Genomic DNA, 57,671 nt, shown 5'->3' on the forward strand with positions numbered 1-57,671 from the left:
TGTGTCCTGGCGGATGCGCCAGAGATGAGTTCTGATGAACTGCTCTGTACGCGCACCAACTGGAATCGTGTGATTCTGGAAGGGCGCAAGCCGGGCCTGACGCTGGGTATCGGCTGTGAAACGGCGCAGTTCCCACTGGCGAAAGTCGGCAAAGATCTGTTCCGCGATCTCAAACGCGTGGCGCAGACGATGGACAGCGTTTACGGCGGCGAGGAGTATCAAAAGGTGTGCGATCAGCTGGTCGAATCGTTTGATAACCCGGAACTGACGTTCTCAGCGCGCATTCTGCGTTCTATGATTGATCAAGGTATCGGTGGAACCGGCCGTTCGCTTGCCGCACAGTATCGCGACATGCTGCAGCAGGAGCCGCTGGAAGTCTTAAGCGAAGAGGATTTCGTGGCAGAGCGCGAGGCATCGGTGGTGCGTCAGCGTGAAATCGAAGCTGCGGATACCGAGTCGTTTGAAGAGTTTCTGGCGAAGAACGCCTGACAGAAAAGAAAAAGGCCACATCGCTGTGGCCAAAATATACATCTCTGAAATCAGGGATGATGATAACAAATGCGCGTCTTTCATATACTCAGACGCGCAGTGGAAGAAAGAGTTCATTTTATTTTAAAAATAATCACTATCGGAGGTGACGTATGCCGTTATTAGATAGCTTCACTGTCGACCATACCCGTATGGAAGCACCTGCAGTACGTGTTGCGAAAACCATGCATACCCCGCACGGCGACACAATCACCGTATTCGACCTGCGTTTCTGTGTGCCGAACAAAGAAGTGATGCCAGAAAAAGGCATTCACACTCTGGAGCACCTGTTCGCCGGTTTCATGCGCGATCACCTGAACGGCAACGGCGTGGAAATCATCGACATCTCTCCAATGGGCTGTCGTACCGGTTTCTACATGAGCCTGATTGGTCAGCCAGATGAAACGCGCGTGGCAGATGCCTGGAAAGCGGCGATGGCCGACGTGCTGAAAGTGAAAGAGCAGAACCAGATCCCTGAGCTGAACATCTACCAGTGCGGCACTTATCAGATGCACTCTCTGGAAGAAGCGCAGGAAATCGCGCGTCACATCATCGATCGTGACGTTCGCGTGAACAGCAATGAAGAGCTGGCGCTGCCGAAAGAAACCCTGCAGGAACTGCACATCTAGCATGATGCCCGCAGATGCCCGGTGGCGCTGCGTCTACCGGGCCTACCGAAATATCGACAGGTAGGCCGGATACGGCGCAGCCGCCATCCGGCAAAACCCTATGACGACAACCTCAACCTTCTCCTTTACCCATCGCCCGTTGGTTCCTTTCGCCCATGACTATCAGCACGGCGACAGCGAGCCGTGGCATCAGCACGACTGTGCCCAGCTGTTGCACAGCCTGAGTGGGGTAGTGCGGGTCGATACAAAAGCAGGCTGCTGGGTGGTCCCGCCGGGGCGTGGCGTCTGGCTGCCCGCCGGAACACAGCACGCCATCCGTATCACCGGCAAGGTGGCGGCGCGCACGTTGTTTATCGATCCCCTGGCCCGCGCCGATCTTCCCGCCTCGTGCCAGATCGTACAGATCTCCCCGTTGCTGCGTGAACTGATCGTCAGCGCATTCGATCTGCCTGAATCGTATTCTCCCGGCAGCCGCGACGAGCGCGTTTATGAGCTGATCCTCGATGAAATCCGCCTGATGCCGGTGCTGCCATTCTGTTTGCCTGAACCGGAGACGGACACGCTGCGCCAGCTCTGTCAGCAAATCCGCCGCGCGCCAGAGAATAACTGGAGCAGCGCGCAGGCGGCCAGCCTCACCAGCATGAGCGAACGTACTCTGAACCGCCATTTTCAGCAGCAGACCGGGTTGAGCTACGGGGAATGGACGCGACGGGCGCGCCTGCTGGAAGCGCTGGTGCGTCTGGCGCAGGGCCAGCCGGTGCTGCGCGTGGCGCTCGATCTGGGCTACGGCAGCCACAGCGCCTTCACGGCGATGTTCCGCCGGGTGATGGGGATCTCACCCAGCGACTATTTCAAAGACGCTTAACCGACCGCGTTTAACAGCGCCTGAAGCGAGGCGCGCGCCACGTCGTTATCGATGCCCACACCCCAGCGGCTAGTGCCATCCTGAAACAGACAGCGAATATAGGCCACCGAGCGGCTGTCGCTGCGCTCGCCCAGCGAGTGTTCGTGATAATCCTTAATCACAAACGGCGTACTCAGCCAGAGACGCATCCCGCTGGCCGCCGCCGATAACAGACCGTTTCCTTGCCCCTCAAGCTGGCGCGTACCGCCATCGACGGCGACAGTGGCGGTTAAGCGCAGCTGCCCGTCCTGCTGACTCTCACTGCGGTAGCTTTGCAGGGCAAAATGCGGCGTTGCCACCAGGCCGTAACGCGCCCGAAAAAGCTGCCACAGCGCGTTTTGTGTCATCTCTTTGCCGTGGCTGTCTGTTTCTTGTTGTACGTGCTGGCTGAAATCTTGCTGCAGGGCGCGGGGCAATTTGAGTCCGTGATTTTGCTCAATCAGCCATGCGCTGCCGCTTTTCCCCGACTGGCTGTTAACGCGGATAACCGCCTCGTAGGAACAGCCGATATCCTGCGGATCGACCGGCAGATAGGGCATCTCCCAGCGTTCATCCGGTTGACGGGCATCGAAGCCTTTTTTGATCGCATCCTGATGGGAGCCGGAAAAGGCGGTATAGGCCAGACGCCCGGCCCACGGATGGCGCGGATGAACGGGCAGCTGATTGCAGCTCTCCACCACCTCGACGACCTGGGTCATGTTGCTGAAATCGAGCTGAGGGCTAACACCCTGGCTGTATAAATTCATCGCCAGCGTGACCAGACAGACATTCCCCGTGCGTTCGCCGTTGCCAAACAGACAGCCCTCCACGCGATCGGCCCCTGCCATTACCGCCAGTTCTGCGCTTGCCACGCCCGTGCCGCGATCGTTATGCGGGTGAACGCTAATGCACACATCGTGGCGGCGGCTAAAGTGGCGGCAAAAATACTCAATCTGATCGGCGTAGACGTTCGGCGTGCTGACTTCCACGGTTGCTGGCAGGTTGATGATCATCGGCCTTTGCGCGCACGGCTGCCAGATCTCCGCAACGGCTTCACAAATCTCCAGCGCAAATTCCGGTTCGGTAAAGCAGAAGGTCTCCGGGGAGTATTCGTATTGCCAGTGTGTCTGCGGGTTTTCCTCGCACAAGGTGCGGATCTGGCGCGTTGAGCGCACGGCCAGCGCAATAATCTGAGCTTTATCCATGCCAAACACCAGGCGGCGGAACAGCGGCGCGGTGGCGTTATACAGATGAATCGTTGCCTGTTTTGCCCCGCGTAAGGATTCGAAAGTGCGCGTAATCAAATCCTCCCGCGCCTGGGTGAGCACCTGAATAGTGACATCATCGGGAATGCGGTTCTCTTCAATCAGCTGGCGGACAAAATTGAAATCGGTCTGCGAGGCGGAGGGGAAGGCGACTTCAATCTCTTTAAAACCACAGTCGAGGAGCAAATCCCAGAATTGCAGTTTACGCGCGCTGTCCATCGGTTCAGCCAGCGCCTGATTGCCATCGCGTAAATCGGTGGAGAGCCAGCGCGGTGCCTGGGTGATGCGTTGCTCCGGCCAGCGACGGTCGGGCAGGGAGACAGGCGTATAGGGTTGGTATTTTTGTGCGGGGTTTTTCAGCATGATGCGCTCCTGTTGTCTTTTCACTATCGTGAAGCGATTTCAGGAGCGCTGCTTTATCAGGACTGACAGAAGCTGTAGAGAAATGGACAACTTTCCCGGCGAAGCGGCGCGTTAGTGCGCGCCACCGCCGCCACCGCCCGCGCCGAACGGCGGTTTGGCAAACCAGATTAACCCCAGCAACAGAATGAAAATACCCGCAGAAATCCAGAAGATTTCGTTGGCGGAGATAATCAATCCCTGGTTGGTGATCTGCTGGGCAATCCAGCCAGACGCCTGCTGCTCCGTCATCCCCATACTTTGCAGCTCAGAGTACATCTGCTGGGCGTTCGGGTTAAACGGATTCACCGATTCCGTCAGCTGCGCATGGTGCAGCGACTCGCGGTTAGTCCACAGGGTCGTGGTGATAGACGTCCCGATGGAGCCTGCCAGCGTACGGGTGAAGTTCGACAGGCTCGATGCCGCCGCCATCCGTTCCGGCGGTAAGCCAGAGAGCGTGATGGTGGTGAGTGGCATAAAGAAGCACGCCACGGCGAAGCCCTGAATAAACTGCGGCCACGCGGACGCGCCAAAGTCCATTCCCGGTTCGAAGGTGTACGCACGCCAGTAGAAGCACACCGCATACATAATAAAGCTGAAGGTCACCAGTCGACGCATGTCGAGCTTATGAGCAAAGCGGCCAATAATCGGCGACAGCAGGACCGGAATCAAACCGACCGGTGCCGAAGCTAGACCCGCCCAGGTTGCCGTGTAGCCGTATACCTCCTGCAACAGCTGCGGCAGCAGAACAATCGCGCCGAAATAGAGCATATAGGCAAGACTGATACACAGGCAGCCGATGGTGAAGTTTCGCGACTTAAAGAGCGACAGATCGACTATCGGGTTATCGTCCGTCAGCTCCCAGACAATCAGGAAGCTGATTGCCACCACGGCGACCACGGTGAGGACAATGATCTCCTGCGACGCAAACCAGTCCAGCTCTTTACCCCGGTCCAGCATGATCTGCAGGCTGCCGATCCCTAACACCAACAGTGCCAGGCCCACGCCGTCGATGCGCCGCTGCTCGGTTTTGGTTTCCCGACCGCGCAGGGATTGCAGCGTCATCAGCACCACTAACGCACCGATGGGCACGTTGATGAAGAAGATCCAGCCCCAGTGGTAGTTGTCGCTGATATACCCACCGAGGATCGGGCCACAGATCGGCGCGACGATAACGGTCATCGACCACAGCGCCAGAGCGATTGAGCGCTTGGCGGGCGGGTAGTTATTCAGCAGCAAGCTCTGGGAGAGCGGGATTAACGGCCCGGCGACAATCCCCTGAATCACACGGAAGAAGATCAGCATGGTCAGGCTGTTGGACATGCCGCACGCCCAGGAGGCGATGACGAACAACACCGTTGACCACAGGAACAGTCGAACTTCCCCGACGCGTTTCGCAAGCCACCCGGTAATCGGAATGGAGATCGCATTCGCGACCCCAAACGAGGTGATCACCCAGGTCCCCTGGCTCAGAGACGAGCCAAGGTTACCGGCGATGGTCGGGATCGCCACGTTTGCGATGGTGGAGTCCAGCACCTGCATGAATGTCGCCAGCGACAGCGCAATGGTCATAATGACCAGCTGCGCCCCCTCCAGCGGTTTTTGCTGTTGCATACCGCTCACCTTCGGATTAACCGGCGTTCGCTTTCACGATGTCGTCAATCAGCTTGTTGACCGGATCAAGGCTGATTTCACGGGCGTTGCTTTCATAGGCCGGATGGTTTCGGACCTGATTCGCCAGCATCTGACCTTCGCGGTCAGCGGTATCTACCGTTACCAGGGTCGACAGACCGATACGCAGCGGGTGATCCGTCAGCTGTTTCGCGTCCAGTTCAATACGAACCGGCAGACGCTGAACCACTTTGATCCAGTTACCGGTGGCGTTCTGCGCAGGCAGCAGGGAGAACGCGCTGCCGGTACCCATATCCAGACCGACCACTTTACCGGTGTACTTCACGTCGTCGCCGTAAATATCACTGACGATAGTCGCGGTCTGGCCGATGCGCATGTGGGCCAGCTGCGTCTCTTTGAAGTTGGCATCTACCCACAGATTGTTCGCCGGCACCACCGCCATCAGCGGCGTTGTGGTGCTAATCTGTGCGCCAGGCTGAACGGAACGACGGGAGACGTAACCGGTCATCGGACTGACAATTTTAGTACGTTGCAGGGCAAGCCAGGCGTTACGCACTTCGGTTGCCGCCTGTTTAACGGCAGGCTGCTCTTCAAGATGAGTACCCAGAATCATCGCCTGGTTGGCGTTATACTGCTGGATTGCCACGTCAAGCTGCGCCTGCGCGCTGGCCACGGCGTCACGCGCGTGTTGCAGCTCTTCACGGCCAATCAGATTGGCGGTGCCGAGCGGTACGCGACGATTCAGGTCGCTCTGCGCCTGCGCGAGGGCGGTTTTCTGCACGTCGATGCTCGCCTGCAACTGCTTGCTGTTGATCATCGACTGACGGGTTTGACGCACGCTTGAGGCCAGCTGCGTCTGCGCTTTTTCAAACGCCTGCTGCGCATCGGTCGGATCGAGCGTGACCAGCACATCTCCTTTTTGCACAAAGTCGGTATTGTCAGCCCAGACTTTCGTCACGCTGCCCGACACCTGCGCCATAATCTGAACCTGGTTCCCTGCCACGTATGCGTCATCGGTCTCTTCAATATGACGCAGTACTAAAAACCAATAGATCCCATATGCCACGGCAATAATAATAAAGAGCAAAGTCAGCAGCAGAAGGGCGCTTTTGCGTTTGCCTTTCTTAGTGTTGACCGGTTGCTGCGGGGGAGTGTTCTCCGCATTTGCGCTCATTGTAGTTCTCCACGATCTTCTTATTTTCACATCGGCTGGGCCGACCTGTTGTCAGAAAGGCCAGCAGTGTAACGTGCTGGCCTATCAGTATTTCTTATGTAATCTGGATGGTTGAGCGTGTCGTCGCGTTAGCTTAGCGCCTCGAGAATGGCGCCCTCTTCGTCCATCTGATCCAGACGGGTGAGGAGCTTGCGAGTGATGTGCTCTAGCTGGTCGCGCTCGGTCGTGCTCAGGGCAGACCAGAGTTGATGCAGACAGTTGTGCTGAGGTGGAAGCACCCCACGCAGGAATTCATGACCTTTATCGGTCAGTTGCAGATGCAGGCAACGGCGATCGTTGTCGCTTTCACGGCGTTCAATCCAGCCGCGTTTTTCCAGCTCATCCGCGATGCGGGTCGCGTTAGTGCGAGAGGAACCCAGGGCGCAGCTCAATTCAGAGGGCTGAATGCTGTGATCTTCCTGAGATTCCAGGGTAATTAACGCCATAAACAACGTCTCGTTAATCCCTTGAGCTTTCAGCATTTTATTGCGGTTATCCAGCAGCTTACCCTGCATGTGCATGCAAAGACGGGTTAACAGGATCTCCTGGTATGGGAAGTCCTCGTAGCGACTGGCGCGAAATTTAAGCATTTGTTCAATTGGGGTAAACGAACTATCCATTTGGGCATGACCTCATTAATTACAGTCGATATAGTAACGACAGTGACAAATAATGTAAATGAATTATTTGTGCGGTTATATCCGCCAAACTGATATCACTGTCAGAAAGTGCCGGGCGAATCCGTGACCCGGTAAGCACAGAAATGAAAGGGCTAACGCCCACGAAAGACGGGGTCGGGTGATGAGAAACAGCATGAGGTTTCAAACAGAACGGAAATGTCGGCAATCTGATGGGGCCGGGAGCAGCCAGTAGGTCTGAACTATTCATGCGGTATTCTAATATGTCACCCACAGTAAAATTTCTGGGATAAATAATTACGCTCACCTTAACAGAGTGCGGGGCTGCTTAACACCCTAAGAAGCCCCAAACCGATGTAAAGCTTAGATAATGGCTTCCTGAAGGTGATAGCCACGCCACCAGATGAGCAGGTTAACGGCTGCAACAAGGGTACCGACCACGCACACGCCGGTCCAGCCGTAATGCTGCCACGCGGACGCTGAGATCAGCGAGCCTGCTGCACCGCCGATAAAGTAGCTGGTCATGTAACCGGCAGTCAGGCGGTTACGTGCGTCGGGCTTCACGCGATAGATCACCGTCTGGTTAGTGATATGCACGCCCTGTACGGTCAGGTCGAGGACCAGAATCCCGACAATCAGCGACAGCACCGAGATATGCCCGTACCAGATTGCCGCCCAGGAGAGGAGCAGCATCACCAGCCCGGCGGAAGTTGTCAGGTGTGATTTACCTTTATCCGCCAGACCACCGGCAGGGCGAGCGCCCAGCGCACCGGCCGCACCCGCCAGACCAAACAGGCCAATTACCCCTTCGGAATAGTTGAATGGCGGCGAGGCCAGCAGGAAGGCCATTGAGGTCCACAAAATGCTGAAGTTGGCAAAGGTGAAACACCCCAACAGCGCGCGCGTTCTCAGAAGTTTATCCTGGGTGAACAGGCTGAACACCGAGCCGAGAAGCTGAGGGTAGTTAAGATGGTTCTCCTGCTTCACTTTTGGCAGGCCGCGCCACAGGGCAAAGGCCATCACGACCATCAGGACGCTGGCGACCCAGTAGACCGTGCGCCAGCCGCCAAGACTTGCCAGCAGCCCGGCAACGGTTCGCGCCAGCAAAATCCCCAGCAGCAGGCCGCTCATGATCGTTCCTACCACTTTGCCGCGCTTTTCTGGCGCCGCGAGCGTGGCGGCCAGCGGCACGAGGATCTGGGCCACGACCGAGAACAATCCGGTCAGCGCCGTACCGAGGATCATCATCCCCAGCGACTGGCTGGAGGCGGTAATTAACATCCCGCCCGCTGCCAGCAGCGTCATGGAGACGATCAGTCTGCGGCGTTCAAACATATCGCCGAGCGGCACGAGGAACAGCAGGCCCGCGGCGTAGCCGAGCTGGGCGGCCGTCACAATAAAACCGGCGGAACTGGCGGAGAGCGAAAAGGCGCGGGCGATGGTGTCGAGCAAAGGTTGCGCATAGTAGTTACTGGCCACCGCAAGGCCGGTAGCCACAGACATGAGCAGAATAAGTGCCGGGCTAAGCCCTTGAGAAGTTTTCGTCATGAGAGTCAGGAATCGTGAGTTAAGTGATTATTTTTTCAGAAACCATCATAACGGATGAATGTGAATGTTGGGGATTTGTTGCGTGGTGGTTTGTGCGGTTTAGGCCTGGGGGGAGTTTGATGCCCTAACCCTAACCCCCTCCCGACGGGAGAGGGCGAGGCAAGGGAAAAGCGTTACTTCTGCGCTGCCAGCGCCTCGTTCACCCAGCCGTCAAACTGCTGCTGGTGGGCTTTGATCCAGCCGTCAACGTGACCCTGGACATCGGCTTCAGACGATTTGCCTTCATGCATCATCGCATTCTGCGCGTTGATATCAGCCAGCGGCAGTTTCATCACCGAGAACAGCTTCGCCGCCGCCGGATTTTTCTCAGCCCAGGCTTTGTTCGCGACGATATGCATGGTGTTCACCGGGAAACCGTAGTTCATGCCGTTTGGCAGCTTGGTGTCGATATCTTTCTGCTCACCTGGCAGAGAAGAGAACGGTACCTGCAGCCACACCACGTCTTTACCTGGCTTCAGCACGTCGCTCACCCAGTACGGCGTCCAGGTGTAGTAGATCACCGGTTTACCCTCTTTAAAGCGGGCGATGGTATCTGCCATCATTGCGGAGTAGTTACCGTGGCTCACGTCGACGGTCTTTTCCAGATCGAAGGCTTTGTTCTGGTGGTTAATCACCGCCTCACAGCCCCAGCCCGGCGAACAGCCCATCATGTCGGCTTTGCCGTCACCGTTGGTGTCGAACAGTTTGGCGATCTTCGGATCTTTAAGCTGCTCAACATTGGTGATGTGGTATTTGTCGGCGGTTTTCTTGTCGACCAAATAGCCCTGCGCAGCGCCGGTCACGAAGGTGCCTTCGCGGTAAAACTTCTTACTCCCGCCGGCAGCGGCATACATATCATCATGCAGCGGCTGCCAGTTCACGGCGGTAAAGGTCGCATCGCCAGAGGCAATCGAGGTATAGCCTACGTTGTAATCCACTTCGCTCGGTTTATTGACCGTATAACCCAGTTTTTCCAGGGCGCGGCTGACGATCATGGTCTGGAAGGACTCTTCCGAAATTGTGCTCTGTACCGGTTGAACGGTAATGCCTTTACCCGGCAGGTCAGCGGCGAATGCGCTGGTAGAGACAAGGGTGGCAAACGCTGTGGCAAAAAGGATGTTATGTCGCATCGTTGTTCCTTATTTAATGAATGGACGGGTAATCAACCCGACCGGGCCGGTGCTGTACCAGCGACGGTTGCCGCGACTGCGTGAATCGCGACCGACTGCCTGAGTCAGGCGGTCAAGAATAATGGCGAGGATCACGATCCCGACGCCGCCCACGGTGGCCAGTCCCATATCGAGACGACCGATACCGCGCAGGACCATCTGGCCAAGGCCACCCACGGCAATCATTGAGGCGATCACCACCATCGAGAGGGCGAGCATCAGCGTCTGGTTCACGCCTGCCATAATGGTGGGCATCGCCAGCGGGAGCTGCACTTTAAACAGCATCTGACGCGGGCTGGCACCGAACGAGCGTGACGCTTCGATCAGATCGGCTGGCACCTGGTTAATCCCCAGAATGGTCAGACGGATAATCGGCGGCAAGGCGAAGATAATGGTCACTACCACGCCCGGTACGTTACCGATCCCGAACAGCATTACGATAGGCACCAGATAGACAAACGCCGGCGTGGTTTGCATCGCATCCAACAGCGGACGAATAATTTTCGCCGCCCTCGGGCTGCGTGCCAGCCATATGCCCATCGGCAAACCGATTACCACGCAGAACAGCAGGGCGGTGAGCACCAGCGCCAGAGTAATCATCGCCTGAGACCAGGCACCGATAGCACCAATCAAAATCAGTGAAATAAGTGTGGCGATCCCCATACCTGCACTGCCGAACTGCCACGCAATGAGCGCGAACAGCGCAATGGCAACAGGCGCGGGCATTCCGAGCATCATCTGCTGGAAGCCGTTGAGGATGTAATCCACCGGAACGCGAATGCCCTGGAACACCGGACGGAAGTGGGTCACCACCCAGTCGATGCCTTCGGTCACCCAGCTGTCCAGCGGGATCAGGGTTTTATGGAACGGGTCCATAATATTGAAATGTTCTGGTGCGGGCGCCGGAGCGCTGTTGAGCCAGTCGGCGGTGCTACCGCCGTCAGCGGGCGCAGGCGCAGAAGTTCCCCATGCGTCTGCCGATTGTGCGGCGCTATCTGCCGCTTCTGTGGTTCCCCACGGATTAGATTGATCAGCCATTGTTTGCCCCCTCGCGATCTAAAGCCTGCAGCAACATGCGTTTTGAGATGATGCCGACGTACTGTTGTTCTTCTCCAATGACCGGAACCGCGCAGGGTGCCTGGCCGACGTGAGAGAGCAACTCGCTGAGCGGCGTTTCGGCGTCCACGGCAAGCGGAGCGTCGAGTAACGCCGCATCGATTCCCTGGTTTTCGCTAAGCGCTTTTTTCAGAGAGTCGATGGAGACAATGCCTACAAATTTATTACCGCGCTCAATGACATAGCCATATTCGCGGTCTTCGTCCTGCAGCAGTTTCAGCGCCGAGCGCGGGCCAAACCCTGGCGTGCGGCGAATAATGCCATCCAGCGCGCGGCGGGAAATATCTTTCGCGCTAAACACCTGGCTAATATCCACGCCCCGGAAGAAGGTGCGCACATAATCATTGGCCGGATTATTCAGAATTTCGTCCGGCGTACCGACCTGCACCACTTCGCCATTTTGCATAATGGCAATACGATCGCCAATACGCATCGCTTCATCGAGATCGTGGGAAATAAAGACCACGGTTCGCTGATGTTTTGCCTGCAGTTTTACCAGCTCATCCTGCATCTCGGTACGAATTAATGGATCGAGGGCCGAGAAGGCTTCATCCATTAATAAAATATCGGGATTGATGGCTAATGCGCGGGCTAAACCGACGCGCTGACGCATACCGCCAGAAAGTTCATCCGGATAGCCGTGGGCATAATTTTCCAGTCCCACCTGGCGTAATGCATCCAGCGCTTTTTCCTGGCGAATCGCCGCAGGGATTCCCGCTAATTCCATACCGAAAGCGGTATTATCCAGTACCGTCATATGTGGCATTAGCGCGAATGACTGGAAGACCATCGCAATCTTTTTCCTGCGCACCTCACGAAGCTCGGCGTCAGATATTCTGGCGATATCAACGCCATCAATCAGCACCTGTCCGCGGGTGGGTTCAATCAGGCGATTGAGAAGGCGAACCATAGTGGATTTACCCGAACCGGATAACCCCATGATGACGAAAATCTCGCCTTCTTCAATTGCCAGACTGGCGTCTTTAACGCCAAGGGATAATCCTGTCTTCTCCAGGATTTGTTCTTTTGAAAGTCCTTTTTCAATATATTTGAACGCGCGCTGTGGATGCTCGCCAAATACTTTATAGAGATTTTTAACTTCTAATTTAATTGCCATGCAATAGAGTAATTCCCGTTATTTATTAGCGTCGATATCAATACCATTAAAAATAATGAACTGGCCATACCCTAACATACTGAGAATCTGAGACAACCCTTGTGCCGCGTGTGGCACGAATTTTGCCGGTGGTGAAATGGCTGAATTTCCCATGAGGTAAGGGCTGAGCGGGTGTCGAATTTTTCTGAGATTTTTGCCGCGCGGTCGGGGAATTTCTTCTGGATCGGAATGATTCAGGAGAATATGACGCTGGAATTACAGTATAGATTACAGGGAATATTTGTGGGGAAAAATGGGATTTATATTAAATTAACGAGCGTTAGGTCTGGCGATTTGACGATCCCCTCTCCCGAAAGGGAGAGGGTTAAAATGAAGGGAAAAATACCGTGCTAAAAATCCCAGTCCTCGTCCTCCGTTTCCACCGCTTTACCCATCACGTAGGATGAGCCGGACCCGGAGAAGAAGTCGTGGTTTTCGTCGGCATTCGGCGAGAGCGCCGCCAGAATCGCCGGATTCACCTCCGCCATCTCCGGCGGGAACAGCGCCTCATAGCCGAGATTCATCAGCGCTTTGTTGGCGTTGTAGCAGAGGAACGCTTTGACATCCTCCTCCCAGCCGGTTCCCGCATACAGCTCTTCCGTGTAGCTCAGCTCGTTGTCATAAAGATCCATCAGCAAATCCAGCGCAAAACCTTTCAGCTCCTCGCGTTTTGCTTCGCTAATTTTCTCCAGCCCTTTCTGATATTTATAGCCGATGTAATACCCGTGAACCGCTTCGTCGCGGATGATCAGGCGAATCAAATCGGCGGTGTTGGTCAGCTTGCCGCGACTCGACCAGTACATCGGCAGCCAGAAGCCGGAATAGAAGAGGAAAGATTCCAGGAACACGCTGGCGATTTTCTTCTTCAGCGGCTCATCGGCCTGGTAATACTCCAGCACCAGCTGGGCTTTGCGCTGGAGCGGGGCACTCTCTTCGCTCCAGGTATAGGCCGCATCCACATCTTTGGTCTGGCACAGCGTCGAGAAAATCGAGCTGTAGGAACGGGCGTGGACCGCCTCCATAAAGCTGATATTCGACATCACCGCCTCTTCGTGAGGCGTCAGTGAATCCGCCATCAGCGCCGGGGCGCCGACGGTGTTCTGAATAGTGTCCAGCAGCGTCAGCCCGGTAAACACACGGATGGTCAGCTGCTGTTCGGCGTGGCTGAGGGTGGCCCACGCCGGAATATCGTTGGAGAGCGGCACTTTTTCCGGCAGCCAGAAGTTGCTGGTCAGGCGGTTCCACACCTCCAGATCTTTATCGTCCTGAATTTTGTTCCAGTTAACGGCGCATACGCGTGACAGTTTCATCCTTTCTCCTTACAGCGCGCAGGACACGCAGCCTTCAATTTCGGTGCCTTCCAGCGCAAGCTGACGCAGGCGAATGTAGTACAGGGTTTTGATGCCTTTCTTCCAGGCGTAAATCTGCGCCTTGTTGATATCGCGCGTGGTGGCGGTATCGGGGAAGAACAACGTCAGCGACAGCCCCTGATCCACATGGCGGGTCGCCTCGGCGTAGGTATCAATAATCTTCTCCGGGCCGATTTCATAGGCATCCTGATAGAGCGCCAGGTTCTCGTTGGTCATAAACGGCGCGGGATAGTAGACGCGTCCGGTTTTGCCTTCCTTGCGGATCTCAATTTTCGAGACGATAGGGTGAATGCTCGACGTCGCGTGGTTGATATAGGAAATCGATCCGGTAGGCGGCACCGCCTGCAGGTTCTGGTTGTAGATGCCGTACTGCATGACGTCGGCGCGCAGCTGCTGCCACATCTCGCGCGTCGGAATCGGGACCCCGGCACGGGCGAACAACGCCCGCACTTTCTCGGTTTTCGGCTGCCAGTCACTTTCCAGATACTGATTAAAATACTCTCCGCTGGCGTAGCGCGACTGTTCAAACCCGGCGAAGCGCTGGTTACGCTCGCGGGCCAGCATCATTGAAGTATGCAAGGCATGCCAGGTGATGGTGTAGAAATAGAAATTGGTGAAATCCAGCCCTTCGGCACTGCCGTAAGGAATGCCTTCGCGCGCCAGATAGCCGTGCAAATTCATCTGTCCCAGTCCGATGGCGTGAGACGCGGCATTCCCGGCTTCGATCGACGGCACGCTGCGGATGTGGCTCATGTCCGACACCGCCGTCAGGCCACGAATCGCGGTTTCCACAGTGCGGCCAAAATTCGGGGAATCCATGGTGTGGGCAATATTCAGTGAGCCAAGGTTGCAGGAGATATCTTTGCCTGTTTCGGCGTAATCCAGATTCTCGTCGTAAGTCGACGCGCTGTTGACCTGCAAAATCTCCGAGCACAGGTTGCTCATGTTGATGCGCCCGGCAATCGGGTTAGCGCGGTTCACCGTATCTTCATACATGATGTACGGGTAGCCGGACTCGAACTGGATCTCGGCCAGCGTCTGGAAGAAGTCGCGGGCATTAATGGTTTTTTTGCGAATGCGATCGTCAGCGACCAGTTCGTCGTACAGCTCGCTTATGGCCACATCGCCAAACGGCTTGCCGTAGATGCGCTCAATGTCATATGGCGAGAAGAGGGCCATCTCGGCATTCTCTTTCGCCAGCTGGAAGGTGATATCCGGGATCACCACCCCGAGGGACAGCGTTTTGATGCGGATTTTTTCATCGGCGTTTTCGCGTTTGGTATCGAGAAACCGCAGGATGTCCGGGTGATGGGCGTGGAGATACACCGCGCCCGCGCCCTGACGCGCACCCAGCTGGTTAGCGTAGGAAAACGCATCTTCCAGCATTTTCATCACCGGGATCACGCCAGAGGACTGGTTTTCGATGCGCTTGATCGGCGCGCCGGACTCCCGCAGATTCGACAGCAGAAACGCGACGCCGCCCCCGCGTTTGGAGAGCTGCAGGGCCGAGTTCACCGCCCGGCCAATCGACTCCATATTGTCTTCGATGCGCAGCAGGAAGCAGGAGACCAGCTCACCGCGCTGGGCTTTCCCGCAGTTGAGGAATGTTGGCGTGGCGGGCTGGAAGCGGCCCGAGAGGATCTCGTCCGTCAGCTGTTGTGCCAGCGCTTCATCGCCCTGCGCGAGCGTTAAGGCCACCATACAGACGCGATCTTCAAAACTTTCCAGATAGCGTTTGCCGTCGAAGGTTTTGAGCGTGTAGCTGGTGTAATACTTCCAGGCGCCGAGGAACGTCTGGAAACGGAAACCGCTGGCGTGAGCGCGTTCAAACAGTTTCACCACAAAGTCGCGATCGTAGCGCGTCAGCACCCGCGCTTCGTAATAACCTTCGTTGACCAGATAGTCGAGGCGCGCCTGCTGGCTGGCAAAAGAGAGCGTGTTCGGGCGGACGTGGGCGGCAAAAAAGGCCTCCACCGCCTCGTGGTCTTTGCCAAACTGAATATTCCCCTCGCGATCGTAGAGGTTCAGCATAGCGTTCAGGGCATGGTAATCCGTTGAGCCTTGCACTACGCGTTCTGCGGTTGTCGTTGCCAAAATTCGTTCACTCCTTTACGCACGTTCTCTACGTCCTGCTGTGTCCCCATCAGTTCAAAACGATAGAGATACGGCACGCCGCACTTTTGAGAGATAACATCCCCGGCACGGCAGAACGCGTCGCCAAAATTGCGATTGCCTGCGGCGATCACACCGCGAATCAGCGCCCGGTTGTGGGGATCATTAAGAAAGCGGATTGCCTGACGGGGCACCGCGCCCGCCGTTCCACCGCCGCCATAGCTGGGGACCACCAGAATATAAGGCTCGTCTACCTGAATGCGCTCGCGCTCGTTAAGCGGAATACGCACGGCGGGCAGCCCGAGACGCTCGATAAAGCGCAGCGTATTTTCCGAGCTGCTGGAGAAGTAGACGAGCAGACTCATGCGCTGACGGCCTGCGTTTGCAGGCGATTAATCATGTCCGGGCGAAAGCCTGACCAGCTGGTTTCCCCGGCGATCACCACCGGAAGCTGACGAAATCCTTGCGCGCGCAGGGCGTCTGCCGCATCGGGCTGCAAGTCCACATTCACCATCTCAAACGCGACGCCACGGTTTTCCATTGCACGTTTCGTGGCGTGGCACTGAACACAGTCGTTACGAGTGTAAATAGTAATGCTCATGATTCGTATTTCCATTTAGAATGAAGGAGCGGCGCGAATGAGCGCGTCGGGTTGTGTGTGTCTTGTTAGAGGGAATACTAGATGTAGTTGATGTAAGTTTCAACCATACAAGATATGGGATTTATCAATTGATTTTGCCTTGATGATGAGCGATGCGAGGAGGGGCAGGCTGCACACGGCTTCTGGCGTTTTTTTGACCGTAAAAATAAAAACCCCCGATCGCAGAGGCGAACGAGGGTCAGCAAATGACGCGTTTTAAGGTTATTTACGCAGCGTCAGCAAGGCACCGATAAAAATCCCTACTGCGGCAACGGTCCCCACAGCGTACAACGGTTTTTCACGGATAAAGGTATTGGCACAGCCAATCGCATCGCAGGCGGCCTGCGTGGTGCGTGAGCGGCCATGCATCCGGGCGCGGGTTTCACGCAGCAGAGACTGAGCCTTACGTCTGGCGACATCCGCCTCATCCTTTGCATCAGAGCCCCAAGATTTCAATACATCCTCCAGTGTGTCGGCTAATTGGCTGACATCGTTACGAATATCCTGAGCGTCGTCATTAATATCGTTTCGGTTCGGTCTGTTAAACATACGATCCTCCATAATTTTGCGTTCACACACAGTTTAGTCCAGGTTTTTAATATCTGAAGCGAGTCACGACTTATCGTGGCCTTTATGGATTTATCTGAAAGCGTTGCCAACGATGATTATTGTAAGGTTGGCCCGCAGGAAAAGATAACGAGGATAAAATATGTATTTACGACCCGATGAGGTGGCGCGCGTTCTTGAAAAAGCGGGTTTCATCATGGATGCAGTGACTCAAAAAACATACGGATATCGCCGTGGCGATAATTATGTCTATGTTAACCGCGAAGCCCGAATGGGACGCACTGCGCTGATTATTCACCCCACCCTTAAAGACCGTAGTTTGTCGTTTGCTGAACCTGCCACGGATATCAAAACCTGCGATCATTATCAGGAATTTCCGCTGTATTTAGCCGGAGAACGGCACCAGCATTACGGTATTCCGCATGGTTTTAGCTCCCGCATGGCGCTGGAGCGATTTCTGACAGGTCTGTTTGGCGAACCGCAATAAACGTGCGACTGGCAGCGGCCAGTCGCAGCACTTTACGCCTGAGACTGATGATACTGGCTGACTTTAAACAGGCGGCGACAGTAGTCCAGGAAGTAGCCATAGGCCGCACCCATCAACATCGACACCACAATATTCGAGCTGACGGCAGCCGCAATCTGATGCCAGTCTGCGCCGACGGTCAGCAAAATCGCCACATACACCGGTGACTGGAAGGTGACGTAAGCCAGCACGTCTGCCAGGTTTTTGAGCCAGCCCGACGGGCTAAAACGGCGCGCCAGGCGCATAACGGCGTCACGGTAAAAACCATACGGCCATGCAATAAGAATGTTGACCGGAATGGCCACCAGTCTTGAAGAAAGGGACTGCTCAAAAGACATTCCGGAGAGGAATATCTCGATCAGCATGTTCACTACGGAACAGTAGACGACCATCGCGAAAGTGTCTGCAACTGCATGGCGCAGGCGAGACTGCGGTGAGAACATGTCCGAACTCCTTGAGAAGAACACAAAACAGAGATTTTACCTGCAGCAAATGGTGCTTTAGGTTGGTTTGTTGAGCGTGTATAGAGTATCTCTCTGCTTTGAAAGTCACAATGAGTGAAAAATATTTATTTAATGACCTTTTGTCCACGAAATGCTCTAAAACATCCCACTTTTTCTCTACGGTGGTGCTTTCTGTTTTTATCTTGCAAATATGCTTGTAAATCAATTAAATGAGTGAGTATGAGCAATAAGATGTATTCGAGAAAATTATCGTCTCAGCAGACTCAACTTCCGAACGGGTAAAAACGTCGCTACGTATTATTAATGTTCTATTTTCGCCTGTTTAGTGGTGAATTGTTCTGAACGTTATCTTGTTTAGTTATGCTTAACAGTTGAGTGATTATTCAGCATTGCGCGAGAGAGGGGCAGCGTTTGGTCAAAAACCTGCTCAGAAGAAATAGAAAGTGTGAGATAAACAAAAGCAATATTGAATGCAATGCAAATAAAGGTAAGGATAATTAATTAAATATTGTTGAATATCCTTAATAAAAGTCTGGGAGGAATCTCGCTGGATATTCAAAGTAAAGTGGATTACCATATTGAACTATTGCTCATTGAATCAACTCATAAAAGGTCTTCAGTAATATGTCTTCAATGTTACAAAATCTTAATAATATCCGTACCCTTCGCGCAATGGCGCGCGAGTTTTCTGTTGATGTGCTTGAAGAAATGCTGGAAAAATTCCGCATTGTTACGGAAGAAAAACGTAATGAGCAAGATGAAATGCAGAGTCAGCAGGCTGAACAGCAGCAGAAAATTAATGCTCTGTTAGAGCTGATGAAAGCTGACGGTATTTCTCCAGAAGATCTGCTGGGTAAAGACGTTTTGAAAGGTGCCAGCCAGCCGCAAAAACGCCAGGCGCGTGAAGCGAAATACCGTTTTACTGACGCTAACGGCGAAGTGAAAACCTGGACCGGCCAGGGCCGTACGCCTAAGCCAATTGCCACTGCGCTGGCAAATGGCCAGTCACTGGATGATTTCTTAATCTAAGTGATTTCACATCAGGGCGGTATCTCACCGCCCTGAGCTTTCAGCAGACGCCGAAATCGCCGTCTTCTTTATACAACGCCACATCCGCCGCCTTCAGCGTAAACTTCTCTCCCTGCTCATTGCTCGCCTGCACGGCAACAATTTGATCGTCATGCACTTCAACGACTTTCAGCTTTGGCCCGCCCATACGTGGCTGCACAACATCTCCAACAGTAAACATAATGTCCTCCTCGTTTTGGTATTTCTTACCTTAGCCCACGTCATCAGCCGGGTACAGGTGTAACGCGTGAATACCCCTTAATCGTTAGTCTAAGTGATTGTAAAAAGGGTAAAGGAGCGTAAAAGCAGACTTAAGGAATGGCGCGACACGGTAAACTCGCTACGCTTAACGTTAAAACTTTTTTTAACAATGTTCTTTTTTTAGCTTGAATGGAGAAAGTATGGGTTTCTGGCGTATCGTTATTACTATTCTGATCCCGCCACTGGGTGTTCTGCTCGGTAAAGGTTTCGGCTGGGCGTTTATTCTGAATATCATTCTGACGCTGCTGGGTTACATCCCGGGGCTTATTCACGCCTTCTGGGTGCAGAGCCGCGATTAAAAACGCGCGTTAATCACGCCACAGTAAATCGCTATATATCCCGGTCAGTACCCCCTGAGGCCCAAACTGCTGTTTGATCCAGCGGGTCACCTGGCCGGTCGCGGCATGCTGCGTGGCCAGCAGCATGCGCGAGTCCTGGCGCGGATTATTAATGCGTCGTGTCACCAGTAATCCATCCTCTACCGCTTCGCGCGCCATATGTTCCGGTAAAAATCCAATTCCCTCGCCCAAAATCTGACACTGACATTTGGTGTTAAAGTCCGGCACCAGAATCGCCTCCTGTCCGTGCAGCAACCAGCCCACTTTTTTATTGATCGTATGCGCCGTGTCTTCGACCATGATGTTGGGATAGAGGCGCAGCTGGCTCTCGGCAATCGGCTCCGGGGAAAACGCCAGCGGATGCTGGGGTGAAATGGCAAAAACCCAGCGAATCGCGCCGATTTCCGTGTAATCAATCCCGCCGCCGTCGAGCAGCGTATCCGGCGCGCCAATCGCAATATTGGCCTGATTATTAATGATCGAATCCCACACGCCGTTATACACCTCGGTGGTGACGGTGATCTGGCAGGTGGGGAACTGTTTTTTTAAGACCTGTAACAGCCGGGCGGTATGACGCGGGGTGTATAACAGCTGGTTGATACAGATCCGCACCCGCGCTTCGATACCCTGTGAAATGGTATCTATCCCGCGTTTGATGGCGTGGAAGTCATTGAGCAGATCCGTCGCTTTACGGTAAAAGTAAAACCCGGACTCCGTCAGCTCGATGCTGCGCGTATTGCGCACAAACAGCACCACGTCCAGCCCCGTCTCCATCCGTTTGATGGTGTAGCTGATGGCGGAAGTGGTCACGCCCAGCTCTTCGGCCGCTTTGCTAAAACTGCCGAAGCGTGCGGCGGCGGTAAAGGCCAGCAGGTTCTCTTCCGTAAATATCGAATTCATGGCGCAGCCCCTCACATAAGCCCCGGCGGTATTGTTGAATCTATTTGTAATCGCCCGCAACGGCAATCAGTTTTGAACAATATTTAACACTGCAGTTACATCTCGTTTGAGCACTATCACACTTCTGCTATTTTGTTTCAGGCCGCGCCAGGCAAGGCGTGTCGAGATATAAGCAGAATGCGCTTTTACGGCGGAAAAGGGCGTCAACGATAAGAAAAACATTGCACCGACGCACGTTTTGGCCCGACTGTTGATTTCCATTCAATAATCACTGTCCTTACGATGAATGAAATTTAAGCGGATTCTTTTATCACGGGGCTGTTGCTATTCTCAGGTCATCAGAAATGAAAACATCGGAGTCTGAATATGTCTGCAAATGAACTCGTTACTGAATTTCTGCTGGCGGCAGAGCAGGGCAATCTGGATGCACTCAAAGCCTGTCTGGAAAAAGGGGTGGACATCAATGCCACCAATCGCCAGAAAAGAACCGCCATTATTATTGCCAGCCTGAAAAAGCATTATCCTTGCGTTGAATTCCTTATTTCCGCCGGTGCGGATATCGATAAACAGGACCAGACCTGTTTTAACCCGTTCTTAATTAGCTGCCTGACGAATGACCTTACCTTGCTGCGCATCGTCCTGCCGGCCAATCCGGATCTCGATCGCTTGTCACGCTTTGGCGGCGTGGGGATTACCCCCGCGAGCGAAAAAGGCCACGTGGAGATTGTCCGCGAGCTGCTGGCGCATACGGATATCAACGTAAACCACACCAACTTTGTCGGCTGGACGCCCTTGCTGGAAGCCATCGTCCTCAACGACGGCGGGGCGAAACAGCAGGAGATCGTCAAATTACTCCTCGACCACGGCGCCAATCCGCACATGACCGACAAATACGGGAAAACCCCGCTCGAACTGGCGCGCGAAAAAGGCTATCACGCGATTGCTGAACTGCTGTTAGCCGCCGGCGCGTAATGTCTTCGGCAAGCCGTTTCGGGCTTGCCTGACCTGAATTTTTTCACGTTTACCATCATGCCTTAATCATGATGGCGGCCCCCTTTTGCCCGCATTCGGGAGGAAAACATGCCCACCAAAATCGTTATTAAAAAGAATACCTATTTTGATTCTGTCTCACTGATGTCGGTCTCGACCAAAGCCAATAAATTGCCCGGTGTGGAACAGGCATTTGTGGCGATGGCGACTGAAATGAATAAAGGCGTATTAAAAAACCTGGGATTATTAACGCCGGAATTGCAGGACGCTAAAAACGGCGACCTGATGATTGTGATTAAAGGCGAGGCCGCCAGTGACGAAACGCTGGCTGCCATCGAAGCCTTATTTACCCGTAAAGAGAGCGGCGGCGCGCACGAAGCCCGTTTCGCTACCCTCGCCAGCGCCAAAACGCATCGCCCCGACAGTAACCTGGCGGTGATCTCCGTTAACGGCCTGTTTGCCGCCCGGGAAGCACGCCAGGCGCTGGAAAACGATCTCAACGTGATGCTCTTCTCCGACAACGTCAGCCTCGACGACGAGCTGGCCCTCAAGCAGCTGGCGCACCAGAAAGGTCTGCTGATGATGGGACCCGACTGCGGAACCGCCATTATCAACGGCGCAGCACTGTGCTTTGGCAACGCGGTACGTCGCGGGCCGATTGGCATCGTCGGCGCGTCGGGGACCGGCAGCCAGGAGCTGAGCGCGCGTATTCATGAGTTTGGCGGCGGAATTTCACAGCTGATCGGCACTGGCGGGCGCGATTTGAGCGAAAAGATCGGCGGCCTGATGATGCTCGACGCCATCGACATGCTGGAAGCCGACGAAGCCACTGAAGTGATCGCGCTCATCTCCAAACCGCCTGCGCCGAAGGTGGCCGAAAACGTGCTGGCCTGCGCCCGCGCCTGCCGCAAACCGGTCGTTGTCTGCTTCCTCGGTCGCAACGAACCGCCAGCCGATGAAGCGGGTTTACAGTTCGCGCGTGGCACCAAAGAGGCGGCCCTGAAAGCGGTTCTGCTCACGGGCATCAAAAAGGAGTCTCTCGATCTCCACCCGCTCAACTGGCCATTAATTGAAGAGGTGCGCGCTCGCCTCACGCCACAGCAAAAGTACATTCGCGGTCTGTTCTGCGGCGGCACCCTGTGTGACGAAGCGATGTTCGCGGCGCTGGAAAAATTCGACAACGTCTACAGCAACATTCAGCCGGACCCGACCAAACGTCTGGCGGATCTCAACGTCAGCCAGGCTCACACCTTCCTCGATTTTGGCGACGATGATTTCACCAACGGAAAACCGCACCCGATGATCGATCCGACTAACCGCATCAGCCGCCTGTTGCAGGAGGCGCGCGACCCGGAAGTGGGCGTCATCGTGATGGATTTCGTGCTCGGTTTCGGCTCTCACGAGGATCCGGTCGGGGTGATGATCGACGCCATCAAAGAGGCGCAGGCCATCGCCAAAGCGGACAACCGCCCGCTGGAGATCCTCGGCTACGTGCTGGGCACCGACCTGGATACTCCGTCCCTGTCGCAGCAGTGCCAGCTACTGACAGACGCAGGTGTGATCTGGGCGAGCAGCAGCACTAACACCGGATTACTGGCGCGTGAATTTGTCTGCAAAGGAGAGAAAGCCTGATGAAAACCTTATTTAACCAGCCGTTGAACGTCATTAACGTAGGCATCGCCCTGTTCAGCGACGATCTGAAAAAACAGCACGTCCCGGTCACGCAGCTCGACTGGACGCCGCCGGGGCAGGGCAATCTGCAGGTGGTCGAGGCGCTGGATCAGCTGGCACAGCCGACCCTTGCCGGGAAAATTGCCGCCGCCAACAAACTGGCGCTGGAGCGGATTATTCAGTCCCATCCGGTGCTGGTGGGCTTCGACCAGGCCATCAACGTGGTGCCTGGCATGACCCCTACGACCATCCTGCACGCTGGGCCACCGGTGGCGTGGGAAAACATGTGCGGCGCGATGCGCGGTGCGGTGACGGGGGCGCTGGTGTTTGAAGGGCTGGCTGATTCTCTGAGCGACGCCGAACGCCTGGCGGCCTCCGGGAAAATCACGTTCTCGCCGTGCCACGAACACGACTGCGTCGGCTCAATGGCGGGCGTCACGTCGGCGTCGATGTTTATGCACATCGTCGAGAACAAAACCTACGGTAACCGCGCGTTCACCAACCTCAGTGAGCAGATGGCAAAAATCCTGCGCATGGGGGCCAACGATCAGAGTGTGATCGACCGTCTGAACTGGATGCGCGACGTGCTCGGCCCGATGCTGCGCGATGCGATGAAAATCATCGGCGAAATCGATCTGCGCTTAATGCTGGCTCAGGCGCTGCACATGGGCGACGAGTGCCACAACCGCAATAACGCGGGCACCACGCTGCTGATCCAGGCCCTGACGCCGGGGCTGATTCAGGCCGGTTATCCGGTAGAGCAGCAGCGTCAGGTGTTCGAGTTCGTGGCGAGCAGCGACTACTTCTCCGGCCCGACGTGGATGGCAATGTGCAAAGCCGCGCTGGATGCGGCGCACGGTATCGAATACAGCACCGTCGTCACTACCATGGCGCGCAACGGCTATGAATTCGGCCTGCGCATTTCCGGCCTGCCGGGGCAGTGGTTTACCGGCCCGGCGCAGCAGGTGATCGGCCCAATGTTTGCCGGTTACAAGCCGGAGGACTCCGGTCTGGATATCGGCGACAGCGCCATCACCGAAACCTACGGCATCGGCGGGTTCGCGATGGCGACGGCTCCGGCAATTGTCGCGCTGGTGGGCGGTACGGTGGACGAAGCCATCGACTTCTCGCGGCAGATGCGCGAAATCACCCTCGGCGAAAACCCGAACGTCACCATTCCGCTGCTCTCGTTTATGGGCATTCCGACGGCGATTGATATCACTAAAGTTGCCGCCAGCGGCATTCTGCCGGTGATCAACACCGCCATTGCTCACAAAGACGCCGGGATCGGCATGATTGGGGCGGGCATCGTTCACCCGCCATTTAGCTGTTTTGAAAAGGCGCTGTTGACCTTCCGCGATCGCTACTTTTTATAAGGCAAGCATCCATGAAAAGCATGAAACTGGAGTGGAAAAGAGGTGACTGGGCGGCCTATTTCGGCCTGATGACCAACAACCTGACCAATTTGCTGACCATGATGGGGCTGCTCATTTTTGTCGTCGGCATCCCGAAAGAGATTGTTTATGGACGTATCGCGCCTGCCTTCGGGCTGGCGGTGCTGGTCGCCAGCATTTGCTACGCGTGGTTTGGCCTGCAGATGCAGCGCCAGACCGGGCGCACGGATGTGACGGCTCTGCCCTCTGGCCCAAGCGCGCCGTCCATTTTCACGGTGACGTTCCTGGTGCTGATGCCGGTTTACCAGCAGACCGGCGACGCGGATTTCGCCATCCAGATTGGTCTGGTGTGGTGCTTTGTTGAAGCGATGATTCTGGCGGGCGGCTCATTTTTAGGTGAAACCATCCGCAAGATGATCCCGCGCACCGTGCTGCTGTCGTGCCTGTCCGGTTTAGGTCTGCTGCTGCTGGCGATGAACCCGATGCTGCAGGCGTTCGAAGCACCGACGGTCTCCTTCATCGTGCTGCTGCTGATCTTCATCAACTGGTTCGGCAAAAAACCGATCTTCGCCAGCATCCCGACCGGTCTGTTGCTGTTGATCGCCGGGACGGCGCTGGCGTGGATCTCCGGTCTGCAAAGCCCGGAAGCGATCAAAGCGTCCATGTCATCGTTCGGCTTTAACCCGCCGGAAGTCCACGTTGACAGTTTCATGCAAGGCCTGCCGCACGCTCTGCCGTACCTGGCCTCGGCGGTTCCACTGGGGCTGGCGAACTATATCTTTGACCTCGAAAACATCGAAAGCGCCCACGCGGCGGGGGACGAATACCCGACCCGCAAGGTGATGCTGGCGAACGGTCTGGCCTCCATGCTCGGCTGTCTGATGGGCAACCCGTTCCCGGTGACGGTCTACGTCGGTCACGCGGGCTGGAAAGCGATGGGCGCAAGCATTGGCTACACCCTGGCGTCGGGCGTCACCATGTTCATCGTGCCGCTTTTCGGGCTTGGGGCGTTTATGCTCGCCATCATTCCGATGACTGCCATCGTGCCGATTCTGGTGTTTATCGGCGTCGTCACCGCCAACCAGGTGGTGAGGGAAACGCCCAAAGTGGAGGTGCCCGTCATCTTTATCTGTCTGTTCCCGTGGATCGCCAACTGGGCGCTGACCATGATGAACAGCGTGATGGGCGCGGCGGGAACCAATGCGGCGAAAATCGGCACCGACGTGCTGCACAGCAAAGGCATCTACTACGAAGGGCTGGTGCATCTGGGCAACGGCGCACCGCTCGCCAGCATGCTCTGGGGGTGTATCGCGATCTTCGCCATCATCAATAAACCCCTACGCGGAGCGATTGCTGCGGCGGTGGGGGCGCTGCTGGCACTGTTCGGCGTGATTCACGCGCCGGTGGTGGGATTTGCCGAAGGCAGTTCGCTGATGTTTGTGACGGCGTACCTGATGATGAGCGGGATGTTCGTGGTGAAACATGTGCTGGACAGCCGCGAAGTCGCGCGGTCGGTCGCGCCGGTTTCTGAGTCCTGATAATGCCTGATCCCCTCACCCTCATCCTCTTACAGGGGAGAAGGGCCGGGTGAGGGGGCCAGACCGCACCCATAAAGGAAACACAATGAAAGAACTCATGGTCGTCGCCATCGGTGGTAACAGCATTATCAAAGATAACGCCAGTCAGTCGATTGAACATCAGGCGCAGGCGGTCAAAGCGGTGGCGGAGTCGGTATTAGAGATGCTCGCCTCCGACTACGACATCGTCCTCACCCACGGCAACGGCCCGCAGGTGGGGCTTGATCTCAGGCGTGCAGAGATTGCCCACGAGCGCGAAGGGCTGCCCCTGACGCCGCTCGCCAACTGCGTGGCCGACACGCAGGGCGGGATCGGCTATCTGATCCAGCAGGCGCTGAACAACCGTCTCGCGGCGCGCGGGGAGCAAAAGGCGGTGACGGTGGTCACCCAGGTGGAAGTGGATCAACACGATCCCGGCTTTACCCATCCGACTAAACCTATCGGTGCCTTCTTCAGTGAAGCCCAGCGCGATGAGCTGCAGCTCGCCCATCCGGACTGGCACTTTGTCGAGGATTCCGGGCGCGGCTATCGTCGCGTGGTCGCCTCGCCGCAGCCGGTGCGCATCGTTGAAGCCGACGCCATCAAAGCGCTGACGCAAAAAGGCTTTGTGGTGATCGGCGCCGGAGGCGGCGGGATTCCGGTGATCCACACTCAAGAGGGGGATTATCAGAGCGTCGACGCGGTGATTGATAAAGATCTCTCCACCGCGCTGCTGGCACGCGAAATCGCCGCCGATGTACTGGTGATCACCACCGGCGTTGAGAAGGTGTGCATCAACTTTGGCAAGCCGAACCAGCAGGCGCTGGATACCGTGAGCGTGGCGCAGATGACGCGCTACATGGAAGAGGGCCATTTCCCGGCGGGCAGTATGTTGCCGAAAATAGTCGCCAGTCTGGCGTTCCTGAAACAGGGCGGCAAACGGGTCATCATTACCTCGCCAGACTGTCTGCCTGCGGCGCTGCGCGGTGAGACCGGCACTCACATTGTGAATGCGTAAAAGAGCACTAAAAGGAAGATACGATGAAAGAGAATAAAAGCCGCCGTGAGTTTATCAGCCAGAGCGGCAAAATGGTCACTGCCTGCGCGCTGTTTGGCGCGACCGGCTCCGTCGCGTATGCTGCTGAGACAGCGAAGAACACCTGCGAGACGGGCAAAACGATGAACATCACCGCGAAACATTACTACCTCGACAACGTGCTGCTGGAGGCCGGATTTAACGTCGACGGCGATGTGGCAACCAGCACCCGTACCGAGCTTAAAACCCTGGAGATCCAGGACGGCAAAATCGTCGCCCTGCGTGACAACAAAAGCCATGCCGACAGCGCGCTGCCCCATTACGATGCGGGAGGCAAGCTGATGCTCCCGGCGATGCGCGACATGCACATCCATCTGGACAAGACCTTCTACGGCGGCCCGTGGCGCTCGCTGAATCGCCCGGCGGGTACCACTATTCAGGACATGATCCGCCTCGAACAAAAACTGCTGCCCGAGCTGCAACCTTATACGCAGGAACGTGCGGAAAAGCTGATCGACCTGATTCAGTCCAAAGGCTCAACCATCGCCCGCAGCCACTGCAATATCGAACCGACCTCCGGCCTGAAGAATCTGGAAAACCTGCAGGCGGTGCTGGCGCGGCGTAAGCCCGGTTTTGACTGCGAAATTGTTGCGTTCCCGCAGCATGGGCTGCTGCTGTCAAAATGCGAACCGCTGATGCGTGAAGCGATGCAGGCCGGGGCGCACTACGTCGGCGGGCTGGACCCGACTAACGTCGACGGCGCGATGGAAAAATCGCTCGATACCATGTTCCAGATCGCGCTGGATTATGACAAAGGGGTGGATATCCACCTGCACGAGACCAGCCCCGCAGGCGTGGCGGCGGTGAATTATATGGTGGAGACGGTCGAGAAAACCCCAGCGTTAAAGGGAAAGCTGACCATCAGCCACGGCTTTGCGCTGGCGACGCTTAACGAACAGCAAGTGGATGCCCTGGCCACGCGCATGGCGGCGCAGCAAATCACCGTCGCCTCGACCGTGCCGATTGGCACCTTACACATGCCGCTCAAACAGTTGCGCGATAAAGGCGTATTTGTGATGACGGGCACCGACAGCGTGATCGACCACTGGTCGCCGTACGGTCTGGGAGACATGCTGGAAAAAGCGAACCTGTATGCGCAGCTCTATATCCGTCCGAACGAGCAAACGCTGTCCCGCGCGTTGGGCATTGCGACCGGCAACGTACTGCCACTGAACGACAAAGGCGAACGCGTGTGGCCGAAAGCGCAGGATGCCGCGAGTTTTGTGCTGGTGGACGCCTCCTGCTCGGCAGAAGCCGTTGCGCGCATTTCCCCGCGAACCGCGACGTTCCATAACGGGAACCTGGTGTGGGGCACCGTGAGCTAACAGTGCGCCGGGTGACGGTTACGCCTTGCCCGGCCAACAAAACCTAAACCCTGCGATATACTGCTACGCATATTCACCAAGAGGGATCTGCGATGGCACAAAATATTTACGACAATCCGGCGTTTTTCGAGGGCTATGCCCAGCTTCCGCGATCGGTGCAGGGGCTGGACGGCGCACCGGAATGGCCGACGCTCAAATCCATGCTGCCCGATCTGGCCGGAAAAACGGTCATCGATCTGGGCTGCGGTTACGGCTGGTTCTGCCGCAGCGCGCGTGAGCTCGGCGCGGCGCAGGTGACGGGCGTCGATATCTCCGAGAAAATGCTCGCCCGTGCCGCCGAGCTTACCGCCGATCCCGCCATCACGTATCAACGCCGCAATCTCGAGGATGTGAAACTGGAAGACAACAGTCTTGATCTGGTTTACAGCTCGCTTGCGCTGCACTATCTGCCTGAACTCGATACACTTTTTCGCCACGTTCAGCGCGCGCTCAAACCCGGCGGTAGCCTGGTCTTTTCGATGGAGCATCCGATCTACACCTGCGCTTCGCGCCAGGGCTGGCTGACGGATGACAACGGCCAGCGGTTCTGGGGAGTGAATCAGTATCAGCAGGAGGGACAGCGCGTCAGCAACTGGCTGGCGGACGGCGTGATCAAATATCACCGCACGCTTGGCACGACGCTGAATGCGCTGATTCACGCAGGTTTAAGCCTTCGCGAAGTCAACGAGTGGGGCCCAACGCAGGCACAGATTGACGCCTGGCCCGCGCTGGCCGAAGAAGCGGAGCGACCGATGCTGGTGTTGATCGCTGCCGTTAAGCCTCAGTAACCGACTTTATAAACCCGGCCACTCTGCACGCCTTCCACGCTGCGGCGATAGGCCAGCGCGACGGTGGCGGCAGGCACGCTTTCAAAGCCGGGGAAGAATCCATCGTAGGCTTCGGCGGATTCGGTCAGCACCGTCGGGCTAATCAGGTTGATACGAATGCCGCGCGGCAGTTCGCAAGCCGCAGCGCGCACAAACCCTTCCAGCGCCGCATTCACGGTGGTGGCGTTCACCCCCTGGGCAATCGGCTCGTGGGCGACAATCCCGCTGATCAGGGTAATGGACCCGCCTTCGTTCAGGTAGTGCTGTCCGGTAAGCGCCAGGCGCACTTGCCCCAGCAGCTTGTCCTGCAAACCCTGGTTGAAATCGCTGTCTTTCATGGTCGCCAGCGGGCCAAAATGCAGCCCGCCGCTGGCCGAGACAATCGCATCCACCGGGCCGATGTTTTCGAACAGGGCCTGCACGCTCTCCTGCGAGGTAATATCCACCTGCTCATCACCCTGCGTGCGGCCAACGCGAATGACCTCGTGTTTACGGCTAAGCTCTTCTGTCACGGCGCGGCCAACCGTACCGCTGGCACCAATAATGACAATTTTCATAGCAGACTCCTTCATGTTGTGAGCCTCCATTCTTTAATAAAACAGAATTCGGATAAACTGGGCTAAAGTTAGAGCATTACTAACCAGGGGTTTGCAATATGGATAAGCTTCGCGGCATGGAGACTTTTATCGCCGTGGTCGAAAGCGGCAGTTTTACGCTGGCGGCGAGTCGGCTGGAGATGTCGGCGGTGATGGTTGGAAAGTACATTGCCCTGCTGGAGACGCAGCTTGGCACGCGTCTGCTGGAGCGCAACACGCGCCGCCAGAGCCTGACAGACGCCGGGCGGGTGTTTTACGACGAGGCGAAACGGGTGCTGGAGCAGGTGTCGATTGCCGAAAGCGCCGTGGAGCGCCTGCGTGCAGCCCCGGCTGGCACGCTGCGCGTCAGCGCGCCGACCTCCTTTGGCGGGTGTGTCATCGCGCCGCTCACGGCGACCTTTCTTCAGGCGTGGCCGGAGGTGCGCGTCGAGCTGGATCTGACTAACCGGATGGTGGATATGGTCAACGAGGGCTTCGATCTGGCGATCCGTATCGGTGATATTCGTAACGACGATCTGGTCGCGAAATATCTCTGTCCGTACAGGATGGTGATCTGCGCGGCGCCGGACTATCTGGCACGCCACGGCACGCCGCAAACGCCTGCCGATCTGGTCGATCATCTGTGCCTGTCGCATACGGTCTGGACCGCGCGCAACGAGTGGCGGCTGCCGGGCGTGGAAGGGGAGGTGCGCTGGAAGCGCGATGCGATCCTGCGCTGTAACGACGGATATGGGTTACGCACGGCGGCGGTGGCCGGGGCAGGTTTGTTATTACAACCCGAAGTGCTGGTGGCCGACGAGCTGGCGAGTGGGCGGTTGATCCGCGTGCTGGCACCTTTCACACCGCAGCCGAGACCGGTGTACCTTCTCTGGCGGCAGGATTTACGCCCATTGCCGAAACTGACGCAGTTTATTGCACACCTTGTTCAGCATGTGTCGACAATAGCCCCTCTCCCGTAGAGAGGGGCAGAGCAGAATTAGAAGCGATACCCGACGCCGACGTTCCAGCCATTAATCGAGTGGCTGCCGTCGATATCGGCGTTCGTCCCTTCGTAACCGACGTTAACGGCCAGTTCCTCGGTTGGGTTAAATTGCACTCCCGCGCCGTAAGCAAAAGAGGTCGATTTTTCAGAGAGGCTGTCTTTTTGCGTATAGCCGTCGCCCGCGTTCACCCATTTGGTATCCACATCGGCTTTGGTATGTGCCACCCCGCCCAGCGCATATAACGAAACATATTCATTAATGCGATAAGCCGGACCGGCCATCAGGGAATAATATTTCACGTCGATATGATTTTTGACGGAATCAGAATCGACATAATATTTCTGGTCGTCATCGCCGCTCATATAGGTGAAAGAACCGATGACGCTGAGCGGGGAGTCCCATTCGTAACGATATTGCGCGTTAACACCGCGAATATTTTTAAAGTTCTCAACTTTGCTCTGCGCATAGCCAAGAGAAACCGTCTGGTTATCCGCAAGAGCTGCGCCGCTGGCAAGGCTTGCCGCCACGAATACCGCCAGAGATATTTTTTTCATTTTCCGTAATCCTTGTGCCGTTATTTTATAGTGGGTCACGCCGGTGTCATCCGGCAAAAATGTCATGGAAAATCCATGGCAAATGAAACGGTTAAAATTGTTGGTTTTTTTGGCAGGCGATGAAATGGGGATTAATCCTAAAGCCCGGAATATTCCTGGTGTAACCCTCCCCTATATTGGTAGGGGAGGGCGTTATTTTAATTAGGGTGCAATCCGCTGGCGCTTTTATTTCGTTAATTACATTTTCCGGTCGGGGCTTTTAAGGGGCCACATTGACCAAAATCGAGTAACACATAGCCTTTTTCCATCATGCAATTCTCAAGATGGGCGATTCGCTTGTCGTGCTGTGCCATCGTTTCGCCTCCGACAAGCTGATTACGGTTAAATGGCTGCGTGTCAGGATCAATTTTTTTGTCTAAACCACAGGCGTAAAGATCCTGTTTGCGCTGCGCCGTATTGGTATGTCCGAGCGTGCCTTTTTTCTGGATGGTCTGGACATAGGGGACGTACTGATAATTGGTCGAATCCAGATCGGCAACAACGCATCCGGTTAAGTAAAGAGGACAAAGTAAAAGTAAGCCGCGACGTAATGTCATTGTTTTAACCTCATTTGGATGCATTAAAGATAAAGTCCAGCAACTCAGGTGAAACCATTTCGGACATGGCGAAAGGCGTGGCCAGAGGAATCGCGACAACGGTCCAGGTATTTGCCGCGGTTTCCGTTAACGGGTTACGCCCGCGGGAAGTATTCCCTTCGCTGTCATAAAAACCAGGCACTTGACCGCCGATATAATCATGCGTACCGGCATAAGACTCGACGATGGTGTCACCAATATCCCCCCAGAATGTGCCCGGCTTGTATTCGCCGAAGGGAACCAATAATCCTCCGGTTCCCTGGAATCCACCCGTAGGCCCAAAGAGGCTTGCCGCTTCAGGGCTTTTTTTCAGGAAAGCATCGATGGTCGGATATTCGGCATTGCCTTTATAAATGACCCTGCCATTTTCATCACGCAGAAGCACTTTTCCCGCGTCATCAGCCGTCGAGCAGCGTTCATTGGCTGTACCACAGATCACGTCCAGACCAACCCTGACACCGCCAGCTTTAATGCCATCATAGAGACCATTGCTCTCGCCTGAAACGTTGCTGTAGGACTTTTCAGTGTCTGCTATACCCTCGAAGATCAGGGAGTTTTTGATGGTCTCTTCACGCATTTTTGTGGCGGCCAGTGCCAGCGTGCCCTGAGTGATGGCGGTATCCGGCGATCCGGCGACGATCCCCACCAGGGTTTGCAGGAAGCGTCGCTGATATTGCAGTTTATAGACTGCGGTCAGCGCCTCTTGTTGCTTCGCTTTATCGCCCGAATCTATAGCCTGTTTCAACGCAGCTTGTGCCGTTGCCTGCTGCGCGTCGAGCAGTTGCCCAATCTGATTATTCGCATTTTCTTTGAAATCACGCGTCACGCGCACCTGCAAATTCAGCTCTTTAAACACGTCGTCTTTATCGAAGTTATTCTCAAGGCGACCGGAATTCGCTGCCGCCGTTTCGGTGGTGATATCCGTTTTAATGCCGTCGATCGGCTGTGTTTGCCCGTCAGGGCGGGTAATTGTGACATTCTCGGTGTTGATCCCGCTACGGGTGACGGAGCTGTCGCTGCCGCTGTCATGCCCAATCCCAAAACTCGTGCTCTTGTTGAGGGAGGCATAGCCCTGTGCCGGGACATAAGAACCGTCGTCGGTGCGCACGGTTTTGCTGCTTTGCGGCGTGGCGTTATCGCCCAGCCCAAAATCGGTATTCATGCTGGTGGCTCCCCCGACGGCAAACCCGTTGCCTTCATACTCCGAGCTGTTATGAATATCGCTCCAGCTCAGCGTGCCGGTGCTGAACTGGTTATTTCCCGCCAGCTCCGCGCTTTCGCTGGAGGTGATCAGGCCACCCTTAAGGTCCGTGTGATCCTTCACGTTGATCTGATAGCCATCGGTCCCCGCGAAGACGCCGGACTGCTCCTGCACCGAGGCGTAATCGGCATTGACCTTCGACTGCCCGTAATTGCCTGATGCCGCAAAGCCGAAGCCCACCGTGACCTGCCCGCCGGCATTCATCTGCTTACCGTCGTATTTCATGGTGTCCTGCAGACTTTCGATATTCAGGTTGTCGGCGGTGATATCCACCCCTTTGCCCAGCAGCTGGCCGCCACGCAGGGTGGTGGTGCCGCCGCTGATGATCTGGGTCTGACCGTCCATATCACCGACATGGCTGTTGCGCCAGGAGACCTCATCGCCGTTGCCGTGGCCTTTGCCGACGTTCGCGCCAGCGGTGACGCCAAACGAGGCTCCGCCCTGGCCGTAGCTCACTGCCACACCGGCATTCCAGCCGCTGGACTGGTTATCGTCCCGCTCGTGACGCTCCTGTTTTGCCGCCACAATATTAACGTCGTTGTCGGCAAAGAGGGTGGTGCCCTGTTTGCCGCTGACATCGGAGCCAACGATATTGATATTCGACTGTTCGCCGCCGGTTGCCACCACCACCGCCTGTTTACCGGCGTTAACGGTGCTTGCCAGCGCGCTGGTGCTGTTGATCTCTTCCGTATTGGTCTGCTTGCTTTGGCCATAGGTGAGCGACACGCTCACGTTCTGCGCCACGGCCTGCGCGCCGTTCGCCATTAGCCCCTGCGCGGTGTTCATCATCGCGCTGGCAGCACGGGCGCTGTCCCATGCCGCGTTGGCGGCAGCCAGCATGTTGATGCGGTCGTCATTGCTTTTGCCCACGTCCTGCGCGGTTTCCAGCGCGCCGCGAGCCGCCATCACCACCGGTACGTTAACGGCCAGGGTAAAGCCTTTTTGCTCGACGGTCCGTTTGTACTGCGACGCATAGGTGTCCTGCGCCGCCTCGATGGTGACGTTTTTCCCCTGAATCGCGACGTTGCCGTTAGGGGAGGAGACCGAACTGCCGGTCTGACGGTAGTCGTTGCCTGCCAGCATCACCGTATCGCCCTGCAGACTGCCCACCATCGCCCCCTGGCCCGCCAGCGCCTGGCTGGCCTGATCTGTAGTCTCTTTATGGGAGCCGACGGTAAAGCCAATCCCACCGGAGCTTAACAGCCCCGATTTTTTCTCCTGCCTGAGATGCGTCTGGTCATTGCGTCCGCCCATGCTGGTGAGGGTCAGATCGTTACCGGCTTTTAGCGCAACGTTTCCGCTGCCGACGACGCTACTTCCCGCGACCGTCAGGTCATTTCCGGCGATGACTTGCACGGTATTGGCGCTCAGTTCGCTGCCCTGAACAGTCTGTTTGTCCACCGTGTCGCGGGTCGTGGTGGTGGTTTTCGACATCCAGCCGTTGCCGCCCACCACTTTATGCCGCTCGTCGAGCTGGCTTTCGTTGAGCACGCCTTCGATGTTGATATCGCGTGCTGCACCGAGCGCCAGCGCCCCGTCGGATTTAACCGAGGCTCCGCGCGCGTTGATGTCATTTCCCGCCACCAGCGTCACGCCGCCGGTACCGCTGATGCTGCTACCGGTCTGATCGACGCTGCGCTGGTTGAGGGTATTGTCCGCATCCCAGATCAGGCTATCGCTGCGCGCGGTGGTGACCGTGTTCAAATTCAGATCCCGCCCGGCCACCAGCTGCGCTTTGCCGTTCTCGCCGCTGGCGATCACCTGCGCACCTGTCAGGGTAATATCGCGCCCGGACTGCAGCGCCAGTTTGCCGTCATCGTCCTGAACGTAGATGCCGGATACGCTGTCGATGGTGGTGCGGGTAAAGCGGTTTTCGCCGTTAACACTCTCTGCGCTGTTCACGGTACTGGTGACGTTGATATCCCGGCCCGCCGTGGCCTGCAGGCTGCTGCCGCCCACGATGGCCCCGCCAATATTATTGATATCCGTACGGGCGTTGAGGTTAACGTCTGCCGCCTGCAGGGTGCCGGTCTGGTTGGTGATGTTATTCGCATCGAGCTGAAGCACTTTGCGTCCGGCAATGGTACCGCTGTTAAACAGATCGCCATTGAGCTTCATCGATACGTTGTTCCCGGCAATCAGCGCGCCAGATCCGTCAATATCGCCCTGTTTCACTTTGGCGTAGACCTGCGGCACCAGCACGTTTTGCATCGAGCCGTCCGGCATTTTCACCCGGGTATTCACCAGCCAGACGATATCGCCCGTGAGGAGCGCCATCTGTTCTGGCGTCAGCGCCACGCCGAGCTTCAGCGAGTACTGTTTCCCGAAGGTGATCCCTTTATCCATCAGGGATTTAAATTGCTCTTCGTCGTTGCTAAACCCGTCCAGATAGCGCTGGCCGGTGATGCCAATCACCTGTTCGCGCACCAGACGCTGCTCGTAATACCCATCGCCCAGGCGCTTCAGGGTGTTATCGCTGTCGCCGGTTAAGGCGTTTTGCATATAGTCGCTGCCGAGCCACTGCTTTTCGTTAGTGAAGCGCGGGTCTGTTTCCACCAGATAAGGCACGTCCGATGACGGATTGACCTTAAACAGGCTGTTATCCGGCAGGGTGGTGTTTGGACCGATAATGCGAATGGCACCGTCGGCTGGCGTCACTTCAAACTGCTGACCCGCCGGTGGCGTGACCGGCTCGCCGGGCGACACGGTCTGCTGCGGCGACGCGCTGACGCCTCCCGCCTGGCCGATCGCCGTATCCGTGCCCTGCAATACCCGCGGCGTGATGCTCAGGTTACTGCCCTCGACGCTACCGTTACTCACCAGTTGGCCTGGCTTTAAGGCAATGCTCTGAATCGCGGTCGGCGGGGTGTAGAGAGTGCTGCGACGCCCCTGTTCGTCGTCACCTTTGTGGCGGATGCGGTAGTAATGCGTCACGTAACCCGCGTCGGTGGTGTGCCGTTCGCCCGCGACATCGTCGTTGAGCACTGTGCCCATGGCGTCGGTCGAGAGTGTTCCGCCTGCAATAACCTGGCTCTTATCGTTAAACAGCCGATCGCCCGTCAGCGTCATGTTGCCGCCCGAGAGAATTTTCGCCGGATCGCTCTGTTTGATGCGGGTCTCTTCGATAGTGCGGGTGTAGTTATACTCGTTGAAATCGTCGTGCCCGTGGCCGCTCAGCTCCGGCGTATTGAGGTTGCGCAGGCCGTCTGAGGAGTTGCCATCTATCCAGACACCCTCATCGCCCGCTTTCCAGCGGTTGGTGGAGCCTGAGTGCTGGTACTCGGTTAACGGCTCCTGAGAAACCAGCACGATCTCGGTCGCGAAATCGTCATTGATGTTATTGATCTGCCCGGCGGCGAGCGACATATCCCCGGCGGACTCGATGGTGGCGCTGTGGTTATTGATTGCCGCCGCGCGTCCGATCGCGGCGCCGCTCTCGTCCAGCGCGCCGCCGACCCACAGGGTGCCTGCGCTATAGATCAGGGCGTGCGCCTGGTTGTTGAGGGTCTGCACGCCGAGGTCCACGCGCTCGCGTCCGGCAAGCGTTGCCGCCGTACCGTTTTCCGCCAGATTGTTAAAGGTGATAGCGTTAACGCCCACCGCGTCGCCATAGAGACGCCCGGTGCCGATATTATTCAGCGTTTCGGCATTAATGCGGGTGTGAATGCCATCGATCAGGCCGTAGTTCACCAGCGTGCCGGTGGTGGTCAGGGTATTGGTGCCGGCGTTGATTTCACCGCTGGCGCTATTGGTGAGACTGGCGCTCTGCACGTTGAGCGCGCTGCCCGCCAGCAGTTTCCCGCTGTTGGTCACAGCGCCTGGTGTTGTGAAGGTGAGATTGCCGTTAGCGATGACCGCGCCGCTGTTGTTCAGGCCGTTTTCACTGCTCAGATCCATATTCCCGAGCGAGAGCAACTGGCCGCTGCCGTCGATAGTTTGCGCATGCAGATTCAGCGTTTGACCCGCTTTCGCCGTTCCCCCCTGGTTGATGAGGTTCAGCCCGCTACCGGCAATATCCAGCAAGCCGGATGATGCCAGCGCGCCGGAACTGTTGTCCAGCGTACCGGTATTGCGAATGGTCAGGGTCGTGTCGGCCAGCAGGCTGCCGTTCTGGTTGGCGATCGCGTCGGTGTTCAGCGTCACCTGTTGGCCTTCAAGGCCCTGGTTTTCAGCCAGCGTGTTCTGATTGACGAAGGTGATCGCATTTAGCGTCACGCTCTGCCCGCCGCGAATCAAACCGGAGACGTTATCCACCACGCCGCGCGCGCTGTCGATCAGCAGATCGCCCACCGACTGGATCTGCCCGCCGCTGTTTTGCAGGTTATCCGAGTGAAGCGCAGTGGTGGATTCGCCAATCACGCGCCCGCCGCTGCGGTTGTCCATCTGGAGGGTGGCGATGTCTGCCGCACCTTTCGCCGCCAGCGTGCCCGCCTGGTTATCGAGCGTACCGGCGGAGAGATCCAGCGATCCCAGGCTGTTGAGCGTCCCGCTGTTATTACTCAGGCTGGCCGTGGTGATCTGAACGCCATCGCCCTGCAGCAATCCGGCCTGATTGAGTAACTGGCTGGCAGGCGCGAGCGTCAGGCTTTCACCTGCCACCAGCTGCCCGCCAGCGTTGTTGAGCGTTTCGCCGCTGAAGGCGAGGCTTTTCCCGGCGAAAGTCTCGCCGTGGCTGTTATCCAGCACTCCGCCGTTGAGCGTCATCGCATCAACGGCTTTTATCGCACCGCCCTGATTCATAAGCGTGTTAAAGCGGGCGGTGACACTCTGGTTAGAACCGATCTGACCGCTGCGGTTATCCATGTCGCTGCCGTCCAGCGTTAAGGCGCCCTGACTGGCGAGAAAACCGTTCTGATTATCCAGCGCGCCGCTGGTGACGCTGAGCACGCCGTGGGAGAGCAGGGCGCCGGACTGATTGTTCAGGCTGCCGTTGTTCAGCGCGATTGTCGCGCCATCGGCCACAATCACCCCCTGCTGGTTATCGACACCGGCGGCGTCGATGTGCTGGCTTTTCGCCGCTTCGATGCGCCCTCCGGCGTTGCGAAGCGTCTGCGCGCTGTGGATCTCACCGTCGCCTGCGGCGGCGGAGATAAGCCCCCGCTCGTTATTCAGGGAGCCGGTATCGATGCGGGTTTTCCCCGCCACAGCAACCACCTGGCCGCCCGTGTTGTTCAGCGATTGCGCGTGTAGCGACACACCCTGCGTCGCGGCGATCTGCCCCTGCTGGTTATCGATCTCGCCCTTGAGATCCATCGCCAGCGCGTTTTTCCCGCTCTGAATCACTTTTCCCTGTTGGTTGGAGAGGTCGTGCGCACTGAGATTAACCGTCTCGGCGCTGAGGGAACCGCCGCTGTTGTTAAGGCGTTTTCCGGCCCGGGCTGTGAGTTCGTTGGCACTGACCTGCGCGCTGGCGGTGGTGAGATCGCCTGCGCGGCCGTCGAGCAACACCCGTTTGCCCTGGGTCTGGCTGCCGCTGATATCCACACCCTGACCTGTGACGCTGATATCGCCGCCTGCCAGCGTCTGGCCGTGGGCGTTCAGTTGACCGTTGCTGCTCAGGGTTAAATTCCCTGCGCTTGCCAGTTTGCCGTCGTTTTTCACCCCGGCGGCCAGCACGCTGTTTTTCTCACTGGTGAGCGTAGCGGCTTTCACCTGGGCGTTATTGCCCGCCGTGAGCGCGCCCCGGTTAGCGAATTCGCCGGCGGTTTGCACCGCCACGTTTTCACTGCCCCGAATGACGCCGCTGTTTTCGATGCGCCCGTCGGCGGTGAGGGTCACGCTACCGGCCTGGGCACCCATCGCCCCGGCGTTACGCACGCCGACCCCTTTTTCCGTCCCGACCATGCGGATTTTACCGGCATACATTCCGCCGAGACTGGCGACATCCACCGCCAGCTGCGGTCGCGTGGCGATGTCATCGGCGCCTTTTTCAATGCGTTCATGCGCGGCATCGACGTTGTTGCGTCCGGTGGTAACTTTCAGATCCTTGGCCCACAGCCCGGCATTCACTTTGACCGAGCGGGCGATGATATCGGTGTAATCCGCGCCGGAGGTGTCCATCCCGGCACCGTCCACCACCACTTCACCGCGTTCCACGTTGTACCCGGTGAGATTGCCGTTGGTCATCTGCGCCTGGCCGGTGGTGAGCGTCGCGCGGTTGGCGTTGATAAACCCGCACCCGCTACAGGTAATACCCGACGGGTTGGCGATCACCACCTGCGCTTTTTTCCCCGCGACTTCAATCATGCCGTTCAGTTTGCTCGGGTCGCGGGAGCTGACTTCGTTCAGAATCACTTTCGCTTCGCCCTTGGCGAGCCACGGGTTGCCCGACACCATGCCGCCCAGCTGCGTCTGGGTATTTTTATGCGAGTTATTGAGGATTGCGCCTTTCTGGCTGACGTCAAACTGGGTGTAGTTATTGCGCGACACCCCGGCTTTGGAAGGGGTCTGGATATTCACCTGCGGCGTGCCGTTGGCGCTGGTGATCACCGTCGGCTGCTGGTTTTTTGGCGCCCCCGCGTTGGCCACAATATTGGCCTGCGCCGTCTGTATCGCACCCATTGCCAGCCAGAGACTCAGACTCATGGCACTGATTTTACCGATAAGCTGGCTGTGGGTATGGCCGATCCCGGCGGCACGCGTGGTCCCGGCGCGACCCGAACGGGCAATATCTGCCACCACCATCAGCATGCCGCGCGCTTTGTTGAAGACGATACGATACAGATTCTTATTCATGGGTCGTTCCTTTAAACGCTTGCGGCAGCGGGGCGGCGAGCGGGTGGTTCAGTTGCCAGCGTTGTGCGGCTTCTCGGGTGACGTGTTTGCCGTGGAACATCACGACGCGCTTGCCGCGCTCGGCACCACGGTGATACAGCGCCCGCCAGCAGTGTTCGGCAAAGAGGTCGTGGCGAATCAAGGTTTGCATGGCGCGGGTGTGACCGAAGGGGGCAATCCAGTCGCAAAACCAGATGCGGTCGCCGCTATCCCAGTCCTCTTCTTTCATCTCTATGGACGGACGCGTGAGGAAGCGGGCTTCTGCCTCTTCGTTCAGCCATGCCCAGCTGAGAAAGAACACCGGGCGTTCGTTCTCCACCACCAGCACGTACTGCTGGCGTTTGATGATGGGCAGCAGGAGCGTCGGCAGGGTATGCAGCGGTGCATCCCGGTGCATGGGCGAGTGCATCCACAGCCAGACGGTGGCCCCCAACACTTCGGCTTCGTTTTGTTCGCCCCCGAGGAGCAGCGGGGCTTTGATATCCAGATTGCCTATGCGCATTACCAGCTCCAGTTGAGGTTGAACCCCAGGGTGAGGGAACTGGTGTGGAACCCGTCAGGTTTTGAGAATGGCGTGCCTGCAAACAGGTCATAGCCGGTGTTGAAAGCGCTTCCGCGCAGACCCACAACGCCACCGGCCAGATGTTTGCCGATTAGCGGGTCTGAGCTGTAGCCGCCGACTTCACCGTAGTCGGCACCCAGGTAAAGCTCCTGATTGGGCAGCGGCGTGCTCCAGCCCAGATCGTTACGCACATACCAGCCGTGGCTGGCGTTTAGGGTGCGCTCACCGTCAAAGCCCCGCACCGTCCAGCGGTTGCCGATGGCAAATTGATCCTGCGGTGTCAGCGGTGTGTTGCTTATCTGGCGCAGGTACTGAACGTTGTAACGGAACTGCTGCGTGCCAATTTCAAACGGTAAATCGAGCTGAGCGTTGAGCTGGAGGATTTTGCTGAGCGCCGTGGCCTCGCCAAACGCCTCCTCGGGTGCCGGCTGAGCGCCGAACCAGCGGGTGCCGCGCTGATAGCTCACCCCCGCATCCACGCTGGCCTGGCCGATATAGTGGCGGTGCTGTAACCCCAGACGCCAGCCCGCCGTCTGCCTGCGCTGGACGCCCACTTCCGTGTCATCCACATAGTTGCGCGTTTCTCGCGCCAGCACGTCCGCCGTCAGGGTCGTTTTCTGTGAACCGCTGCGGTGCAGCACGCGGCTGAGCTGGATGTCCAGGTTTTTGCTTTTACCGCTGTAGCGGTAATCCTGATTCTGGCCTGCAACGGTCTGGTGATAATCGTAATCACTGCCGGTCACGCCCAGCGTCCAGTAGCCAAACGGCACAGAATAGTGGCCGGTGTAGTTCTTGCTGCCTTTGCCGCCGTGATCGTTGAGGTCGTGGCTGGCGGAGACGTACAGCAGATCGCTAAGTGAGAAAGGATTGTCCAGCGACAGCGTCACGCCGCCCTGATAGCGCCCGGTGGTCTCGGTGCCCGCGTCATCCAATGACAAGCCCAGCCGCCACATTTTTGACTGCTTGCGGGTGATCACCACGTCGCTTTCACCGGGCTGTTCGCCGGGAACAATTTCCATGCTGGCTTCTACGGTCGGCAAGCGCTGAAGGTTCTCCAGCCCCTGTTCGATATCGCGCAGATCCAGCAGGTTACCCGCGTGCGCCGGGAAGCTGCTGTAGAGCTGAATATAATCGTCGCTGTCCTCTGTGAGCCGGACGTGGCGGATATAGCCCGGCACAATCGCCAGCTTCAGCGTGCCGCTCTTAAGATCCTGAGTGGGCGCCAGCACGCGGGTGGTGATCCAGCCGTGGTCGACGAGGCGGTTTTGCATCGTGCTCATAAGCAGGTTGATGCCTTTTCCGCCCAGACAACGGCCCTGCGCCTGGTCGGCAATTCGCTGCAGCGGTAGCCAGCGGGGAAGCGCGTCCTGCCCGGTGAGGGTCACATTGCGAATGGGAAAGCAGGGCGTTTCGACAGGAAAGGCGATTTTGCCAAAGCTGGATGACGGCTCGGAGAGACGCACATCGGGCACGGGCGGGGTGAGTTGCTGTTCCAGCGCTTTCTGGCGTTGCTGCTGAATAATAAATTGATTATCCGGCTCGGCGGCGTGAGCAGGAAGCAGGAAAGACAACCCTGCGGCGGTTGATATTATTATGGCGAATTGGGATCGGGCTATCATCGGACATTCCGTGCTGTGTAAGCAAAATGGATGCAATGTGAATTTGTGTAAGATTGTTTAAATATTGAAGAGTGAATAAAAGGGGGATTAATCCTAAAGGACGGGATATACCGGTGTGCGTTATCCCTAATTCTGGTAGGTGAGTCTGCGCGCGGGAATAAAAAGGATTGAGAAGAACGATATCGCTATATACCCCTGGTGACGTTAAGTGAAATAAATCCCTTTATTCTGAATGCCTGTGACACACATAGCGGGCAGGGGAAAGAGATAAATGCACGCTGACCTCCCGAAACGGCGGATCTGACTTACTATTAAGGCAGATTTCCGTGCGTTCTTCCGGCATAGAAGACGAGGGGCACGGAGTATTGTGCTTAATACTCAATGGCCTATAAAAGGCAGGCGAAACGGTTGAGGTGATAAATGTCGAGTCTGAAAGACGAACAAGAGGCATTACCTGGCGTGAAGGAAAATCGTTTTGCCCTCACCCTGGAGGCGCGATTTCGCCAGGTGGGATTTGCGGTTTTATTACTTATTTTACTGCTGGCGCTGGGCGGTTTCTTTTCTACGGGATATTTCAGTTCGGCAGAAAAAACAAATAATAACCAGACATTACACCTTTATTACGAGCGTTTTGGGCGGCTGCAAACAGAATTTAAACTCAGGGCAACAGTCCCCTCCTCAAATACCGGACACTATATTTTTCGTTTCGACGGCGATGTCAGGGATAATTTCCAGCCCGGCACCCTCTCGCCCCAGCCCGATCGGATGTACAGCCAGGGAAAAGCCATCGTCCTGGTTTACAACACAATCAAAAGTCAGCGTGATTTCTCTGTGACCCTGTACCTCACACCCACGACGCCCGGAAAAGCGGTGAACCGGATAACCGTTAACGATGAGCCGGAAATCGCTTTCTGGCAGTTTATTTATCCCTAGGAGCGCAATATGGAGATGGTCTTTCGGGCACTGGCGATCTACCTGATTTTGCTGGTGGTGTTTAAAGTGGCGGGGCGTCGGGCGTTATTGCAGATGACCAGCTTTGATCTGATCTTATTGCTGATTATTAGCGAAGCCACACAGCAGGCGCTGCTGGGGAATGATTTTTCGGTGACCGGGGCGATGATCACCATCGTGACGCTGGTGGTGGTGGATATTCTCTTTGGCCTGATGAAGAAAACCTTTGCCGGGGCGGAGGACGTGCTCGATGGCTCTCCGGTGATCCTGGTGGAAAATGGGATGCCCCTTACGGACAAGCTGCGGAAAGTGGATGTCTCCTGCGATGATATTCTGGTCGCAGCGCGGCAGAACCAGGGCATCACCGAGTTCAGCAAAATCAAATACGCCATTCTGGAGCGCAACGGTCACATTTCAATCATTCCGCAAGAGCGTGATTAATCCGGGCAAAAAAGCAGTAAATGTGATGATCACTGCCCCGCAGATGTGTTACTAACACCATGTAGTCACTAAAAAAACAGAAAAACAGGGTATCGACAGTATGTCTAAAAACAAACTCGCCAGCAGCGTGCAGAGCCTGCAATCCTCCGCCATCCGTGAATTATTAAAACACAGCAAAATGCCGGGCGTGATCTCCCTCGGCGGCGGCATCCCCAATCCCGATCTTTTCGATCACGAAGGGTTACAGATTGCGGCTGATGCGGTGTTATCCCGCCATTTTGGTGAAGCATTCCAGTACGGTCTGAGTGAAGGCTATCCGGGACTGCGCGACGCGATCGGGCAGATCTGCGCCGACCGTGGGATCGCCTGTCAGGCCGATGACGTGGTGGTCACCTCAGGCTCCCAGCAGTCGCTGGATATTCTGGCCCGCGCGCTGATCAATCCCGGCGATACCGTGGTCGTGGAGCGTCCGACCTATCTCGCCGCGCTGCAGGTCTTTAGTCTGGCGCAGGCCCAACTTGAATCTGTCGGCACCGATGGGGAAGGGATGAAAGTTGATGAACTGGAAGCCCTGGTCAGCCGTAAAACCATCAAAGCCGTCTATATCGTGCCGACGTTTGGTAACCCAGGCGGCGTGACGCTCTCCGAAAACCGCCGCAAACAGTTGGTCGAGCTATCAAAACGCTATGATTTCGTGATTATCGAAGACGACCCCTACAGCGAAATTAACTACACCTCTGACGTGTTCCGCCCGCTGATGGCTCATGCCAAAGCGATAGGCAACGAAGATAACGTCGTCTATACCTCGACGTTCTCCAAAATCCTCGCACCCGGCACGCGCGTCGGCTGGCTGGTGGTGCCTGAATGGCTGAAACGGGCGGTGGTGAATCTCAAGCAAACCACTGATTTGCATACCAGCACCTTGTCGCAGCTGATGACTTACGAATATCTGCAAACCGGGCGTCTGGCCGGGCAGATTGCGCTGATTCGCGATGCCTATCGCCAGAAATATCAGACCTTTGCGAATGAGCTGGAAAAAGAGCTGGGTGATGTGCTGACCTTCCATAAACCGAAGGGCGGGATGTTCCTGTGGGCGAAATTCAACAACGGTCTTAATACCACCGAATGGCTGGCGAAGACGCTGGCGAACGGCGTGGTGTTCGTGCCCGGTGAGTTCTTCTATTGCAGCGAACCCGATCGCGCGACGCTGCGCATGTCGTTTGTCACGGCCACGGATGAGCAACTGAAAGAAGCGGTTCGCCGCCTGAAAATTTCGCTCTGAACAGCCTTACGCATGATGGCGTCGCCGCTGTCATGCGTAATAATTACCCGGTGCGAAATATCACTGACGGTAAAACCCATGACTGAATTCATCACCGGTGTGGTTACCCATACGCCCGTCTGGGTGTGGGTGCTGTTTGTCTTTCTCATCACTCGCGGCATCAAAGCACGCAAACCCGCCATCGTGACGCTGGAAAAACTCGCGATTATCCCCGCCATTTTTCTTTTCTGGGATATCTACGATCTGGTGGTGTTCCGCAAACTCACCGTCGCCAGCAGCGCCCTGTGGATCGCCGGTTTGCTGGCAGGCGCAGCGCTGGGCTATTTGCTCATCAAACAGACGGCGGTAACGCGCGCGGAACCTCCGCGCAGTCTGTACCGGCAGGCCGACGACTCGGCGCTGCCACTGATGATGCTGGCGTTTGGCGTGAAATACGTGCTCGGGGTGATGACTGCCGTTTCCCCCGCCACGCTGCAGCAGCCCGGAATGAGCGCATTTGCGATTATCTCCGGCGGCGTTTTTGCGGGCGTGTTTGTCGGAAAATTTACCCGCTATGTGCGCGTGTATCTCTTCGCTTCACAGCAGCACGTGAGTTAACTACGACGTCGCGCTGGCAAGGGATTTGTCGGCGTGGTCGCCCTTTATCACTCGGGTCACTTCATCTATTCGCCAGATTTTCCCCTCGCGCAGGCGGGCAAACAGGTACACCTCAATTTCTGACGTTTGTCCGTCCGTTTTGCTTACGGTGACGATATGGCGGTCTGCCAGCAGATGCGGCGTGCAGCATGCCTGCTCGACCCTGAAGGTGATCCCGTTAGTTTGCGTGCGGACGTGATCTAAATGCCGTACAAATTCAGCGAAATTGAGCGCGTTACCGTCCGTATGCTGCTGGTAGTCATTCGAGAAAATCTCTGCCGGCGCCAGCGTTCCCGCGAAAAGATCGGTTAACAGCCGTTGGGTGAGGGCGCGGCAGGACGATTCGTCAGAGGCAGCCTGCAGGTCAGTGATGAGGGACATTGTTGTGCTCCTTTAAAAGGGGTGAGAGCACATTATCCTTGACAGAATCTGGCGTAGTTTCTGTAATCAGGCAATCAATAACGATTTTCGGCCAAACTATGTTGATGACCGCTGAACCTCTTCGCCATCCATCGGGCTATCGAACCGACTGGCATGCGCACGCCACCGGCCAGCTCTGCCGTATTACCTCGGGCCTGCTGATTATCGAGACCGAAAAGGGGCGCTGGGTGGTGCCGCGAGAGCATATCGGCTGGATCCCGCCGGGGTTGCGTCATGCCGCGCTGTCGGAAAGCGCCATTGAGGGCCAGTCTCTGTATCTGGATTCAGCCGGTTGTTCAGCCCTGCCCGAGCAACCGGCGGTTTTCGAACCGGAAAGGCTGTGCGAGGCGCTGTTCCTGCGACTGTGCCAGGCGGGCGAGGGGGCAGATCCGCAGATGATCTCCATGCTCACCCGCGAGCTGGCTCAGTCCCGACAGGATCGCTTTCGGCTGCCGATGCCCGCTCACCCGCGTTTACTGAAAATCGCGCGCACGCTGCTGAACGCCGTGGACGATGTGCTCCCGGTGGAAGAGTATGCGCGCCAGTCCGGGATGAGCGTGCGCACGTTTCACCGGCAGTTCAGCGCCGCGACGGGCATGAATTTTGTGAACTGGCGGCAGCTGGCCCGTGTGATCAGGGCAATGGAGTGGCTGGAGGAGGGAAAACCCGTGGGATGGATTGCGCTGTCGTGCGGCTACAACAGCATCAGCGCATTCATTGAGGTCTTTCGCACCTACACCGGCAAAACGCCGGGACAGTGGGGGTTATAACAAACCCTTTTGCGCAAACGTAAAACGGGTGGCTTCGTTGAGATCCAGCGTTTTTAAGGCCTCCGGCTGCACCCACGCGATCTCCTGAAACTCTTCGTTAAAGGTTACATCGCGGTTGGCGCTGACGCAGTCGAAGATAAGGTAAATCATATAGATCTCTTCGGTGCTGCCGTCGGCATAGGTTTTCACCCGGATATCATCGCGAAACGCCCAGGGTTTGACGGCGGTGATCTCAAGCGCATCGCCCAGCTCTTCGCGAATTTCGCGCCGCAGCGCCTGCTCCATGGTTTCACCCGGTTCCATACCGCCGCCCGACAGCGCCCACTGGCCAGGAAACACACCGCGATCCGCCGCCATTTTGCACAGCAGATAGGTCCCGTCGTTCTGGATAATCGGACAAACAATCGTTCTCTGGCGCATGTTCACTCCCTGAATTTTTTATGTTGGCGGTACTGTAGCAGAGTTCAGGGGGGAAAAATAAAACGTGTCGGATGTTACTGCGCTTCCCCCATATGCGGAGTCATGTAGGCCCGGTAAGCGTAATGTCACCGATACGTTTTGAGGGAGGGGGCCGACATATCAATACGTTCAAATATCTTTAAACGTTACTCTGCACATTCACGGGTATCGTCGTGACAGAGAAGCAAGAAACCCAAGGTGAATTGGTTTATCCCCCCTGGCGCAGGTTTTCTCTCTTTGAACCCCTCTCCCGGTGGGGATGAGGGGATCGAATATGCACAAACTAATGCTGGTACTCTACCGCTCCCGCAGCGCCTCTTTCGCCCGGTTAAACGGCTTAATCATATAATCCATCACCGATTTCTCTCCGGTTTTGATATCCACCGTGGCAATCATCCCAGGCACAATCGAGAATTTGCGCCCCGCTTTATTGACCAGATAATCCTGGCTGGTGCGAATAAACACGCGGTAATAGAACACTTCGGGTTTGGCTTCGTCCTGAATGGTGTCTGGCGAAATGGTTTCGACCACGCCGTGCAGCCCGCCGTAGATGGCGTAATCGTAGGCGGTGATTTTAACCAGCGCTTTTTGCTCCGGGTGGATAAAGGCGATATCGCGCGGTGACAGGCGGGTTTCGATCAGCAGGTGATCGTCCACCGGCACAATCTCCATCAGCTCGCCGTTCGGGGGGATAACCCCGCCGATGGTCGTCACCTTGATATTTTTCACGATCCCACGCACCGGCGATCGCACGGTCAGGCGCGTCACGGAATCCTCGCGGCCTTTCAGCACCGCCGAGACCATATCGACTTCCGCATTGGCTTTCGACAGCGCCTCGCGGGCCTGCACGTAGTATTGCGAACGCACGTCCGTCAGCTTCAGTTCCAGATCGCTTTTTTGCCGCTGCAGGCGTAACTCCTCCACGTGGCTGGCCGCTCCGGTTTTGATCAGCCGCTGGGTGATAGCCAGCTCTTTATTCGCGAGGCTCAGGGCAGCTTTCAGCTCGCGCTGAGTGTCCTCCAGCTGCGCGCGGCGCGAGGTGTAGAGCCGGGTTTCGGCGGCGATCAGCTCCGGCCACTGTTTCAGGGAGGGGGGAAAGACCAGCGGCAGATCGTTCACTTCGGCGGTGAGGCGTACGCTGGAGGCCAGCGATGCACGATAGCGCGCCGCGCTTTCACCAACGTTAGATTCTGAACGTGTGGGATCGAGTCGCGCCAGCACCTGACCCGCCTGCACCACGTTGCCTTCGCGCACGTTCAGTTCGGTCAGGATCCCGCCGTCGAGGGACTGCAACACCTGCTCGCGCGAGCTGGGGATCACTTTCCCCGTCCCGGTTGAAACCTCGTCGAGAATGCCAAACCACGCCCACACGCCGACGATAATAAACAGCAGCAGGGAGAGGATCACGATGCGCCGCGCGCCGGAGTAACCGCTTTCGGAGTCGAGAGCGTTATCGAGATCGTCCATCGCCGCGACATCACGCTGACTGATTTTCATTTTTCCACTCCCGTCCGTTTGCCTGTTGCTGCATGCGGCTGTTGCTCAGGGCCTGCGCTTTTGGCGCGTCCATCACCAGCATGCCCTCTTTCAGCACCACCACGCGCTCCACCAGCTCCAGCACCGGCACGCGGTGGGTGGCGACGATCAGCGTCCGGTTGCCGAGCCACGCGCCGAGATGCTGAAGAAACTCGCGCTCCGTGTGCTCATCCAGTGAGGCGGTCGGTTCATCGAGCAGCACGATATTGGGATCGCGCAGGAACATGCGCGCCAGCAAAATCGACTGACGCTGCCCGCCAGACAGCCCCACGCCGTTCTCCATGATCGGATAGTCGAGACCTTTCGGCAGCTTTTGCACAAAGCTCGCCGCACCGCACATCTCCAGCACGGCGAAGATCTCTTCATCCGTGGCGCGCGGCATCCCAAGCGTGATGTTCTCCCGCAGAGTGCCGTAGAACAGCCGCGCGTTTTGGGTCATAAAGCCGACGTTGCGCCGCAGATCCGCGACGTCCAGATGCGGCAGACTAAGGTTGTCGAGCCGCAGCTCGCCGCCTGCCAGATCCATTCCGCCCGACAGCGCCTGTAACAGGGTGGATTTCCCTGCGCCGTTACGCCCGAGGATCGCCACTTTCTCGCCGGGTTTGATCTCCAGGCGGTTAATGCGCAGGGCCATACGCGGATCTTCCGGGTGATAGCGAAACTGCGCCTGATCGAACAGGTAGTGCCCGCGGAGCACGTCCTGGCGGATCGGCGTCTCTTCGCGCTGGTTTTCCGTTGGCAGCTGCATGATGCTGTCCAGCCCCTCTTTGGCGGCTTTCACCTGCTGCCAGCGCGCCAGCACGCCGCACAGGGTCGCCATCGGGGCGATCATCCGCGACGCCAGCATCGAGGCCGCCACCACCGAACCGGTGGTTAAGGTGCCGTCGATCACCATCGGCGCGCCGACCACGATCACCCCGGCGTACACCAGGCTTTGAATGGTCATCCCCCAGCTGATCAGGTTTTGCGTCAGTTCGCGGGTGCGCAGGCCGGACTCAGCGGTGATCTGGATATAGCTGTTCCACTGCTGCAAAAAGCGGTTTTCCGCCTGCATCAGCTTGATGTCCTCCAGCCCTTGTACGCTCTCGACCAGCACCGCGTTGCGCAGGGTCGATTCATGGGCTGACTGCTTCGCCAGCGCCGCGAGTTTTTTCTGCAGTAGCAGGCCGGGCAGCACCATCAGCACGGCAGCGACGGGGGCGATCCAGGCTAATTGCGGCGCGATGATCGCCAGCACCACCACGAACAGGAAGAAGAACGGCAGATCGACGATGGTGGAAATGGTGGAGGAGGTGACCATCTCGCGGATCTGCTCCAGCTCGCGCAGCTGCGAAATAAAGCTCCCGGTTGAGCGCGGGATCGCGCTGTTACGCAGGCGCAGGGCGTGGCCAAACACCCGATCCGACACCCGCAGATCGGCGCGTTTTCCCAGCAGGTCCATGATGTGGCCGCGCGCGACACGCAGCACAAAGCCAAACAGCGTGGCGATCAGCACGCCGATGGTCAGCACGTAAAGCGTCGGATAGGACTGGGCGGGGATCACCCGGTCGTAAACCTGCATTGAAAACACGATCCCGGAGAGGGAGAGGACGTTGATGAACAGCGCCGCCAGCATCACCCAGGTATAGGGACGCATGTCGCGCATCACCAGCCGGTAGAGCCAGTCGGGGCGGTATTTGGAAATATAGGCATCCACGCGGCTGTCTTTTAGCGCCGCCAGCGGGCGCAGGGCGACCACGTGACGAATGGCGGGCAGCAGAGCGGTCATCGACACGCGGTTGTTGTGCGGTGTGGTGTCGATAAAGTTGATATCAAGGGTGTCGTCGCCGTCGAAATGTTCAATGACGCCGATTTTGCCCTCGTTAAGCTCCACCACCACCGGCAGTTTCCAGCTGTTGATGGACTGCTCCGTGGCGGTCAGCAGCTGAAAGGAAAGTCCTGCTTCGCGCGCCAGTTGAGTCAGCGCCGGTACCATGGGTTTGCCCTTCAGCCATGGCGCCCCGGCCACCAGTGCGCCTGGGGAGCAGGCCACGCGATAGCGGCTGGCGACGTAGCCAAACGCCTGCGCCCAGTGCTCCAGCGTCTCTTCGGGAATACTTTCGTCCTGCGGATTATCGGTTTGCTTCATGGCTGGATCTCCACAGTCTGAATGGTGCGGTTCTCAAGATCGAACGAATGACGCAAAAGGCCCGTGTTGTACAAGCAGCTCAGCTCCAGCTGGTGGAGCTGTCCGGCGGTTTGCTGCTGGGTAAAACGTGCCTGATACACCTCCTGCTCGGCGTTGAGCACGTCGAGCAGCGGCCGTGAGCCGAGATCGAGATATTGCTGTTGATAGAGTTCGCGGGTGCGGACGCTGAGCGCCTCCTGCCGGGCCTGGATTTGCAGGGTGCTCAGCAGGCTCATCACCTGGCTGCGTGATTCAAGCAGCTTCTGGCGCACGTCGAGGCGGGTGCGTTGAATGGTTGACTGCGCGGCTTCAACGGCATGCCCGGCGGCGTTGCGCCGGGCGGTAAGACCACCGCCCTGATAGAGCGGCATCTGCACTTTGACCCACGCGGAATACTGGGTGCGATCCAGCGAATCGTTGCCCGCATAGCGGTCGTTGAGGTAGTGGCGCACTTCCGGCTCCAGCGAGACGGTCGGCGTCATTTGCGCGTTAGCATAGTCGAGATTGGCCTGCGCGACGTTGGCCTGCGCCCATGCGGAGAGCACGGCGGGCACCAGACGGTCGTCCGGCTCGGCGACGTCGCAGCTGCGGGCCAGTTTTGCCGGGAAATCGTTGCTGATGGTGTTCAGGCTGTTCCAGCCGAGAAAGCTCATCAGCGTGGCGCGGGAGCTGTCGAGGCTGGCCTGATACTGCATGAGCTGCGCCCGCGCGCCTTCGATGCGGGCGTCGGTCTGCACCACGTCCGAAAGGGAGCTTGCCCCTTCGTCGTTGCGCTGACGCGCCAGCGAGCCGATGGACGACAGCGCATCCAGCTGCTCTTTGGCGGTCTCAACCATTTGCTGCCAGGTCTGCACCTGCACCATTGCCAGGGCGGTATCGTGGGCGATGGTATCAATGCTCACCAGCACGTTGGCCTGCTGCTGCGCCACGCCCGCGCTTTCGGCTCGCACCTGGCTTGCCACTTTGCCAAAGTCGTAGAGCATTTGTGAAACAGAGAGCACCAGCGACGGGGTAAAGCCGTTGTCGCTGCCGTCGTGGGTATAGCCGCCGTCCATTCCCGCGTTGACCTGCGGATAGTATTTCGATTTGGCGACGTCGACCTGTTCTGATTGTTCGTAGAGTTTACCGACCGCTTCGCTGATGGTCGGATGCCAGCTGACGGCGCGGTTTACGGCATCGCCCAGCAGCAGCGTACCCGGAGCGGCTTTGTTGGCGACGGGCGCAACGCGGCCATTCAGGGACGGCAGCTCCTGTTCTTCACTCAGCAGGCCGGTGTTGATTACGCCCGCAGGGTTAGCCGCGAGAACGGGCACAGATATCAGGCAGCACGAGAGCCACCAGTAAGGCATCTTCTTTCCCATGTCATGTCCCTAATAAATTTGTACTTTTTATTCTTGATGCCCGGGCGCTGAACGCCCGGGTCAGTTGTGTTGTGCTATCAGGTAATGATGTTGTGGTGCTGATTAACCAGTTCGTCGTAGCTACTCTGTACGTTGTCCAGAGTGACCAGCGTCGTATTAGTGTAGGTGCTCCCCGTACCGTCACGATCGATGGAGATCACAGTGTTGTTACCGCTGGTGGTGACATGCACGTAGTTCCCAAGGGTGGATGCCTGTCCGTTCCAGCCCACCAGCAGATCGCCGATATCAATTTTGTCCCCCTGGCTGATGGAGAAGTTGGTCCAGTGATCCCCGGTGCTGTTGCCCGCCGTGGCGTTACCCACGGTGTTGTTCAGCACCTGATAAATCAGGGTATCGCCGTAAGCTGTCCCATTGATCACGTCGTTATGCTCAGAGCTGATGAACTGCGGCGCCATGTTGATGGTCAGCGACGCGCTGTCCGTTTTCCCTGCCGTGTCCGTCAGGGTGTAGTTGAAGACCTCCTTCGAGGTGATGCTGGAGAGCGACACGCCGGTGTTGAGCGTGTAGGTGTAATGACCGTCAGCGCCGATGGAGAGCGTGCCGTAGTGTCCCTGAATGGTCACATTCGCGGCGCTGGTGGTGTACGGGTCGAGGGTGGTGGTCACGCCGTTGTAACCAGTGATACTCAGACGGGTATCCACCGAGTGCAGCTGATCCATTGCCCCCTGCGAATCGGTGCCGTCGAAGATGTTGCCGTTAACGGTGTGCCCGCTGGTGGAATCGAACTGATTGAGCGAGTAGGTGGTCCCCACCACGTCCGGGGTGATGGTGATTTGCCCCACCGCCAGCGCGCCCATCTTCCCGGTGTAGGAGAGGGTGTAAGTGCCCGCCTCCAGATCCAGCCCGTTCAGGTTGATGGTTGCCGTGCCGCCCAGCAGTAATCCGCCGTTGAACGAACCGCTGCGCACGGTAGTGGCACCATTCGACAGCACCCAGTCCACCGTCAGGCCGCCGAGCGAGAGCAGCGAGGCGACGTTAAAGTGCAGCACCACGTTATGCAGGGCGGTGTTGGCGTCGACCACGAAGGTGCCGCTGCCGCTGCCCTGGGTTGCCGCCAGCAGAGCCGCCGTCCAGGTGGCGTTGCCGACGGTGGTGTCCGAGTAGGCCGCCGTATGGTGCACCGACGTCACATCCATCACCGCGCTCACGTCGTTGACCGCATCCATCGCCCGTGGAGTTGGGGTGATGTTGAGGGACGCCGTGTCTTTATCGCCGTTTGGCGCGGTCACCGTGTAGACGAAGGTGTCCGGCGTCTTGATGTGGTCGGCCCCGACGCCGCTGTTCAGGGTATAGGTGTATTTACCGTCCGCATTGATGGTCAGGGTGCCATATTCCCCCTGAATGGTGGTGACGCCCGTACCGTTGACCGCCACGCCGTTCACCGCCGTGACGTGGGTGCCCGCCGGAATAATATCATCCGCCAGCACGTCGCCGGTGGTGCTGCCGCCGACGCTTGAGACGGTGTAAACATGGTCTTCCAGTACGTTAAGGGTGTAGGCCGTCAGCGCCGTGATACCGGCTGCGGTGTTCAGCAGGAACAGGTACTCCCCGGCCGGCAGGTTGAGCGTCAGGGTGCCCGACGTACCGCCCAGCAGCGGCGCGCGCAGCCAGCCTGGCTGAACGCGCATCTGCTCGAAGGTTTGCGTCGCGTCGTTGAATTTATAGACGTAAAGATCGAACACCGAGGCCAGCGCCACGCCACCGACGGAGGCCTGGATGGTCATGGTGCGGGTGGTGCCTTCCGCCACGTTATAGATGATCGGATTGCTCAAATCATCGAGCAGATTGAGGCTCAGCGTGTTGCCCAGATTGACGCCCACCACGGTGAAGCCGCCCTGGGACGACGTGCCGTTGTTGATGGCGTGAACGCTGGTGTCGAAGGTGAAACTCGCGGAATCATCGACCGCCGTGACGCTGTTGGTGACGGTGTTCGCCCCGAGGGAGATCACCAGCTGCGCCGAGGCGGTGGAACCGTTATGCCCGATGGTGTAGGTGAAGCTCTCGGTCCGGCCCAGAATCGCGGCGCTGGTGTTGGTCAGGGTGTAGGTGTAGCTCCCGTTGAGGTTAATCGTCAGCGTACCGTATTGGCCCTGGATCACCGTGCCATCCGCTGTCACGTTCACCGTGTGGCCCTGGGAATCGGTGACGGCGGTGATGCGAGTGCCTGCCGGGGCGTTGTCGCTGCCGGTGGTTGGGTCATTGTCCAGAATGACGTTACCGGACTGGGTGGTCACTCCCGTTACCGTCCCGGCGCTGGTTTCGGTGACATCCACGTCAAGGCTGGTGTACGACCCGGTCGCCAGCAGGTTGGTGTTGTAGCTGAGTACGCGGTACTGGCCCTCGGTCAGCCCGGTCATGTTAAGGGTGACGCCGTTGGCGCCCAGCGTCAGCAGGTTGGCGAACTGCGGCAGACCGGTATCCACCACCGTGGTCCAGGTACCGTTGACCGCATCCCAGCGCTGCACCACCACTTCCAGGGTGTTGAGCAGCGACAGCACCACGCCTGTGGCATCGGCGTTAATCGAGATATCCGCATTCCCGCCCGCACCCACGGTAAAGCCGACCTGCGCCGTATCGTTGCCGAGCAGGGTGAGCACGTTACCGAGCGCCCCGACCAGCAGGAATCCGTAATCGCTGTACTGGGCGTTGGTCACCGTGGCGTCGGAGGTGAGTGCCAGTTCCTCGACGTTGGAACTTGCCGACAGCGGCACAACCGGCGCCAGCGCAGAGCCTGGCGTCGAGGTGTTGCCTGCCGCGTCGGTGGCGGTGATTTGCAGGGTCTGGCCTTCCGTCTGTTTATTGAGGAAGGTGTAGCTGTAGGTGCCTCCGGCGTTCGCCGTAGTGGTCACCAGGGTGCCATCCGCCAGGCGAATCGTCACGGTGCTGCCCGCTTCTGCGCTGCCCGTCAGCACGCTGCCGTCGGCGTTAAAGGTTCCGTTCGGCGCACTCGGTGCGACGGTATCAACGATAACGGTGGTCGGAATCGAGACCGGCCCGGTGCCGCCGATGACGTTGGTCGCCGTGGCGGTAAAGGCGTGAGAACCCTCGCTCAGTGCAGGCGTAGTGAAGGTCCAGTTACCGTTGATGTCCGTGGTCGTGGTGCCCATCGCCACGCCGTTGTTATACAGCGTGATGGTGGAGTTCGGCTGCGCCGTCCCGCTCAGGGTTGGCGTCGTGTCATCCGTGGCTTTGCCGTTGGTCAGATTACCGGTAATGGTCCCCACGTTGTCGTTGACGGTGGTGATCAGCGGCGCATTCGGCAGGTTGGTGAATGGCGCGGTGACGCTCTGGGTATTGCCTGCGTTCCCGGCTTTATCCGTGGCAAAGGCCAGCAGCGTTTCGCCGTTGGTCTGCGCCGGTGAAATGGTGACGTTGAAAGCCCCGCTGCCGTCCGCCGTCGCCGTGCCGAGCACCGTTCCGGTGCTGCTGGTAATGGTGACAGTGCTGCCTGCTTCCGCCAGGCCCGTGACGTGGGTGCCGTTACTGATTACGGCCAGCGTGCCCGGCAGCCCCGGAGCAACCGTATCCACCACAATCGAGGTGATGGATGATGGTGCGCTGGTATTGCCCGCCGCGTCGGTGGCGGTCGCGGTAAAGTTGTGCTGCCCGTTGGTCAGCGTGGTGGTGGTCTGTGGCAGAGTCCAGTTGCCGTTGGTGTCCGCGGTGACGGTGCCGACCAGCGTCGTGCCGTCATAAATCCGCACCACCGCGTTAGGCTCACTGGTCCCGCTCAGCGTCGGCTGGGTGTCGTTGGTCGGGTTGCCGTTAATCACCGGCCCGGTGACAGTACCGACATCGTCCACGACCGAGGCGATCACTGGCGCCGTTGGCGCAGTCGCATCGACATTGACCACAAAGGCCGTTGTCGGGCCACTGGCGTTACCCGCGGCGTCGGTGGCGGTGATGGTCAGCGGATGCAGCCCGTCGCCCAGCGCCGGTGACGGCGTAAAGGACCACGCACCTCCTGTGGCTGTGACGGTGCCAATCAGCACGCCGTTATCAAAGATTTTCACCGTCGATCCCGCTTCGGCTGTCCCGGTGAGCGTCGGCTGTGCATCGTTGGTGAGCTGGCCGCTGGTCAGGTTGGTGACGGTTCCGACGTCATCCACCACGGAAACCAGTACCGGAACGGCCGGCGGCGTGAGGTCGACATTCAGGGTAAAGGTTGCCGACGGATCGCTGTTGTTGCCCGCCGCGTCGGTCGCCTGGGCAATAAAGGTATGCGGTCCCGCCCCAAGTGCGGTGGTGAGCGTCACCGCCCAGTTCCCGCTGGCGTCCGCCGTGGTGGTGGCGATCACCAGACCATTTTCGAGGATATTGATGCTGGCGTTCGGCTCGCTGGTCCCGATCAGGCGAGGGAGCGTGTCGTCAGTGGTCTGGCCGCTGCCGAGCGGGCCAGTGACGGTTCCTGCATCGTCAAGCGCCTGAGTGATAACCGGTGCCAGCGGTGCAACCGTATCGACGATCACCGTGAAGCCCGGCGAGGCCACGCTGACGTTGCCCGCCGCGTCGGTCGCGGTGGCAGTCCAGGTATGGCTGCCGTTGCTCAGCGGGTTCGGCGGGGTGAAGCTCCATTCGCCCGAGCCGTTAGCCTGCACGGTGCCGACCTGCACGCCGTTTTCATAGATGATGATCGTGGCGTTGTTCGCCGCCGAGCCGTTCAGCTGTGGCCGGGTGTCGTCGGTGGTCTGTCCGGACTGAACCGGGTTCAGCACGCTGCCGACGTCATCGGTGGCGTTAATAATGGTCGGTGCCGCTGGCGGCTGGGTATCCACCGTCAGATCGAAGGTGGTGGAGGTGGTGCTGGTATTGCCCGCCGCGTCGGTGGTGCTGAGGGTGATGGTGTGTGGCCCGTCAGCCATCGGTGCGGTTGGCGTGAAGGTCCAGTTCCCCTGGGCGTTCACCACTGCGGTGCCGAAGGGTTGTCCATCGTTGAGCAGGGTGACGGTCGCCCCGACTTCGCCGGTACCGTTGAAGGTTGGACGGTTGTCATTGGTGGTGCCGTTTTCAGGAATCGTGCCGGTGACCGGGCCGACGTCATCCTGCACCGTGGTAAGCACCGGCGCGTCTGGCGGCGTGGTGTCGACGGTGAAGGAGAAGACCGGCGAGTTAGCGGAGACGTTACCCGCTGCATCGGTGGCATTGACCCTGATGTTATACAGGCCATCCGTCAGCCCGTTTGGCGGTATAAAGGTCCACGAACCGTTAATGACCTCCGCGGTGCCAATTTCTACGCCGTTATTCA

48 protein-coding genes (2 of these 48 running past the window's edge) are annotated in these 57,671 nt (G+C 57.5%); 19 read left to right on the plus strand and 29 right to left on the minus strand.

Features of this window, described 5'->3' with window-relative positions; genetic code table 11:
* From gshA to OVA10_RS07365, 3 genes are all read left to right on the plus strand, one after another.
* Positions 1-489, plus strand: the 3' portion of a protein-coding gene (gene gshA / locus OVA10_RS07355; RefSeq protein WP_100780830.1) for a glutamate--cysteine ligase. 1,056 nt of this gene lie to the left of the window's left edge; the window shows 489 of its 1,545 coding nt (coding positions 1,057-1,545); its start codon lies off the left edge, out of view; its stop codon occupies positions 487-489.
* A gap of 152 nt (positions 490-641) precedes the next feature.
* Entirely contained in the window at positions 642-1,157 is a 516-nt protein-coding gene (gene luxS / locus OVA10_RS07360) for an S-ribosylhomocysteine lyase (protein ID WP_100779183.1), read from the plus strand.
* Between the two features lie 100 nt (positions 1,158-1,257).
* The gene (locus tag OVA10_RS07365; protein WP_102105413.1) at positions 1,258-2,022 is read left to right on the plus strand and encodes an AraC family transcriptional regulator; all 765 of its coding nucleotides are present in this window, start codon (positions 1,258-1,260) and stop codon (positions 2,020-2,022) included.
* Here OVA10_RS07365 and leuA read toward each other — a convergent pair.
* The 13 genes from leuA to OVA10_RS07430 all read right to left on the minus strand — a co-directional run bounded on the left by leuA (position 2,019) and on the right by OVA10_RS07430 (position 16,886).
* A complete protein-coding gene (gene leuA, locus OVA10_RS07370) occupies positions 2,019-3,668 on the minus strand; it encodes a 2-isopropylmalate synthase (protein WP_268195694.1) in 1,650 nt (549 codons plus the stop codon). The genes OVA10_RS07365 and leuA overlap by 4 nt on opposite strands.
* A gap of 111 nt (positions 3,669-3,779) precedes the next feature.
* Positions 3,780-5,318 carry a multidrug efflux MFS transporter permease subunit EmrB gene (emrB, locus tag OVA10_RS07375; RefSeq protein WP_100779186.1) on the minus strand — a complete coding sequence of 513 codons (1,539 nt, stop codon included), beginning with the start codon at positions 5,316-5,318 and terminating at the stop codon, positions 3,780-3,782.
* Between the two features lie 16 nt (positions 5,319-5,334).
* On the minus strand, positions 5,335-6,510 hold the full coding sequence (gene emrA, locus OVA10_RS07380; RefSeq protein WP_100779187.1) for a multidrug efflux MFS transporter periplasmic adaptor subunit EmrA: 1,176 nt from the start codon (positions 6,508-6,510) through the stop codon (positions 5,335-5,337).
* Positions 6,511-6,638: 128 nt separating this feature from the next.
* A complete protein-coding gene (mprA, locus tag OVA10_RS07385) occupies positions 6,639-7,169 on the minus strand; it encodes a transcriptional repressor MprA (RefSeq protein WP_100779188.1) in 531 nt (176 codons plus the stop codon).
* Positions 7,170-7,550: 381 nt separating this feature from the next.
* Positions 7,551-8,735: an MFS transporter gene (locus OVA10_RS07390; protein ID WP_181826749.1), complete on the minus strand. Its 1,185-nt coding sequence runs from the start codon at positions 8,733-8,735 to the stop codon at positions 7,551-7,553.
* Positions 8,736-8,908: 173 nt separating this feature from the next.
* A complete protein-coding gene (proX, locus tag OVA10_RS07395) occupies positions 8,909-9,904 on the minus strand; it encodes a glycine betaine/L-proline ABC transporter substrate-binding protein ProX (RefSeq protein WP_100779190.1) in 996 nt (331 codons plus the stop codon).
* A 9-nt stretch (positions 9,905-9,913) separates the two neighbouring features.
* Complete coding sequence (gene proW / locus OVA10_RS07400; protein WP_100779191.1) at positions 9,914-10,981, minus strand: glycine betaine/L-proline ABC transporter permease ProW; 1,068 nt, start codon at positions 10,979-10,981, stop codon at positions 9,914-9,916.
* The gene (proV, locus tag OVA10_RS07405) at positions 10,974-12,176 is read right to left on the minus strand and encodes a glycine betaine/L-proline ABC transporter ATP-binding protein ProV (protein WP_102105411.1); all 1,203 of its coding nucleotides are present in this window, start codon (positions 12,174-12,176) and stop codon (positions 10,974-10,976) included. The genes proW and proV overlap by 8 nt, the downstream gene beginning before the upstream one ends.
* Before the next feature lie 389 nt (positions 12,177-12,565).
* The gene (nrdF, locus tag OVA10_RS07410) at positions 12,566-13,525 is read right to left on the minus strand and encodes a class 1b ribonucleoside-diphosphate reductase subunit beta (protein ID WP_248859053.1); all 960 of its coding nucleotides are present in this window, start codon (positions 13,523-13,525) and stop codon (positions 12,566-12,568) included.
* 9 nt (positions 13,526-13,534) lie between these two features.
* The gene (gene nrdE, locus OVA10_RS07415) at positions 13,535-15,679 is read right to left on the minus strand and encodes a class 1b ribonucleoside-diphosphate reductase subunit alpha (RefSeq protein WP_100779194.1); all 2,145 of its coding nucleotides are present in this window, start codon (positions 15,677-15,679) and stop codon (positions 13,535-13,537) included.
* Complete coding sequence (gene nrdI / locus OVA10_RS07420) at positions 15,652-16,062, minus strand: class Ib ribonucleoside-diphosphate reductase assembly flavoprotein NrdI (RefSeq protein WP_100779195.1); 411 nt, start codon at positions 16,060-16,062, stop codon at positions 15,652-15,654. The genes nrdE and nrdI overlap by 28 nt, the downstream gene beginning before the upstream one ends.
* Positions 16,059-16,298, minus strand: a complete 240-nt coding sequence (gene nrdH / locus OVA10_RS07425) for a glutaredoxin-like protein NrdH (protein ID WP_100779196.1) — start codon at positions 16,296-16,298, stop codon at positions 16,059-16,061. Before nrdH ends, nrdI begins: the two co-directional genes overlap by 4 nt.
* Before the next feature lie 261 nt (positions 16,299-16,559).
* Positions 16,560-16,886, minus strand: coding sequence for a DUF883 domain-containing protein (locus OVA10_RS07430; protein WP_100779197.1), 327 nt, complete (start codon positions 16,884-16,886; stop codon positions 16,560-16,562).
* Positions 16,887-17,046: 160 nt separating this feature from the next.
* Here OVA10_RS07430 and OVA10_RS07435 point away from each other — a divergent pair, with 160 nt between their 5' ends.
* Positions 17,047-17,391, plus strand: a complete 345-nt coding sequence (locus OVA10_RS07435; RefSeq protein ID WP_100779198.1) for a DUF2002 family protein — start codon at positions 17,047-17,049, stop codon at positions 17,389-17,391.
* A gap of 32 nt (positions 17,392-17,423) precedes the next feature.
* Here the strand turns inward: OVA10_RS07435 and alaE are convergent, their stop codons facing one another.
* Positions 17,424-17,873: an L-alanine exporter AlaE gene (alaE, locus tag OVA10_RS07440; protein ID WP_107702974.1), complete on the minus strand. Its 450-nt coding sequence runs from the start codon at positions 17,871-17,873 to the stop codon at positions 17,424-17,426.
* Between the two features lie 645 nt (positions 17,874-18,518).
* Here alaE and stpA point away from each other — a divergent pair.
* Positions 18,519-18,923 carry a DNA-binding protein StpA gene (stpA, locus tag OVA10_RS07445; RefSeq protein ID WP_100779200.1) on the plus strand — a complete coding sequence of 135 codons (405 nt, stop codon included), beginning with the start codon at positions 18,519-18,521 and terminating at the stop codon, positions 18,921-18,923.
* A 40-nt stretch (positions 18,924-18,963) separates the two neighbouring features.
* Here the strand turns inward: stpA and OVA10_RS07450 are convergent, their stop codons facing one another.
* Complete coding sequence (locus tag OVA10_RS07450; protein ID WP_100779201.1) at positions 18,964-19,143, minus strand: hypothetical protein; 180 nt, start codon at positions 19,141-19,143, stop codon at positions 18,964-18,966.
* 220 nt (positions 19,144-19,363) lie between these two features.
* On the opposite strand from OVA10_RS07450, the gene OVA10_RS07455 reads away from it, so the two are divergent.
* Positions 19,364-19,522, plus strand: a complete 159-nt coding sequence (locus OVA10_RS07455) for a YqaE/Pmp3 family membrane protein (protein ID WP_100779202.1) — start codon at positions 19,364-19,366, stop codon at positions 19,520-19,522.
* A 9-nt stretch (positions 19,523-19,531) separates the two neighbouring features.
* On the opposite strand, the gene OVA10_RS07460 is transcribed toward OVA10_RS07455, so the two are convergent.
* Positions 19,532-20,461, minus strand: coding sequence for a LysR substrate-binding domain-containing protein (locus tag OVA10_RS07460; RefSeq protein WP_100779203.1), 930 nt, complete (start codon positions 20,459-20,461; stop codon positions 19,532-19,534).
* A gap of 66 nt (positions 20,462-20,527) precedes the next feature.
* On the minus strand, positions 20,528-20,722 hold the full coding sequence (locus OVA10_RS07465; RefSeq protein WP_268195695.1) for a hypothetical protein: 195 nt from the start codon (positions 20,720-20,722) through the stop codon (positions 20,528-20,530).
* A gap of 105 nt (positions 20,723-20,827) precedes the next feature.
* On the opposite strand from OVA10_RS07465, the gene OVA10_RS07470 reads away from it, so the two are divergent.
* The 7 genes from OVA10_RS07470 (at position 20,828) to OVA10_RS07500 (ending at position 29,320) form a co-directional block, all read left to right on the plus strand.
* Positions 20,828-21,433 (plus strand): ankyrin repeat domain-containing protein, encoded by a 606-nt coding sequence (locus OVA10_RS07470; protein WP_100779204.1) that lies wholly within the window; start codon positions 20,828-20,830, stop codon positions 21,431-21,433.
* 108 nt (positions 21,434-21,541) lie between these two features.
* Complete coding sequence (gene fdrA, locus OVA10_RS07475; RefSeq protein ID WP_268195696.1) at positions 21,542-23,083, plus strand: acyl-CoA synthetase FdrA; 1,542 nt, start codon at positions 21,542-21,544, stop codon at positions 23,081-23,083.
* Positions 23,083-24,498: a DUF1116 domain-containing protein gene (locus OVA10_RS07480; protein WP_416079649.1), complete on the plus strand. Its 1,416-nt coding sequence runs from the start codon at positions 23,083-23,085 to the stop codon at positions 24,496-24,498. Before fdrA ends, OVA10_RS07480 begins: the two co-directional genes overlap by 1 nt.
* Positions 24,499-24,509: 11 nt before the next feature.
* Positions 24,510-26,054, plus strand: coding sequence for a xanthine permease (locus OVA10_RS07485; protein WP_268195697.1), 1,545 nt, complete (start codon positions 24,510-24,512; stop codon positions 26,052-26,054).
* An 85-nt stretch (positions 26,055-26,139) separates the two neighbouring features.
* Positions 26,140-27,090: a carbamate kinase family protein gene (locus OVA10_RS07490; protein ID WP_268195698.1), complete on the plus strand. Its 951-nt coding sequence runs from the start codon at positions 26,140-26,142 to the stop codon at positions 27,088-27,090.
* A 23-nt stretch (positions 27,091-27,113) separates the two neighbouring features.
* On the plus strand, positions 27,114-28,493 hold the full coding sequence (locus OVA10_RS07495) for an amidohydrolase family protein (RefSeq protein ID WP_107702979.1): 1,380 nt from the start codon (positions 27,114-27,116) through the stop codon (positions 28,491-28,493).
* Positions 28,494-28,585: 92 nt separating this feature from the next.
* Positions 28,586-29,320 carry a class I SAM-dependent methyltransferase gene (locus OVA10_RS07500; protein WP_268195699.1) on the plus strand — a complete coding sequence of 245 codons (735 nt, stop codon included), beginning with the start codon at positions 28,586-28,588 and terminating at the stop codon, positions 29,318-29,320.
* On the opposite strand, the gene OVA10_RS07505 is transcribed toward OVA10_RS07500, so the two are convergent.
* Entirely contained in the window at positions 29,314-29,931 is a 618-nt protein-coding gene (locus tag OVA10_RS07505) for a short chain dehydrogenase (RefSeq protein WP_326493392.1), read from the minus strand. The two genes, OVA10_RS07500 and OVA10_RS07505, sit on opposite strands and share 7 nt — an antisense overlap.
* Before the next feature lie 83 nt (positions 29,932-30,014).
* Between OVA10_RS07505 and OVA10_RS07510 the strand changes: the two genes are divergently transcribed.
* Positions 30,015-30,914, plus strand: coding sequence for a LysR family transcriptional regulator (locus OVA10_RS07510; protein ID WP_181826741.1), 900 nt, complete (start codon positions 30,015-30,017; stop codon positions 30,912-30,914).
* Between the two features lie 17 nt (positions 30,915-30,931).
* On the opposite strand, the gene OVA10_RS07515 is transcribed toward OVA10_RS07510, so the two are convergent.
* From OVA10_RS07515 to OVA10_RS07535, 5 genes are all read right to left on the minus strand, one after another.
* The gene (locus OVA10_RS07515; RefSeq protein ID WP_194514070.1) at positions 30,932-31,492 is read right to left on the minus strand and encodes an Ail/Lom family outer membrane beta-barrel protein; all 561 of its coding nucleotides are present in this window, start codon (positions 31,490-31,492) and stop codon (positions 30,932-30,934) included.
* Between the two features lie 233 nt (positions 31,493-31,725).
* Entirely contained in the window at positions 31,726-32,088 is a 363-nt protein-coding gene (locus OVA10_RS07520; protein ID WP_102105397.1) for a hypothetical protein, read from the minus strand.
* 10 nt (positions 32,089-32,098) lie between these two features.
* On the minus strand, positions 32,099-40,123 hold the full coding sequence (locus tag OVA10_RS07525) for a two-partner secretion domain-containing protein (protein ID WP_268195701.1): 8,025 nt from the start codon (positions 40,121-40,123) through the stop codon (positions 32,099-32,101).
* On the minus strand, positions 40,116-40,664 hold the full coding sequence (locus OVA10_RS07530) for a toxin-activating lysine-acyltransferase (protein ID WP_181826738.1): 549 nt from the start codon (positions 40,662-40,664) through the stop codon (positions 40,116-40,118). Before OVA10_RS07530 ends, OVA10_RS07525 begins: the two co-directional genes overlap by 8 nt.
* The gene (locus OVA10_RS07535; RefSeq protein ID WP_268195702.1) at positions 40,664-42,343 is read right to left on the minus strand and encodes a ShlB/FhaC/HecB family hemolysin secretion/activation protein; all 1,680 of its coding nucleotides are present in this window, start codon (positions 42,341-42,343) and stop codon (positions 40,664-40,666) included. The genes OVA10_RS07530 and OVA10_RS07535 overlap by 1 nt, the downstream gene beginning before the upstream one ends.
* A gap of 420 nt (positions 42,344-42,763) precedes the next feature.
* On the opposite strand from OVA10_RS07535, the gene OVA10_RS07540 reads away from it, so the two are divergent.
* The 4 genes from OVA10_RS07540 to OVA10_RS07555 all read left to right on the plus strand — a co-directional run bounded on the left by OVA10_RS07540 (position 42,764) and on the right by OVA10_RS07555 (position 45,614).
* Positions 42,764-43,276 carry a hypothetical protein gene (locus OVA10_RS07540; protein WP_268195703.1) on the plus strand — a complete coding sequence of 171 codons (513 nt, stop codon included), beginning with the start codon at positions 42,764-42,766 and terminating at the stop codon, positions 43,274-43,276.
* Between the two features lie 9 nt (positions 43,277-43,285).
* Positions 43,286-43,735, plus strand: a complete 450-nt coding sequence (locus OVA10_RS07545; RefSeq protein WP_102105394.1) for a DUF421 domain-containing protein — start codon at positions 43,286-43,288, stop codon at positions 43,733-43,735.
* Positions 43,736-43,835: 100 nt separating this feature from the next.
* Positions 43,836-45,017 carry an aminotransferase-like domain-containing protein gene (locus OVA10_RS07550; RefSeq protein ID WP_123428779.1) on the plus strand — a complete coding sequence of 394 codons (1,182 nt, stop codon included), beginning with the start codon at positions 43,836-43,838 and terminating at the stop codon, positions 45,015-45,017.
* Between the two features lie 78 nt (positions 45,018-45,095).
* Positions 45,096-45,614: a DUF6622 family protein gene (locus OVA10_RS07555; RefSeq protein WP_268195704.1), complete on the plus strand. Its 519-nt coding sequence runs from the start codon at positions 45,096-45,098 to the stop codon at positions 45,612-45,614.
* On the opposite strand, the gene OVA10_RS07560 is transcribed toward OVA10_RS07555, so the two are convergent.
* Positions 45,615-46,034, minus strand: a complete 420-nt coding sequence (locus OVA10_RS07560) for a nuclear transport factor 2 family protein (RefSeq protein ID WP_123428783.1) — start codon at positions 46,032-46,034, stop codon at positions 45,615-45,617. It lies immediately after the preceding gene.
* 98 nt (positions 46,035-46,132) lie between these two features.
* Between OVA10_RS07560 and OVA10_RS07565 the strand changes: the two genes are divergently transcribed.
* Positions 46,133-46,843: an AraC family transcriptional regulator gene (locus OVA10_RS07565; protein ID WP_268195705.1), complete on the plus strand. Its 711-nt coding sequence runs from the start codon at positions 46,133-46,135 to the stop codon at positions 46,841-46,843.
* Here the strand turns inward: OVA10_RS07565 and nudI are convergent.
* The 5 genes from nudI to OVA10_RS07590 form a co-directional block, all read right to left on the minus strand.
* Positions 46,838-47,263 (minus strand): nucleoside triphosphatase NudI, encoded by a 426-nt coding sequence (gene nudI, locus OVA10_RS07570; RefSeq protein WP_123428785.1) that lies wholly within the window; start codon positions 47,261-47,263, stop codon positions 46,838-46,840. The genes OVA10_RS07565 and nudI overlap by 6 nt on opposite strands.
* Positions 47,264-47,599: 336 nt before the next feature.
* Positions 47,600-48,769: an HlyD family efflux transporter periplasmic adaptor subunit gene (locus tag OVA10_RS07575; protein WP_100780833.1), complete on the minus strand. Its 1,170-nt coding sequence runs from the start codon at positions 48,767-48,769 to the stop codon at positions 47,600-47,602.
* Positions 48,770-48,779: 10 nt separating this feature from the next.
* Entirely contained in the window at positions 48,780-50,966 is a 2,187-nt protein-coding gene (locus OVA10_RS07580; protein ID WP_107702989.1) for a type I secretion system permease/ATPase, read from the minus strand.
* Entirely contained in the window at positions 50,963-52,366 is a 1,404-nt protein-coding gene (locus tag OVA10_RS07585) for a TolC family outer membrane protein (protein WP_100779226.1), read from the minus strand. The genes OVA10_RS07580 and OVA10_RS07585 overlap by 4 nt, the downstream gene beginning before the upstream one ends.
* Before the next feature lie 77 nt (positions 52,367-52,443).
* A protein-coding gene (locus tag OVA10_RS07590; protein WP_268195707.1) for a BapA/Bap/LapF family large adhesin crosses the window boundary here: on the minus strand, positions 52,444-57,671 show its 3' end. Its footprint extends 5,959 nt past the window's final position; the window shows 5,228 of its 11,187 coding nt (coding positions 5,960-11,187); its start codon lies beyond the right edge, outside the window; it ends in the stop codon at positions 52,444-52,446.

This window comes from Lelliottia sp. SL45 (genome assembly GCF_026672535.1).
Taxonomy (GTDB): Bacteria; Pseudomonadota; Gammaproteobacteria; order Enterobacterales; family Enterobacteriaceae; genus Enterobacter; species Enterobacter nimipressuralis.

Coding starts and splice junctions, on each gene's coding strand:
- luxS (WP_100779183.1), top strand. CDS start 642: ATGCCGTTATTAGATAGCTTCACTGTCGACCATACCCGTATGGAAGCA.
- OVA10_RS07365 (WP_102105413.1), top strand. CDS start 1,258: ATGACGACAACCTCAACCTTCTCCTTTACCCATCGCCCGTTGGTTCCT.
- leuA (WP_268195694.1), bottom strand. CDS start 3,668: ATGCTGAAAAACCCCGCACAAAAATACCAACCCTATACGCCTGTCTCC.
- emrB (WP_100779186.1), bottom strand. CDS start 5,318: ATGCAACAGCAAAAACCGCTGGAGGGGGCGCAGCTGGTCATTATGACC.
- emrA (WP_100779187.1), bottom strand. CDS start 6,510: ATGAGCGCAAATGCGGAGAACACTCCCCCGCAGCAACCGGTCAACACT.
- mprA (WP_100779188.1), bottom strand. CDS start 7,169: ATGGATAGTTCGTTTACCCCAATTGAACAAATGCTTAAATTTCGCGCC.
- OVA10_RS07390 (WP_181826749.1), bottom strand. CDS start 8,735: ATGACGAAAACTTCTCAAGGGCTTAGCCCGGCACTTATTCTGCTCATG.
- proX (WP_100779190.1), bottom strand. CDS start 9,904: ATGCGACATAACATCCTTTTTGCCACAGCGTTTGCCACCCTTGTCTCT.
- proW (WP_100779191.1), bottom strand. CDS start 10,981: ATGGCTGATCAATCTAATCCGTGGGGAACCACAGAAGCGGCAGATAGC.
- proV (WP_102105411.1), bottom strand. CDS start 12,176: ATGGCAATTAAATTAGAAGTTAAAAATCTCTATAAAGTATTTGGCGAG.
- nrdF (WP_248859053.1), bottom strand. CDS start 13,525: ATGAAACTGTCACGCGTATGCGCCGTTAACTGGAACAAAATTCAGGAC.
- nrdI (WP_100779195.1), bottom strand. CDS start 16,062: ATGAGTCTGCTCGTCTACTTCTCCAGCAGCTCGGAAAATACGCTGCGC.
- nrdH (WP_100779196.1), bottom strand. CDS start 16,298: ATGAGCATTACTATTTACACTCGTAACGACTGTGTTCAGTGCCACGCC.
- OVA10_RS07430 (WP_100779197.1), bottom strand. CDS start 16,886: ATGTTTAACAGACCGAACCGAAACGATATTAATGACGACGCTCAGGAT.
- OVA10_RS07435 (WP_100779198.1), top strand. CDS start 17,047: ATGTATTTACGACCCGATGAGGTGGCGCGCGTTCTTGAAAAAGCGGGT.
- alaE (WP_107702974.1), bottom strand. CDS start 17,873: ATGTTCTCACCGCAGTCTCGCCTGCGCCATGCAGTTGCAGACACTTTC.
- stpA (WP_100779200.1), top strand. CDS start 18,519: ATGTCTTCAATGTTACAAAATCTTAATAATATCCGTACCCTTCGCGCA.
- OVA10_RS07450 (WP_100779201.1), bottom strand. CDS start 19,143: ATGTTTACTGTTGGAGATGTTGTGCAGCCACGTATGGGCGGGCCAAAG.
- OVA10_RS07455 (WP_100779202.1), top strand. CDS start 19,364: ATGGGTTTCTGGCGTATCGTTATTACTATTCTGATCCCGCCACTGGGT.
- OVA10_RS07460 (WP_100779203.1), bottom strand. CDS start 20,461: ATGAATTCGATATTTACGGAAGAGAACCTGCTGGCCTTTACCGCCGCC.
- OVA10_RS07465 (WP_268195695.1), bottom strand. CDS start 20,722: ATGGAAATCAACAGTCGGGCCAAAACGTGCGTCGGTGCAATGTTTTTC.
- OVA10_RS07470 (WP_100779204.1), top strand. CDS start 20,828: ATGTCTGCAAATGAACTCGTTACTGAATTTCTGCTGGCGGCAGAGCAG.
- fdrA (WP_268195696.1), top strand. CDS start 21,542: ATGCCCACCAAAATCGTTATTAAAAAGAATACCTATTTTGATTCTGTC.
- OVA10_RS07480 (WP_416079649.1), top strand. CDS start 23,083: ATGAAAACCTTATTTAACCAGCCGTTGAACGTCATTAACGTAGGCATC.
- OVA10_RS07485 (WP_268195697.1), top strand. CDS start 24,510: ATGAAAAGCATGAAACTGGAGTGGAAAAGAGGTGACTGGGCGGCCTAT.
- OVA10_RS07490 (WP_268195698.1), top strand. CDS start 26,140: ATGAAAGAACTCATGGTCGTCGCCATCGGTGGTAACAGCATTATCAAA.
- OVA10_RS07495 (WP_107702979.1), top strand. CDS start 27,114: ATGAAAGAGAATAAAAGCCGCCGTGAGTTTATCAGCCAGAGCGGCAAA.
- OVA10_RS07500 (WP_268195699.1), top strand. CDS start 28,586: ATGGCACAAAATATTTACGACAATCCGGCGTTTTTCGAGGGCTATGCC.
- OVA10_RS07505 (WP_326493392.1), bottom strand. CDS start 29,931: ATGAAGGAGTCTGCTATGAAAATTGTCATTATTGGTGCCAGCGGTACG.
- OVA10_RS07510 (WP_181826741.1), top strand. CDS start 30,015: ATGGATAAGCTTCGCGGCATGGAGACTTTTATCGCCGTGGTCGAAAGC.
- OVA10_RS07515 (WP_194514070.1), bottom strand. CDS start 31,492: ATGAAAAAAATATCTCTGGCGGTATTCGTGGCGGCAAGCCTTGCCAGC.
- OVA10_RS07520 (WP_102105397.1), bottom strand. CDS start 32,088: ATGACATTACGTCGCGGCTTACTTTTACTTTGTCCTCTTTACTTAACC.
- OVA10_RS07525 (WP_268195701.1), bottom strand. CDS start 40,123: ATGAATAAGAATCTGTATCGTATCGTCTTCAACAAAGCGCGCGGCATG.
- OVA10_RS07530 (WP_181826738.1), bottom strand. CDS start 40,664: ATGCGCATAGGCAATCTGGATATCAAAGCCCCGCTGCTCCTCGGGGGC.
- OVA10_RS07535 (WP_268195702.1), bottom strand. CDS start 42,343: ATGATAGCCCGATCCCAATTCGCCATAATAATATCAACCGCCGCAGGG.
- OVA10_RS07540 (WP_268195703.1), top strand. CDS start 42,764: ATGTCGAGTCTGAAAGACGAACAAGAGGCATTACCTGGCGTGAAGGAA.
- OVA10_RS07545 (WP_102105394.1), top strand. CDS start 43,286: ATGGAGATGGTCTTTCGGGCACTGGCGATCTACCTGATTTTGCTGGTG.
- OVA10_RS07550 (WP_123428779.1), top strand. CDS start 43,836: ATGTCTAAAAACAAACTCGCCAGCAGCGTGCAGAGCCTGCAATCCTCC.
- OVA10_RS07555 (WP_268195704.1), top strand. CDS start 45,096: ATGACTGAATTCATCACCGGTGTGGTTACCCATACGCCCGTCTGGGTG.
- OVA10_RS07560 (WP_123428783.1), bottom strand. CDS start 46,034: ATGTCCCTCATCACTGACCTGCAGGCTGCCTCTGACGAATCGTCCTGC.
- OVA10_RS07565 (WP_268195705.1), top strand. CDS start 46,133: ATGTTGATGACCGCTGAACCTCTTCGCCATCCATCGGGCTATCGAACC.
- nudI (WP_123428785.1), bottom strand. CDS start 47,263: ATGCGCCAGAGAACGATTGTTTGTCCGATTATCCAGAACGACGGGACC.
- OVA10_RS07575 (WP_100780833.1), bottom strand. CDS start 48,769: ATGGACGATCTCGATAACGCTCTCGACTCCGAAAGCGGTTACTCCGGC.
- OVA10_RS07580 (WP_107702989.1), bottom strand. CDS start 50,966: ATGAAGCAAACCGATAATCCGCAGGACGAAAGTATTCCCGAAGAGACG.
- OVA10_RS07585 (WP_100779226.1), bottom strand. CDS start 52,366: ATGGGAAAGAAGATGCCTTACTGGTGGCTCTCGTGCTGCCTGATATCT.